General features: G+C 49.1%; 62 protein-coding genes (2 of these 62 cut by a window edge). 24 read left to right on the top strand and 38 right to left on the bottom strand.

Annotated features, from left to right (window positions below):
• Nucleotides 1-133, bottom strand: partial view of an alanine dehydrogenase gene (ald, locus tag GWK09_RS07120; RefSeq protein WP_163692292.1) — the beginning only. 968 nt of this gene lie to the left of the window's left edge; only the first 133 of its 1,101 coding nucleotides appear in the window; it begins with the start codon at nt 131-133; its stop codon lies off the left edge, out of view.
• Nucleotides 134-325: 192 nt separating this feature from the next.
• Nucleotides 326-3,160, bottom strand: a complete 2,835-nt coding sequence (gene leuS / locus GWK09_RS07115) for a leucine--tRNA ligase (protein WP_163692291.1) — start codon at nt 3,158-3,160, stop codon at nt 326-328.
• Between the two features lie 129 nt (nt 3,161-3,289).
• Here leuS and GWK09_RS07110 point away from each other — a divergent pair, with 129 nt between their 5' ends.
• The 6 genes from GWK09_RS07110 to GWK09_RS07085 all read left to right on the top strand — a co-directional run bounded on the left by GWK09_RS07110 (nt 3,290) and on the right by GWK09_RS07085 (nt 8,730).
• Complete coding sequence (locus tag GWK09_RS07110; protein ID WP_163692290.1) at nt 3,290-5,176, top strand: T9SS type B sorting domain-containing protein; 1,887 nt, start codon at nt 3,290-3,292, stop codon at nt 5,174-5,176.
• Between the two features lie 84 nt (nt 5,177-5,260).
• The gene (locus GWK09_RS07105; protein WP_163692289.1) at nt 5,261-6,139 is read left to right on the top strand and encodes a cell division protein FtsX; all 879 of its coding nucleotides are present in this window, start codon (nt 5,261-5,263) and stop codon (nt 6,137-6,139) included.
• A gap of 10 nt (nt 6,140-6,149) precedes the next feature.
• Nucleotides 6,150-6,413, top strand: a complete 264-nt coding sequence (locus tag GWK09_RS07100) for a DUF3098 domain-containing protein (protein ID WP_163692288.1) — start codon at nt 6,150-6,152, stop codon at nt 6,411-6,413.
• Nucleotides 6,414-7,208 carry an undecaprenyl-diphosphate phosphatase gene (locus GWK09_RS07095; protein WP_163692287.1) on the top strand — a complete coding sequence of 265 codons (795 nt, stop codon included), beginning with the start codon at nt 6,414-6,416 and terminating at the stop codon, nt 7,206-7,208.
• A gap of 5 nt (nt 7,209-7,213) precedes the next feature.
• Nucleotides 7,214-7,927, top strand: a complete 714-nt coding sequence (truB, locus tag GWK09_RS07090; RefSeq protein ID WP_163692286.1) for a tRNA pseudouridine(55) synthase TruB — start codon at nt 7,214-7,216, stop codon at nt 7,925-7,927.
• Between the two features lie 41 nt (nt 7,928-7,968).
• Entirely contained in the window at nt 7,969-8,730 is a 762-nt protein-coding gene (locus tag GWK09_RS07085) for a hypothetical protein (RefSeq protein WP_239530734.1), read from the top strand.
• Here GWK09_RS07085 and GWK09_RS07080 read toward each other — a convergent pair.
• The 5 genes from GWK09_RS07080 to GWK09_RS07060 all read right to left on the bottom strand — a co-directional run bounded on the left by GWK09_RS07080 (nt 8,695) and on the right by GWK09_RS07060 (nt 14,543).
• A complete protein-coding gene (locus GWK09_RS07080; RefSeq protein WP_204260368.1) occupies nt 8,695-9,339 on the bottom strand; it encodes a thioredoxin family protein in 645 nt (214 codons plus the stop codon). The genes GWK09_RS07085 and GWK09_RS07080 overlap by 36 nt on opposite strands.
• A 92-nt stretch (nt 9,340-9,431) precedes the next feature.
• Complete coding sequence (locus GWK09_RS07075; RefSeq protein WP_163692285.1) at nt 9,432-10,835, bottom strand: TolC family protein; 1,404 nt, start codon at nt 10,833-10,835, stop codon at nt 9,432-9,434.
• A 2-nt stretch (nt 10,836-10,837) separates the two neighbouring features.
• Nucleotides 10,838-12,190 carry an HlyD family secretion protein gene (locus tag GWK09_RS07070; protein ID WP_163692284.1) on the bottom strand — a complete coding sequence of 451 codons (1,353 nt, stop codon included), beginning with the start codon at nt 12,188-12,190 and terminating at the stop codon, nt 10,838-10,840.
• A gap of 7 nt (nt 12,191-12,197) precedes the next feature.
• Nucleotides 12,198-13,865, bottom strand: coding sequence for a peptidase domain-containing ABC transporter (locus tag GWK09_RS07065; RefSeq protein ID WP_163692283.1), 1,668 nt, complete (start codon nt 13,863-13,865; stop codon nt 12,198-12,200).
• Nucleotides 13,866-13,868: 3 nt separating this feature from the next.
• Entirely contained in the window at nt 13,869-14,543 is a 675-nt protein-coding gene (locus GWK09_RS07060; protein ID WP_163692282.1) for a TetR/AcrR family transcriptional regulator, read from the bottom strand.
• A 140-nt stretch (nt 14,544-14,683) separates the two neighbouring features.
• Between GWK09_RS07060 and GWK09_RS07055 the strand changes: the two genes are divergently transcribed.
• Nucleotides 14,684-15,043 carry a hypothetical protein gene (locus tag GWK09_RS07055; RefSeq protein ID WP_163692281.1) on the top strand — a complete coding sequence of 120 codons (360 nt, stop codon included), beginning with the start codon at nt 14,684-14,686 and terminating at the stop codon, nt 15,041-15,043.
• An 81-nt stretch (nt 15,044-15,124) separates the two neighbouring features.
• Here the strand turns inward: GWK09_RS07055 and GWK09_RS07050 are convergent, their stop codons facing one another.
• Nucleotides 15,125-16,048, bottom strand: coding sequence for a LysR family transcriptional regulator (locus GWK09_RS07050; protein ID WP_163692280.1), 924 nt, complete (start codon nt 16,046-16,048; stop codon nt 15,125-15,127).
• Between the two features lie 113 nt (nt 16,049-16,161).
• Between GWK09_RS07050 and GWK09_RS07045 the strand changes: the two genes are divergently transcribed.
• From GWK09_RS07045 to GWK09_RS07025, 5 genes are all read left to right on the top strand, one after another.
• A complete protein-coding gene (locus tag GWK09_RS07045) occupies nt 16,162-16,326 on the top strand; it encodes a hypothetical protein (RefSeq protein WP_163692279.1) in 165 nt (54 codons plus the stop codon).
• Between the two features lie 25 nt (nt 16,327-16,351).
• Nucleotides 16,352-16,666, top strand: coding sequence for a hypothetical protein (locus tag GWK09_RS07040; protein ID WP_163692278.1), 315 nt, complete (start codon nt 16,352-16,354; stop codon nt 16,664-16,666).
• Nucleotides 16,667-16,974: 308 nt separating this feature from the next.
• A complete protein-coding gene (locus GWK09_RS07035; RefSeq protein ID WP_163692277.1) occupies nt 16,975-17,538 on the top strand; it encodes a DNA-3-methyladenine glycosylase I in 564 nt (187 codons plus the stop codon).
• Entirely contained in the window at nt 17,525-18,112 is a 588-nt protein-coding gene (locus GWK09_RS07030) for a hypothetical protein (RefSeq protein WP_239530732.1), read from the top strand. Before GWK09_RS07035 ends, GWK09_RS07030 begins: the two co-directional genes overlap by 14 nt.
• Nucleotides 18,093-18,647 carry a DUF2490 domain-containing protein gene (locus GWK09_RS07025; RefSeq protein ID WP_163692276.1) on the top strand — a complete coding sequence of 185 codons (555 nt, stop codon included), beginning with the start codon at nt 18,093-18,095 and terminating at the stop codon, nt 18,645-18,647. Before GWK09_RS07030 ends, GWK09_RS07025 begins: the two co-directional genes overlap by 20 nt.
• A 105-nt stretch (nt 18,648-18,752) precedes the next feature.
• Here the strand turns inward: GWK09_RS07025 and aat are convergent, their stop codons facing one another.
• The 3 genes from aat to GWK09_RS07010 are packed head-to-tail and all read right to left on the bottom strand — an operon-like array spanning nt 18,753 to nt 20,726.
• Nucleotides 18,753-19,427, bottom strand: a complete 675-nt coding sequence (aat, locus tag GWK09_RS07020; RefSeq protein WP_163692275.1) for a leucyl/phenylalanyl-tRNA--protein transferase — start codon at nt 19,425-19,427, stop codon at nt 18,753-18,755.
• Between the two features lie 40 nt (nt 19,428-19,467).
• The gene (locus tag GWK09_RS07015) at nt 19,468-19,845 is read right to left on the bottom strand and encodes a DUF3127 domain-containing protein (RefSeq protein WP_163692274.1); all 378 of its coding nucleotides are present in this window, start codon (nt 19,843-19,845) and stop codon (nt 19,468-19,470) included.
• Between the two features lie 2 nt (nt 19,846-19,847).
• Entirely contained in the window at nt 19,848-20,726 is an 879-nt protein-coding gene (locus GWK09_RS07010) for a flavin reductase family protein (protein WP_163692273.1), read from the bottom strand.
• 106 nt (nt 20,727-20,832) lie between these two features.
• Between GWK09_RS07010 and GWK09_RS07005 the strand changes: the two genes are divergently transcribed.
• Nucleotides 20,833-21,981, top strand: coding sequence for a sensor histidine kinase (locus tag GWK09_RS07005; protein WP_163692272.1), 1,149 nt, complete (start codon nt 20,833-20,835; stop codon nt 21,979-21,981).
• Between the two features lie 2 nt (nt 21,982-21,983).
• Nucleotides 21,984-22,346: a hypothetical protein gene (locus GWK09_RS07000; protein ID WP_163692271.1), complete on the top strand. Its 363-nt coding sequence runs from the start codon at nt 21,984-21,986 to the stop codon at nt 22,344-22,346.
• Here the strand turns inward: GWK09_RS07000 and GWK09_RS06995 are convergent.
• Both GWK09_RS06995 and greA read right to left on the bottom strand, forming a co-directional pair.
• Entirely contained in the window at nt 22,330-22,719 is a 390-nt protein-coding gene (locus tag GWK09_RS06995) for an HIT family protein (protein ID WP_163692270.1), read from the bottom strand. The genes GWK09_RS07000 and GWK09_RS06995 overlap by 17 nt on opposite strands.
• Before the next feature lie 62 nt (nt 22,720-22,781).
• The gene (gene greA, locus GWK09_RS06990) at nt 22,782-23,258 is read right to left on the bottom strand and encodes a transcription elongation factor GreA (RefSeq protein ID WP_163692269.1); all 477 of its coding nucleotides are present in this window, start codon (nt 23,256-23,258) and stop codon (nt 22,782-22,784) included.
• 132 nt (nt 23,259-23,390) lie between these two features.
• Between greA and GWK09_RS06985 the strand changes: the two genes are divergently transcribed.
• Nucleotides 23,391-23,825 (top strand): Rieske (2Fe-2S) protein, encoded by a 435-nt coding sequence (locus tag GWK09_RS06985; protein ID WP_163692268.1) that lies wholly within the window; start codon nt 23,391-23,393, stop codon nt 23,823-23,825.
• A 35-nt stretch (nt 23,826-23,860) separates the two neighbouring features.
• Here GWK09_RS06985 and GWK09_RS06980 read toward each other — a convergent pair whose 3' ends face one another.
• The 6 genes from GWK09_RS06980 to GWK09_RS06955 form a co-directional block, all read right to left on the bottom strand.
• Nucleotides 23,861-26,032: a TonB-dependent receptor gene (locus GWK09_RS06980; protein WP_163692267.1), complete on the bottom strand. Its 2,172-nt coding sequence runs from the start codon at nt 26,030-26,032 to the stop codon at nt 23,861-23,863.
• Between the two features lie 291 nt (nt 26,033-26,323).
• Nucleotides 26,324-27,862 (bottom strand): DUF4301 family protein, encoded by a 1,539-nt coding sequence (locus GWK09_RS06975; RefSeq protein WP_163692266.1) that lies wholly within the window; start codon nt 27,860-27,862, stop codon nt 26,324-26,326.
• Nucleotides 27,855-28,421 carry an AAA family ATPase gene (locus tag GWK09_RS06970; protein WP_163692265.1) on the bottom strand — a complete coding sequence of 189 codons (567 nt, stop codon included), beginning with the start codon at nt 28,419-28,421 and terminating at the stop codon, nt 27,855-27,857. The genes GWK09_RS06975 and GWK09_RS06970 overlap by 8 nt, the downstream gene beginning before the upstream one ends.
• The gene (gene pnuC / locus GWK09_RS06965) at nt 28,376-29,014 is read right to left on the bottom strand and encodes a nicotinamide riboside transporter PnuC (protein WP_163692264.1); all 639 of its coding nucleotides are present in this window, start codon (nt 29,012-29,014) and stop codon (nt 28,376-28,378) included. Before pnuC ends, GWK09_RS06970 begins: the two co-directional genes overlap by 46 nt.
• On the bottom strand, nt 28,998-29,258 hold the full coding sequence (locus GWK09_RS06960; RefSeq protein WP_163692263.1) for a thiamine-binding protein: 261 nt from the start codon (nt 29,256-29,258) through the stop codon (nt 28,998-29,000). Before GWK09_RS06960 ends, pnuC begins: the two co-directional genes overlap by 17 nt.
• Nucleotides 29,255-29,974 carry a 4'-phosphopantetheinyl transferase family protein gene (locus GWK09_RS06955; RefSeq protein ID WP_317174504.1) on the bottom strand — a complete coding sequence of 240 codons (720 nt, stop codon included), beginning with the start codon at nt 29,972-29,974 and terminating at the stop codon, nt 29,255-29,257. The genes GWK09_RS06960 and GWK09_RS06955 overlap by 4 nt, the downstream gene beginning before the upstream one ends.
• Nucleotides 29,975-30,022: 48 nt before the next feature.
• Between GWK09_RS06955 and ahcY the strand changes: the two genes are divergently transcribed.
• Complete coding sequence (gene ahcY / locus GWK09_RS06950) at nt 30,023-31,339, top strand: adenosylhomocysteinase (protein ID WP_163692262.1); 1,317 nt, start codon at nt 30,023-30,025, stop codon at nt 31,337-31,339.
• Nucleotides 31,340-31,411: 72 nt separating this feature from the next.
• Here the strand turns inward: ahcY and rpmA are convergent, their stop codons facing one another.
• From rpmA to GWK09_RS06935, 3 genes are all read right to left on the bottom strand, one after another.
• Nucleotides 31,412-31,672 carry a 50S ribosomal protein L27 gene (gene rpmA / locus GWK09_RS06945; protein ID WP_163692261.1) on the bottom strand — a complete coding sequence of 87 codons (261 nt, stop codon included), beginning with the start codon at nt 31,670-31,672 and terminating at the stop codon, nt 31,412-31,414.
• 29 nt (nt 31,673-31,701) lie between these two features.
• Complete coding sequence (gene rplU / locus GWK09_RS06940) at nt 31,702-32,250, bottom strand: 50S ribosomal protein L21 (protein ID WP_163692260.1); 549 nt, start codon at nt 32,248-32,250, stop codon at nt 31,702-31,704.
• 109 nt (nt 32,251-32,359) lie between these two features.
• Nucleotides 32,360-32,806: a DUF4199 domain-containing protein gene (locus GWK09_RS06935; protein ID WP_163692259.1), complete on the bottom strand. Its 447-nt coding sequence runs from the start codon at nt 32,804-32,806 to the stop codon at nt 32,360-32,362.
• Nucleotides 32,807-32,983: 177 nt separating this feature from the next.
• Here GWK09_RS06935 and GWK09_RS06930 point away from each other — a divergent pair, with 177 nt between their 5' ends.
• A complete protein-coding gene (locus GWK09_RS06930; RefSeq protein WP_163692258.1) occupies nt 32,984-34,312 on the top strand; it encodes a M16 family metallopeptidase in 1,329 nt (442 codons plus the stop codon).
• Between the two features lie 4 nt (nt 34,313-34,316).
• A complete protein-coding gene (locus tag GWK09_RS06925) occupies nt 34,317-36,395 on the top strand; it encodes a M16 family metallopeptidase (RefSeq protein ID WP_163692257.1) in 2,079 nt (692 codons plus the stop codon).
• Nucleotides 36,396-36,426: 31 nt separating this feature from the next.
• Here GWK09_RS06925 and GWK09_RS06920 read toward each other — a convergent pair whose 3' ends face one another.
• On the bottom strand, nt 36,427-37,308 hold the full coding sequence (locus GWK09_RS06920) for a DMT family transporter (RefSeq protein ID WP_317174513.1): 882 nt from the start codon (nt 37,306-37,308) through the stop codon (nt 36,427-36,429).
• A gap of 95 nt (nt 37,309-37,403) precedes the next feature.
• Between GWK09_RS06920 and GWK09_RS06915 the strand changes: the two genes are divergently transcribed.
• Nucleotides 37,404-37,826, top strand: a complete 423-nt coding sequence (locus GWK09_RS06915) for a hypothetical protein (protein WP_163692255.1) — start codon at nt 37,404-37,406, stop codon at nt 37,824-37,826.
• Here GWK09_RS06915 and GWK09_RS06910 read toward each other — a convergent pair.
• The 5 genes from GWK09_RS06910 to mutY are packed head-to-tail and all read right to left on the bottom strand — an operon-like array spanning nt 37,823 to nt 42,196.
• Nucleotides 37,823-38,767 (bottom strand): pyridoxal-phosphate dependent enzyme, encoded by a 945-nt coding sequence (locus GWK09_RS06910; protein WP_163692254.1) that lies wholly within the window; start codon nt 38,765-38,767, stop codon nt 37,823-37,825. The two genes, GWK09_RS06915 and GWK09_RS06910, sit on opposite strands and share 4 nt — an antisense overlap.
• A gap of 7 nt (nt 38,768-38,774) precedes the next feature.
• On the bottom strand, nt 38,775-39,329 hold the full coding sequence (gene gldD / locus GWK09_RS06905) for a gliding motility lipoprotein GldD (RefSeq protein ID WP_163692253.1): 555 nt from the start codon (nt 39,327-39,329) through the stop codon (nt 38,775-38,777).
• Nucleotides 39,319-40,647: a gliding motility-associated protein GldE gene (locus GWK09_RS06900; RefSeq protein ID WP_283401215.1), complete on the bottom strand. Its 1,329-nt coding sequence runs from the start codon at nt 40,645-40,647 to the stop codon at nt 39,319-39,321. Before GWK09_RS06900 ends, gldD begins: the two co-directional genes overlap by 11 nt.
• Before the next feature lie 23 nt (nt 40,648-40,670).
• Nucleotides 40,671-41,141: a single-stranded DNA-binding protein gene (locus tag GWK09_RS06895; protein ID WP_163692252.1), complete on the bottom strand. Its 471-nt coding sequence runs from the start codon at nt 41,139-41,141 to the stop codon at nt 40,671-40,673.
• A 14-nt stretch (nt 41,142-41,155) separates the two neighbouring features.
• Entirely contained in the window at nt 41,156-42,196 is a 1,041-nt protein-coding gene (gene mutY, locus GWK09_RS06890) for an A/G-specific adenine glycosylase (RefSeq protein WP_163692251.1), read from the bottom strand.
• 120 nt (nt 42,197-42,316) lie between these two features.
• Between mutY and GWK09_RS06885 the strand changes: the two genes are divergently transcribed.
• From GWK09_RS06885 to GWK09_RS06875, 3 genes are all read left to right on the top strand, one after another.
• The gene (locus tag GWK09_RS06885) at nt 42,317-42,607 is read left to right on the top strand and encodes an HU family DNA-binding protein (RefSeq protein WP_129606118.1); all 291 of its coding nucleotides are present in this window, start codon (nt 42,317-42,319) and stop codon (nt 42,605-42,607) included.
• A gap of 247 nt (nt 42,608-42,854) precedes the next feature.
• Complete coding sequence (locus GWK09_RS06880) at nt 42,855-44,402, top strand: Rne/Rng family ribonuclease (protein WP_163692250.1); 1,548 nt, start codon at nt 42,855-42,857, stop codon at nt 44,400-44,402.
• Nucleotides 44,403-44,452: 50 nt separating this feature from the next.
• Nucleotides 44,453-44,926, top strand: a complete 474-nt coding sequence (locus GWK09_RS06875; RefSeq protein ID WP_163692249.1) for a regulatory protein RecX — start codon at nt 44,453-44,455, stop codon at nt 44,924-44,926.
• Between the two features lie 10 nt (nt 44,927-44,936).
• Here GWK09_RS06875 and GWK09_RS06870 read toward each other — a convergent pair whose 3' ends face one another.
• The 4 genes from GWK09_RS06870 to bioA all read right to left on the bottom strand — a co-directional run bounded on the left by GWK09_RS06870 (nt 44,937) and on the right by bioA (nt 49,596).
• Nucleotides 44,937-45,806, bottom strand: coding sequence for a cupin-like domain-containing protein (locus GWK09_RS06870; protein WP_163692248.1), 870 nt, complete (start codon nt 45,804-45,806; stop codon nt 44,937-44,939).
• Nucleotides 45,807-45,892: 86 nt separating this feature from the next.
• Entirely contained in the window at nt 45,893-46,984 is a 1,092-nt protein-coding gene (bioB, locus tag GWK09_RS06865; RefSeq protein ID WP_163692247.1) for a biotin synthase BioB, read from the bottom strand.
• A 75-nt stretch (nt 46,985-47,059) separates the two neighbouring features.
• Nucleotides 47,060-48,232: a beta-ketoacyl synthase N-terminal-like domain-containing protein gene (locus GWK09_RS06860; protein WP_204260366.1), complete on the bottom strand. Its 1,173-nt coding sequence runs from the start codon at nt 48,230-48,232 to the stop codon at nt 47,060-47,062.
• 83 nt (nt 48,233-48,315) lie between these two features.
• Nucleotides 48,316-49,596, bottom strand: a complete 1,281-nt coding sequence (bioA, locus tag GWK09_RS06855; protein ID WP_163692246.1) for an adenosylmethionine--8-amino-7-oxononanoate transaminase — start codon at nt 49,594-49,596, stop codon at nt 48,316-48,318.
• A 66-nt stretch (nt 49,597-49,662) separates the two neighbouring features.
• Between bioA and GWK09_RS06850 the strand changes: the two genes are divergently transcribed.
• Nucleotides 49,663-51,153 (top strand): ArnT family glycosyltransferase, encoded by a 1,491-nt coding sequence (locus GWK09_RS06850; protein WP_163692245.1) that lies wholly within the window; start codon nt 49,663-49,665, stop codon nt 51,151-51,153.
• Here the strand turns inward: GWK09_RS06850 and bioD are convergent.
• From bioD to GWK09_RS06835, 3 genes are read right to left on the bottom strand one after another with little or no spacing between them, the layout of a single operon-like run.
• Entirely contained in the window at nt 51,139-51,756 is a 618-nt protein-coding gene (gene bioD / locus GWK09_RS06845) for a dethiobiotin synthase (protein WP_163692244.1), read from the bottom strand. The genes GWK09_RS06850 and bioD overlap by 15 nt on opposite strands.
• A gap of 3 nt (nt 51,757-51,759) precedes the next feature.
• A complete protein-coding gene (locus GWK09_RS06840) occupies nt 51,760-52,143 on the bottom strand; it encodes a putative signal transducing protein (protein WP_163692243.1) in 384 nt (127 codons plus the stop codon).
• Nucleotides 52,136-53,311, bottom strand: a complete 1,176-nt coding sequence (locus tag GWK09_RS06835) for an aminotransferase class I/II-fold pyridoxal phosphate-dependent enzyme (RefSeq protein ID WP_163692242.1) — start codon at nt 53,309-53,311, stop codon at nt 52,136-52,138. The genes GWK09_RS06840 and GWK09_RS06835 overlap by 8 nt, the downstream gene beginning before the upstream one ends.
• Nucleotides 53,312-53,388: 77 nt before the next feature.
• Between GWK09_RS06835 and GWK09_RS06830 the strand changes: the two genes are divergently transcribed.
• On the top strand, nt 53,389-53,919 hold the full coding sequence (locus GWK09_RS06830; protein WP_163692241.1) for a GNAT family N-acetyltransferase: 531 nt from the start codon (nt 53,389-53,391) through the stop codon (nt 53,917-53,919).
• 12 nt (nt 53,920-53,931) lie between these two features.
• On the opposite strand, the gene GWK09_RS06825 is transcribed toward GWK09_RS06830, so the two are convergent.
• The 3 genes from GWK09_RS06825 to GWK09_RS06815 all read right to left on the bottom strand — a co-directional run.
• Complete coding sequence (locus GWK09_RS06825; RefSeq protein ID WP_163692240.1) at nt 53,932-54,210, bottom strand: F0F1 ATP synthase subunit epsilon; 279 nt, start codon at nt 54,208-54,210, stop codon at nt 53,932-53,934.
• 42 nt (nt 54,211-54,252) lie between these two features.
• Nucleotides 54,253-55,761, bottom strand: coding sequence for a F0F1 ATP synthase subunit beta (atpD, locus tag GWK09_RS06820; protein WP_163692239.1), 1,509 nt, complete (start codon nt 55,759-55,761; stop codon nt 54,253-54,255).
• Between the two features lie 178 nt (nt 55,762-55,939).
• Nucleotides 55,940-56,032, bottom strand: partial view of a TonB-dependent receptor gene (locus GWK09_RS06815; protein WP_163692238.1) — the 3' end only. It continues 2,658 nt past the right edge of the window; only the last 93 of its 2,751 coding nucleotides appear in the window; the start codon falls outside the window, past its right edge; its stop codon occupies nt 55,940-55,942.

The following is a 56,032-nucleotide window of genomic DNA, read 5'->3' as shown; positions in this document are numbered from 1 at the left end:
ATCCACTTCCTTCGCCGGCAGTGGATTGTACATACACCTTGTGGTGGTTCTTTACCAGTTCGAAAACCCCCGCGGGCGTCATCCCTACACGGCTTTCGTTATTCTTGATCTCTTTGGGTACCCCGATAATCATAGTTTGTTTTGTTATGTTCGTTCCCCAAATTTTACATTATAAATCAGGTTAAGGAAATAAAATCGATGAAATGCAGGGGTGTGACTTCAAAAAAGTATGTTTTTTGAATTTGACCCCCTAAATAAATAGGGGGTACATTGTGTATAATTTGTGTTTCTGTATTCTATTATTTAATTAAAAGGGGGGGGGTAATCAGAATACTATATTAACGATCTTCCCGGGGACCACGATCACCTTCCTAGGCGGTTTACCCCCTAGCTGGGCTGCTGTCTTATCATCTTCCAGCACCCTTTTTTCTATTTCTTCCCTGCTCAGATCGAGGGGCATGGTAAGGGTAAACCTCATTTTTCCATTGAAGGAAATCGGGTATTCCTTCTGATCCTCCACCAGGAATTTCTCATCGAATTCTGGGAACTCTGCGTGGCTTACGGACGTATCATACCCGGCTTTTGACCACAATTCCTCAGCGATATGGGGAGCATAGGGGGAGATCAGCACTATGAGGGGTTCCAGGATCTGTCGCGCGTTACATTTCTGGGACGATAATTCATTCACACAGATCATAAAGGTAGATACGGAGGTGTTGAAAGAAAAGGCCTCAATATCCTCCGTCACTTTTTTGATGGTCTTGTGAAGGGTTTTAAGCGCATCCTGTCCGGGCTTTTCCTCCGAAAGTAAGAACGCCCCCTTTTCTCCGGAGTGATACAGTCTCCAGAGTTTTTTCAGGAAGGCATACACCCCCGTGATCCCGGCGGTATTCCATGGCTTGGACTGTTCCAGTGGCCCCAGGAACATCTCATAGAGGCGAAGGGCATCGGCACCGTATTCCTCGCAGATCGCATCCGGGTTCACTACATTGTACTTGGATTTTGACATCTTTTCCACTTCCCTTCCTACCTGGAATACCCCTTTGTCCAGGACAAACTCTGCCTCACTGAATTCCGGGCGCCATTTCTTAAAGCCCTCTACATCCAATTCATCTGAGGCATTGACCAGGGAGACATCGGCATGGATGGGATCCACTTTTTTCCCTTCGGCCAGGCTTTTCGACAAAAAGCGATTAGTGCCTTCTTCCCGGTATACAAAGGCACTGGTGCCCAGGATCATCCCCTGGTTGATCAGCTTTCTGGCGTATTCATCCTTTACCACCCATCCCTTGTCATACATGAACTTCTGCCAGAATCTGGAGTACAGCAAATGCCCGGTGGCATGCTCTATCCCACCGATATAAAGGTCCACATCCTGCCAGTATGAGATCGCCTCCTTTGAAAAGATCGCATCGGAATTATGAGGGTCCATGTAGCGATTAAAATACTGGGAGCTACCCGCCCAACCAGGCATCGTATTGAGCTCCAGAGGGAACATCTCCTTATGGTCGATCAGGTCATTGGAAACCACCTGGTGGGTCCTGGTATTCCAGGCCCATTCCGTGGCATTACCCAGGGGCGGTTCCCCGGTTTCCGTGGGAAGGTACTTTTCCACTTCGGGTAAGGTAAGCGGCAGGTATTCTTCAGGGACCATCTTCGGGATGCCGTTTACGTAATAAACAGGAAAGGGTTCACCCCAGTACCTCTGTCTGCTGAAAACCGCATCGCGCAGCCTGTAATTCACTTTTCCCTTCCCAATCCCTTTCTCTTCCAGGGCCTTTATGATGGCTGCAGAGGCTTCCTTATAGGAAAGCCCGTTGAGAAAGTCGGAGTTGGCAATGACCGTATTCTCCTTATCTGCAAAAGCACCTTCCGAAATATCCACCCCTTCAAAAATATTGGGGATGGGGATGTTGAAGTGCCTGGCGAAGTCATAGTCTCGCTGGTCCCCACAAGGTACGGACATGACCGCCCCTGTTCCATATCCGGCCAGGACATAGTCCCCAATCCAGACAGGGACCTCCTCACCGGTGAACGGATGTCTTACATAAGAACCGGTGAAGACGCCTGTGATGGTCTTTACATCCGCCATGCGGTCCCTCTCCGATCGCTTGGCAGATTCTTCCACATAACGGTCTACTTCCAGTTGTTGCGCCTTGGTTGTGATCTTTCCGACCAGGGGATGTTCCGGCGCCAGGGTCATAAAACTCACGCCAAAAAGTGTATCCGGCCTTGTGGTAAAAACTTCAATGGGATACACCGATCTGACCTCCTCCGTGGGTACGGTAAAGAAGGTGAGGGATGCACCCACAGATCGCCCAATCCAGTTGGTCTGTGCGTCCTTCAGGGGCTGTGGCCAGTCAATGGTCTGCAATCCGTCGAGCAGACGCTGGGCATAGGCCGTGATCCTCATGCTCCACTGGGTCATTTTTTTGCGCACCACTGGGTGTCCCCCTCTTTCCGAGACCCCATTGACGATCTCATCATTCGCCAATACGGTTCCCAAAGCCGGGCACCAGTTCACCTCCGTATCGGCCAGGTAGGTAAGGCGATACTTCAGCAGGAAGCGTTCCTGCTCCGCCTCGTCCATGGCATTCCATTCGCTGGCTGTAATCTCGGGCGTATCCTCGTCACAAGCCGTGTTGATGTCTTTATTTCCTTCCTTTTTCAGCCGATCGGTCAGAAGGGTGATATCTTCTGCCTTGTCTGAATCCCGGTCATACCAGGAATTGAACAACTGTATAAAGATCCATTGGGTCCATTTGTAGTAGGAGGGATCTGAGGTGCGTACTTCCCGGCTCCAGTCGAATGAGAACCCCAACTGATCCAGTTGCTCCCGGTACCTGTTGATGTTGGTCTCAGTGGTTATGGCAGGATGCTGCCCCGTCTGTATGGCATATTGCTCTGCGGGCAGTCCGAAGGAGTCATACCCCATGGGATGGAGCACATTAAAACCTTTGAGCCTTTTGTAACGGGCATAGATATCACTGGCAATGTACCCCAGGGGATGCCCTACATGCAATCCGGCGCCGGAAGGATAGGGAAACATGTCCAGAACATAGAATTTCTCCTTTTCTGAATGATTCTCTGCCTTAAATGTCTGGTTCTTGGCCCAGTATTCCTGCCACTTGTCCTCAATCCTCCTGAAATCGTAATTCATCCTTTGATCGCTTTCACACTGTTGCGGCAAAAATAGGGGTAATCCCCGAAAGGGAAAAGTACATCCGCTTAACAATAATATGAATCCCTGCACCGTTCCCATTCTGTAAACGAAACCAGGAATCTGAAGTTGTTAAAGAAGTACTTTCTCCATGCCGTGTTTATCGCCCTCTGCAGCATTCCTATCGCAGGCAATGCTCAGCTGGGATTTTGCCAGGGCAATTCGGGTTCCCCTATCTTCTCAGAGGATTTTGGTACAGGTATCACCAACGGTCCTGCCCTGCCACCCGGGACTACCACCTATACCTATGTAGACGGGGCACCCGATGATGGAAGTTACACTATCGCCAGCAGCACGGCAGGTTATTTCGACTGGTTCAATATACAGGACCATACCCCGGATGACGTCAGTGGCAAGGCCTTTATCGTCAATGCCAGTTTTACGCCGGGAGAATTCTACAGGAGGTCGATAACAGGGCTTTGTGAGAATACTTCCTATGAATTTTCGTCCTGGCTATTAAATTTACATCCGCGAATGGGGGCGGGATGCCCCAACAGCGGAATTCCCATCAATGTAAAATTTGAGATCTGGGACAGTACGGACACCAATTTACTGGCTTCGGGAGACACGGGCGACATCATGGACAAAACAGAGGCCGAATGGGAACAGTACGCCCTGCTTTTTACTTCCCTTCCGGGTCAGACCTCGGTTATCCTGAAGATGATCAACAACAGCGGGGGAGGTTGTGGAAATGACCTGGCCATAGACGATATTGTATTCAGGTCCTGTGGGGACCTCGTTACGCTCACCGACACACAGACCAGGAACTCCATCATCCAATGTGAGGAAGATGGCCCTGTTCCCAGTCTTACCCTTACAGCTTCCCCTGATTTCAGCATCTTTACCAGCCATTTTTACCAATGGCAGGAAAGTACGGATGCGTCTACCTGGACCGATATTCCGGGGGAGACTTCGGACACCTATACCACACCCGTAATTACCACAGATCGCTATTACAGGGTGGTCGTTTCCGAGGATCTGGTCAATATCTCCAACAACCTGTGCAATGTGAATTCAGAGGTCTTTGAGATCGTTTTTGTCCCTACTCCAAACCCCCCTTCCAGTATAGGGGACATCCGCATATGCGAGAATATTGAGACCGGACTGCTTACCGTCAGGGTGCCGCCGGGGATCAGGGTCGACTGGTACGATGCCCCTTCCGGGGGGAATTTACTGGCCTCCAATACGATCACCTATGCGACCGAAGTACCCGGGACCTATTACGCTGAAGCCGTGCCTAATCAGGCATACTGTCCCTCCCTGAGCAGGACCGCGGTGACGCTGGAGTTTTATCCCCTGCCTGAGGTGGAAGATGAGGATATCCGTTTTTGCGAAAATGAGGAGGTCATCCTCGATGCAGGGGTTTCCGCAGTAAGCTATTTATGGAGCACCGGCGAGACCACTTCTTCGATCTCAGTCACTTCTGAGGGGGTATATACGGTTGAAGTAAGGGATTCGAGAGGGTGTTCCAATGTAAAGACCATTCGTTTGACTCAGGTGGATGCCCCCGTGATCGATACCGTCATCTCTGAAGATGACCGTATCGTGATCAGGACCGTGAATACAGGGGATTTTCAGTATTCCCTCGATGGGCTCAATTTTCAGGAAGAGCCCTTTTTTGAGGATATGCCGGGTGGGTTGTACACGGTCTATGTGCGCAGCGACGAAGAGTGCCCAGCTGTGCAAACGGAATTTTTTCATCTGGCCGTTCCCAAATTTTTTACCCCTAATGGGGACGGGGTCAACGACTTCTTCGAAATACAGGGCATAGATGCCCTGTCTGACTACGAGATCAGCCTGTTCGACCGATATGGCAAACTGATTGTGAATGCGAAAGGGGAACCTTTGAGGTGGGATGGCAGTTATAACAACAGGCTCATGCCCTCGGGAGATTACTGGTATACCGTACGTATAGAGGACCATACCAAACAGGGGCACTTTGCCCTGATCAGGTAATTGTCACCCTCGAGAATGATAATTATGCCCCTGCGCGGAGCAGGTTATCTTTACTTTAGTATTTTTACACCATTATTCTATGGTATGAGTACATCTTTCGAGAGATATCAGAAGAGAAAACTAATTTCTTCCTATTTCTCTGTAGTCCTGAGTATAAGCCTTGTCCTTTTCCTCCTGGGTGTCCTGGGGCTTCTCGTCCTGAACACTAAAAAACTCGCAGATCATTTCAAGGAGCAGATCACCCTCTCTGTCTTTCTGAAGGACAACGCCAAAGAAGTTGAGATAGACCAGCTCCAGAAAAGCCTGGCCCTTGCCCCCTATACCAAGAAGGCGACCTATGTCTCTAAGGAAGAGGCGGCAGAACAGCATAGTGAGGAGATAGGCGAAAATTTTATCGACTTCCTCGGTTATAATCCGTTAAAGAATTCCATCGACGTGCAACTCAACGCGGAGTTTGTAACTCCTGAGGAGATCGCCCTGATCGCCGAGGAGATCTCTGCGAAAGGCTATGTGGAAGAGGTCAGTTATGACAAACCCCTGATCGCCCTGCTGACCGAAAATGTGAAGCGCATCTCCTTTTGGATCCTCGTAACCTGTGGGGTGTTTACCTTTATCGCTGTTTTGCTTATCAATAGCTCCATCCGACTTTCCATCTATTCAAAACGGTTTATCATTAAGACCATGCAAATGGTAGGTGCAACCAAGACCTTTATCAGAAGGCCTTTTATTTGGACCAATGTGAAACTGGGCATGCTGGGAGCTGTCCTTGCCCTGATCCTTCTCGGGGGACTTCTGTATTACATGGATGTGAATTTTCCTGAACTCGGCCTGCTCAAAGACACCTTGTTCCTGGGAGGCTTGTTCCTGGGAGTGTTCGTCCTCGGGGTGATCATTTCCCTCTTGAGCACCTTTTTTGCCACGCAGCGGTTCCTGAATCTGAGGACAGACGATTTATATTATTAACTTTGCGACCATGGGTAAGAAACAAAAAACGTCTGGCGACGCAGCTCGCAAGGAATTCATCTTCCAAAAGAAGAATTACCTCTTTATGTTCCTGGGCCTGGGATGTATGGCCCTGGGATTTATCCTCATGAGCGGGGGAGGCAGTGACGACCCCCAGGTATTCAGTACGGACATATACAGTTTCAGGAGGATCAAACTTGCACCCGCCCTGGTACTGATAGGTCTGGCTCTGGAAGTGTACGCTATCCTTCTGAATCCCCATAAGAAAGATTAATTGGAACTTATAGACGCCATCATCCTGGGTATTGTACAGGGATTGACTGAATTTCTACCGGTCTCTTCCAGCGGGCATCTGGAACTCGGCAAAGCCATTCTGGGAGACAACCCCCTGCCACAGGACAGCCTGCTCTTTACCGTGGTCCTCCATTTTGCCACCGCCCTGAGTACATTGGTCGTTTTCCGAAAGGACGTACTGGAAATCCTGAGGGGATTGTTCAGTTTTAAATGGAATGAGGAGAGCCGTTTTTCCTTAAAAATCGTCATCTCCATGGTCCCGGCCGCATTGATAGGTCTATTTTTTGAGAAAGAACTGGAGAGCCTTTTCGGGGAGAATGTGGTCCTGGTGGGTTTTATGCTAATCATTACCGCCCTCCTGCTTTACCTGGCCGACAGGGCCCGGGAAACCGAAAAGAATGTGACTTTTTTTAATGCCTTTATCATAGGGGTGTCTCAGGCTATCGCTATCCTGCCGGGCATTTCGAGGAGTGGGGCCACCATTTCAACCTCTGTCCTCCTGGGGATCGATAAGAACAAGTCCACAAGATTTTCTTTTCTGATGGTCGTACCCCTTATCCTGGGAAAAATGGTCATGGACCTCATGGACGGAGAAATAGATTTTAACAGCGAACAAATGATCCCGATCAGTGCGGGATTTATCGCGGCTTTCATAGCAGGACTCGCCGCCTGTACCTGGATGATACAGTTGGTGAGGAGGAGCAAATTGCAGTATTTTGCCATTTACTGTTTCCTCGTAGGCCTTACTGCTATTGCCCTTGGATTCTGGAACTGATACCCATGGCCGTGAAACCGAATGCGTTTTCAAAAGAAGAATTTCTCGACGGACAGGTACTGCTTTTCGACAAACCCCTGGGCTGGTCCTCCTTTCAGGTAGTGAACTCTGCCAAATGGACGCTTAGGAAGAAATTTGACCTGAAGAAGATCAAAGTAGGGCACGCAGGTACCCTGGACCCGTTGGCTACAGGTCTCCTGGTGGTGTGCACGGGAAAGTTCACAAAAAAAATACCCGAAATCCAGAACGAGCGAAAGGAATATACGGGAACGATTACCCTGGGGGCTACCACCCCGTCCTTCGACCTGGAAACCGAGGTAGACCAGACCTTTCCCACCGATCACCTCACGAAGGAGCAGATCCTGGGAGCCACACTGGGGTTTGTGGGCAGGATATCCCAAAAACCCCCTGTCTTCTCTGCTATCAAAAAGGATGGCAAACGGCTCTACGAATACGCCCGAAAAGGCAAGGAGGTAGAGGTGGAGGCCAGGGAAATAGAGATCTTTGAATTTGAAATAACCGGTATAGAAATGCCGGAAGTCCACTTCCGGGTGGTCTGCAGCAAAGGGACCTACATAAGGTCTCTGGCCCATGATTTTGGGCAAAAACTCAACACAGGCGGCCACCTTTCTGCCCTCAGAAGAACCAAAATAGGGTCTTTTTCCGTACATAATGCTATAACGCCAGAGGCATTCAAGGCTCTTTTTTTTCCACAATAGTCAGTACTTTGTCGTAATTTGAAGCGTTATGAGATATGGTCATGACTAATATTCTCAAATATTTCGATTGGATTAAGGACATGAACAGAAACCAGCTTTCGTTCATTATTACCTTTTTCTCCCTTTCCATCATGGTTCTGCTCCTGTTCAATCTCCACCTCAACGCCGAGGAACAGGATGAATACGTCATTGAGATGAGCCTGGCAGATGAGGAGCTGCAGGAATTACTAGAACAGGAAGAAAAATTGGCGGAAGAGATGGATAATCTGAATCTGGAGAAGACCAACCAGGCCATGAACGAGACCGCCAAGCCCAGTTTCGGAGCGCCGGAGCCCCTGAAGACCCTGCAGGAGTTGCTTGAAGAAAAACAACTCAACGCAAATGAGAATTCAGAGGAGGACTTTCTGCAGGACGATGAAGCCTACAGGGCCTCCCTGAAAGAACTGGCAAAGATCAGAGAAGAGCGCAGACAACAGCTGGGGGAAAAGGAGGCAGAGAAGAAGGAGTATTCAGAAAACCTCATCAACAAGAGAACGCGTATCACCTACTCCCTGCTGGACCGTTCCTCTCTCGACCTTCCACCGCCAATCTATACCTGTCTTGAAGGAGGAAGGGTGGTGATCAACATCAAAGTAGACCAATACGGGTATGTGACCGAAGTCGACTTTAATGCGACGAGTTCCACTACTGATAATGGCTGCCTCGTTGAAAACGCCCTGAAATACGCGGCCCAGGCCCGATTTACGGAAGGCTCGAAACAAATACAGCTAGGAACGATCACCTACCTGTTTCAGGGCAAGTAATCCCATCAGGTCCTCCAGGATATTTCTCCCTTTATCGGCATTGAACCACTGTTGCAGGTCCTCTTTGAAGGCCGCTGTGAGGGAACCGTGCTCTGATTTATAGGCAGAGGCGATCTCTGCCGCTTTAGAGGGTAAGGGACCCCAGACAGCGAGTACAGCAAATGTCTCGGCGTCTATTGCGATCAGTTTGGGAATGGACTGTTTTCCATCGGTAAGAAAAAGATCCATGACCTCCGGGAAGTCAATTCTGAGGATGATCCTCAACTGTATCTTTTCGTTGAGCTCAGACATGCGGTTCATGACCGGCAAACTGGGTGCTGCATCCCCACACCAGCTTTCAGTGATCACCAGCCAAAAGACACTTTGTTCGTAATCGCGGATTTCCTCCACCTGGTCATCCGTGATCCTGAGTGTTTTGTCCCAGCGACGCATTCTCCTGTCATTCAGGGCGGTGTAATTCTTATAGGCCTCTGTTTGCTCGGGTCCCGTGGTTCCGTGTTTTTCAGCCAATTCAGATACCAGGTCCCTGAACTCCGAGTAGGTCATGGCAGCCCTGAGCGCCTTTTCCAGGTTTTGACGGATATAAGAGGATGTTTTGTTGATCTCCATAACTTTTGCGGGTACTTTGGATTTCGTATCCCACCTTTACTCTGTAGGCTAATGCCCTAAAACCTTACACGGGCCGGGCGGAAGCATTTAGATCAGATCCCCTCCGGGTTGATGGCCAAACTCTGGAAAAGCTTGGCTTTGGCCTTAAAGTATTTGTTCTGCAGTTCATTCTGTTTCAACCTGGCATCTATAAGCCTGCTTTCCCTGCTGTTTATCAAAAAGAGGGAGCTCTCACCAAAACTGAACTTGCGCTCCTCCCCTTCCAGCAGTGTGTTGTAATTGTCCACAATGTCGAAGACCAGGCGGTTCTGCTCCTCGAAAGAATCGAGTTCATTATAGATCGCAATTACTTTGTTGGCAATCGTGACAGAAGCATTGGCGTACTCATACTCCGCATCCCTCAATTTGAACTTGGCCAGTTTGAGCTCACCTCTTTCTTTCCTCAGGAACAGGGGTAGACTTATATTCAGGCCTCCCTTGTAGTTCTGGTCCTCGAAGGAATTCAGGAGTTCAGGTGTCTCGGTAAGGAAATTATATTCCAAATCGATCCGAGGAAGGAGCTGGTTCGTCTTCAGTCTTTTATCGATGGTCAGCTGGTCTATCTTAAGCCCCAGGGAAACGATCTTGGGATGGTTTTCCAGGGTAAAACTATCCAGCGGGAGTCCCAAGATCTCCAGGGCCAGGTCTATTTCCCCCTGGAGGGAAGTATCCGGTATCACCCCTTCCCTGAGTTCAACCGGGACGTCATTCGCCATCCACAGGAAATTAGACAGTTCCAGGGCTTTATTCCGGAGGTTAACCTCGGCCTGGGTAAGGCTCAAGGCCCTGTTTTGATAGGCGATCTTCGCCTCAACAGTGTCTATAGAGGCGATGTCACCAGCGATCGCCCTTGCCTTGATCCCTTCAAAGCGGATCAGGGCATTCTCGAGAAACTGACTGAATATTTCCCTTTCATTATAGGCCTGCAGCCAGTCAAAATAGGCTACAGAGGCGTTAAAAAGGATGTCGTTGATCAGCAGATCCCTGTCTGCAAGGGTCTGTTCCCTGAAAAATTTCGCCTTGCGAAGGGTAGCCATGCGCTCGTTGGCCAAAAATCCCCTCCCCAGGGAAAAGGAAACCCCTGCACTGTACAAACCATCGTCAGGCAAAGTCTCGTCCGGATTCAGGAATTCCCCTTCCGTCTGCTCGAAATTCCCCTTGAGTTCGATCCCGTACCAGGTAGGTATCTTAAAGGTGGCATTGAGTCGGTCATAGTACTCCGTCCCCTTGAATTGCTTCCTGTTGTAGTCCACCTCCACCTTGGGGTCAAATCCACCCCTGGCCTTCATAAGGTTGGCCTCCCCAATTGCAATGACCAGGTCTGCCTGCCGGGCGATCGGATGGTACTTTTTTACATACCCCAGATACTCCCTGAAATTCAGGACCAGGGAATCTGCCACCTGTCCTGTGAGGGAGAAGGTGCAAAGAAGTAAGAATAAAGAAAGAGACCGCTTCATCCTTATTTTTTATTGCTTTGTGCCATTCCATCCTCTGGCTGGTAATAGTTGGGCGGGAAGCCATTAAGCTGCCTCCAGAGTTCGAACCATATGGGTACGTCCTCCAGCAGGGCAAGTGTGTTCGCCCCTGAACCTACCCGTATATCCTTTGGCCATGCGTGGTCATCCGGATCTGGCGCAAGGAGTATCCTGTACTTTCCGTTACTGCTGATAAAAGTCTCAATAGCTACCACTTTCCCACCATAGGTACCATAGGATACATTGGGCCAACCGCTGAAAATGATCGCCGGCCAGCCGTCGAACTGTATCCTGACCTTTTCCCCAATATGGATCAAAGGCAGGTCTATAGGCGCTACATAGGTTTCCACGGCCAGGGCGTATTCTGAAGGCATGATGCCTACCAACTTGTCTCCCTCCTTAAAGGTTTCCCCAATGCCTCCCTGAATGGCCTTATTGATATAACCGCTCTGGGGCGCACGGATGTAGTACATCTGACTTCGGATCTCATAATTGGTGTACTCGTTCTCCAGTTTGGTGACCTGTGCTTCGGAGTCGAACTGGTTCGACTGGGCTGTGAACATGTCACTCTGCGCCTTGGATATCTTGTCTGTGTACTCTGCCTGTATCCGGTTGATCTCCACGGTTGCGTTGATGATCTCGTTCTTGGAGGCCAGCAGGGTATTTTCCTGGGAGATCAGTTTGGCCTGGGTCTCCTGCAGTTTAAGCCTTTTCTCTTCCACATCCGTGATCGCTTTCAACCCTTCTCTCTCGAGCTGAACAACCCGGTCATACTGCCTTTGGGCAATGGTGATATTCGTTTTAGCGGCCTCCAGGTCTATGCTGTCGCTCTGTACTTTGAGGCGGGCCTGAAGCAACTTGTTCCTCGCCTGTTCGAGCTTGAGGGTTCGCTCCTGTTGCAAGGCCCCGATCTGGGAATTGAGTGCCTTTACCTTCTCCTGGTAAGAGGTAACCGAAAGGGATTTAGCCCGGATCTGATCTCCTGTCCTCGAGATCAGGTCAGGGTCGAAATACTCATTCTTGACCTCCGAAATAAAGAGGATGGTATCCCCCTTGTTCACAAAATCCCCTTCCTGCACAAACCATTTCTCTATCCGTCCCGGAATGGGGGATTGTATGGTCTGTGGGCGGTGTTCCGGATTGAGGGTGGTGAGATATCCGACCCCGGATATGGTCTGTGTCCACGGCAGGAAAAGTACGATAAACCCGATGAGGGAAAAGACCATCAGAAAGCGGTTGAAATGCTTGTGGTCCCTCTCGTGGAATACCCGCTGGGATGACCTGAAGGGCATCAGATCCACTTTCCTATTGAGTTTATTGGGAGATATATTCAACATGGCCTTATTAACTTTCGTTAGTGATTTTTCCTGCTTTCATAGTAATGATTCGGGTACACTTCTTCGTCCATCTCGGATTCTGGCTTACGACGACCAGGGCCCATGGATTCGATCTGTCCGTTAGGAAATCGATGATCTTTTCGGCCTCGGCCGGATTGAAATGATCCAGGGGATCCTTCAGGATCAGGAGCCTGGGTTTTCGGACGATACTCCTGGCCAGGACGATCTTTTTGGAAACCACATAGGGTATCTGCTGCCCTTCCGGGTACAGCATCGTCCGTAGGCCACGGGGCTGGTCTTTGACGAATTCGGTAAGTCCGGTCTTATCGAGCGCCCAGTAGACTTCCTCATCCGTAATGGAATCATCTCCGAAGGTAATGTTCTCCAGGATGCTTCCCTCGAAGGGCGACTCTTCAGCCAGGGATTGGCCGATATGGGACCTGTAGTAATTCAGGGAGATCTGTTTAAGGGAAACGTTATTGATGTAGATCATACCCCTGTCGGGCTCAATGATACCAGCGATCAACCTGAGCAAGGTAGATTTGCCCGAACTGCTTTCCCCCTTGATCTGAATGGTACAACCCGGAGTTATATTCAGGGAAACTCCCCTGATGATCTGAATGTTGGTGCCGGGAATGTTGTATTCCACGTCTTTGAGCTCAACGTTGAAAGGGTCGTTCTCCTTAAAGGGTCTTTCTCCCTCTATGGGCTCCAGTTGCTTGTCTACTACCTGACCCAGTTTTTCCAGGGAGGTCAGCAGGTCGTAAAAGGTCTCGAGCCCGAGGATCAGTTTTTCCACACTGTTGATGACCAGGAGGATGATGATCTCGGCCGCTACGAACTGCCCGATATTCATTTCCTGGTTAAGTACCAGGATCCCCCCTATAAGGAGGAGGCCTATGGTGACCAATACCTTAAATCCGATCATCTGGATGAACTGGATCACCAGGATTCGGAAATGGCTCTCCCTGGCTTCCAGGTATTTTTCCACCAGCATATCATTCTTATCCATGGCCAGGCTCGTTTTACCAGATAATTTGAAGCTGAGGATAGACCTGGCAACTTCCTGCAACCAGTGAGCCACCTTGTACTTGTTCTCAGACTCCTGAAGGCTGGTCTCAAGGCCCTTTTGAGCCGTGAATTTAAAGACGAGATAGATCAGGAAGAGCAGCAGAAAGCCGTAGATGATAAAGAACGGATGGTAAAATGAGAGCAGCATCAGACCGAAAATGATCTGAAGCAAGGCCGCCGGGAAATCGACCAGGATCTTGGCCAGCCCTTTTTGCACCGTAAGGGTGTCAAAAAATCTGTTCGCTAACTCGGGTGGATAAAAATTCCTGAGTTCACTGAGCTTTATTTTCGGAAACCTGTAGGCGAACTCAAAGGATGCCCGGGTGAAGATCTTTTGCTGTACGTTTTCAATGATCCTGATCTGCATCAGCTGCAGGATCCCTACAAAAGCTACCCCCAGGGTTACCAGGATCACGAGAACGATCCAGGAAGTGCTGATCTGAGCTCCCTGTATCAGGTTGATGATGGCCTGAATCCCCAGAGGAAGGGAAAGGTTCACCAAGCCGGCAAAGATCGCGTAGTAAAAGATCTGGAAAATGTCCTTTTTATCCAGTTTCAAAAGGCCCAGCAGGCGCTGCCAGGCAGTGAGTACGGTCTTAGCCATTTCTTATGTGTCAATTGAATTAAAAACGAGATCTGTGAAGTAGTCTGTGGGAGGCACCCCATCACTGCAATCTGTAAGAGAAGGAAAGTGCTGCACGAGAAAATACTGGTGCAGCGTACCTTCAAGCACGGTGCTGGCCAGGCTGGACGGGAAGGGATATTCCGGACACAACTCCCGAATCATCTCACTTATTCTCAAGACCAGGCGTTTGTACACCTCGAAATAGCCTTCCTTATTTTCGGTATCCACTTCTTTAGTCAGGTAAGATTTTGAGTACTCGTTAACGATGATGTCATTGAGCAATACTTCATTGATATGGGAGAAGGAAGCGTCGAGGACCACCGGTTTGCTCACGACCTCTATGGCTTTCCTCAATTTATCGGCGGGATCTGCGATGCTGTTAGTGGCAAAGACAAACTGATACTCCAGCCAGCCCCAATACCAGGAGGTCAGGTAGAGCAACAACTTGTGCTTGTTCTCGAAATAACGATAGATGGAACTTTCATTAGAACCGATCCTGTCGCCCAATTTCTTGAAAGTAAAAGAATCGAACCCCAGTTCGTGTATCATCAGGATGCTGTGTTCAACGATCCGTTTACCCAGGGCAGACGACTCCGGATCTTTTACAAAAGTCTTGTTATTCACTTCGATCTTGATGGTCTGCAACAGATGTTTCATCTCTATTTTTTTTAAGACGAAGCAAAAATAATAGTATTACTTTCATGTGCTAATAGTTTAACTATTTTTTAACAATAGTATTGCTTGGTTATGTAGGTAAGTATTTTTATTTTTGAGGTGAACGACAAAACTGATAAACCATGTTACGAACTCTGATCTTGGTAGCCTGCTTCCTCGGTGGTAGCGCGTTGCTTCAGGCGCAGCAAACACAACAGGTGCCCGTCGAAAAAGGGACCGTTCTGACCATTGCTGAACCGCTGTCTCACGAATACCGTTACATTCTATTTCCCCGAAAGAACTTCATTATAAAAAGGGGTGGGATTGCTGACATGAAGACCGTTTACGGTCAAGAAGTGGAAGTGGTAGACTATGCCTACACCGCAGATGGCGATACCAGGGTAACCCTGAAACGTACTGATGGAAAAAAATTCTTCAGGAATTTTAATACTGTAGACGCCTACCTGGAAGATGCCCTTACTTCCGGTGAGCTGAAAAAATAAGTGTTTGTTCTCTGATACCGGCCCTGTCCTTCCTTTCAAAAGGAAACGGCAGGCCGGTTTTTTTGTATCCTATTCCAATCGCTAATACCCCTCATACCACTGGAACTTTTCCCTTATGATGGCGTCCTTTTCAGCTCTGACATATTCCAGGTAAGCCTCGGCAATAGGAGAGAATTTCTTTGACTTCAGCCAGATCAGATTCCAGGTAGTGCTGATGGGCAATCCTTTGACTGGCAGGATCTGAAGTGAACCCATGTTCAGTTCGTTCTTAAGGCCGATGATGGGCATAATGGAATACCCCAAACCGGCGATTACCGCCTGTTTCACAGCTTCATTGGAAGTAAGCTGCATCCTCTTTCCCGTCCGTATCCCATTGGCCTGTAGAAAATCGACCATCGCCCTGCGCGTGGCCGAACCATTCTCCCTGAAAATAAAAGGCAGCTTTTCGAAATCCGATTTTTTAACGTTTCTCCCTTTCTCTACGGGGGCCTTGCTTCCCACTAAAAAGAGTTTGTTTTTCATCAAAGTGACCATATCCATATCAAATTGCTCAGGCAAAACGGATACCAGCGCAAAATCCACCGCATTCTCTTCAAGACTCCCGATGACCCCCGCCTTATTTGTAACATCCATCTGAAGGTCAACCCCCTGGTGTTCCCTCATAAACCCCGAGAGGAAATAAGGCATTACATACTTGGCCGTTGAGACGATGGAGATCCTAAGAGTACCCACCAACTGCCCCTTATATGCCCGGGACCGGTAGCGGATGGTCTGGATCTCGTTGAGGATTCGCTCACTTACCTGTGCGATCTCATTCCCAAATTCAGTAATGTACAACTGCCGCCCTATCACTTCTGTAAGGGGAATATCGAACTGTTCCTGTAGCTTTTTCAGCTGTATGGACACCGCCGGTTGCGTTAGGTGCAGGATCTCGGAAGCCTTGGTAATGCTCTTGGTCTCGGCTATCGTCTTGAAGATCCTGAGTTGTTGTAAAGTATAATTCATAAATAGTATTTATGTTTCACATTTTAAATATAAATAAAAATATATGATGCAAAGACCCGACATTTGCCAAAAATAAAATTCCACGAGAAGATATATTCACCAAACATCCCGTTATGCTATCTACTAAAACTCTGATCACTCTCACCCTCAGTTCCGCTTTTTTTCTTGGCTTTATGGCCCTGTCCATGCACTATGAACTCATGTTCAGGGAACTGATCGCCCTCGGTTTTATTTTAGGGTGCATCGTCTTTATGAAACTCGTAACGGTTAGAAAGTAATATTCATTCACCTTAAATCACATACATGCAAACTCAACAAACGGAAATCAAAAAGGAACAGACCACCATCAAGTTGGTGGAGGGGACTTATACCCCTGCCGAAGCTGCGGATATCCTCTTTTCACTTATCGGAGATAAGATCAAATTTCACAACCTTCAGATCCTGAGTTTACAAGAGAGATTCGGTATTGATTCTGTACATTCCGAACACAGGATAAAAGAACTCAAAGAGGCTAAAACCCAGGTAAAGGACCTTATCCTTCAGGCCAGGGATGCAGGCTACACCCTGCAGATAGAGGGTGATATCAAGATCAAGTTCCTGCACCAGGAACGTTCATAAAGGTTCGCTCCTTTTACATCGATCTTCCTCCCCCTGAGGCCTTGATCCAGAAGTAAAACAAGCTAAGCGATACGCCCGAGTATTCCCAAGAGGAATGGTTCCTTCATTTGATAACAGACCTGAAGATCTCCATGGTCCTTCAGGTCTTTACTTTTTTTCCTTTCCACAGATAATCATCGGGCTTTGCAACCCAGGATCGGCATTGTGTATTCCAGCTGATTGCCAATATCCAAAAGGTGTGTTCACCCATTTTTGAATCAGGAGAATTTAATATTTTCCTACTATCTTTAAAGAAAGTATGACAGCCTATGAGCCTGGAAAGATGCGGCTGGTGCGAAGGCAGCGAGAGGTATGTGAGGTACCACAACGAGGAATGGGGCGTGCCGGTTAAAGATGATGCCATCCTCTTCGAATTCCTGACTCTGGAGACCTTCCAGGCAGGACTGAGCTGGTTGACCGTCCTGAACAAGAGGGAAAATTTCCGCAGGGCCTTTGACGACTTCGATTTTTATAAAATTTCGAAATACGACTCCGAGAAAATAACCCTGCTGCTGAATGATCCCGGGATCATCAGGAACAAATTGAAGATCCATGCCACCGTGAACAATGCGAATGCCTTTATAAGGGTCCGGAATGAATTTGGGACCTTCAGCGACTATATCTGGGGATTTGTAAATCACACACCGATCAAAAATTCCTTTAAAACGCTCTCTGATCTTCCGGCGAGGACCGATCTGTCTGACCGTCTTAGTGCCGACCTGAAAAAGAAGGGGTTTAAATTTGTTGGGAGTACCGTGGTATACGCCCATATGCAGGCTACGGGCATGGTCAATGATCACTTAACATCCTGTTTTCGTTATGACAAAGTTTAGTGTCCTATTTACAGGACTGACCCTGTTTTGTACCCTCTGTTTACAGGGGCAGGCCAAGTATGAGCGCGAATTCAGGATCAAAAAATCCGAATTCCCTCAAAATGCCCTGTTACTTATCCGTGAGGAGATCGAAGGTGTTCGGAGGCTCAGGTTCTACAAGGAGATCGACAGCAGCACAACGAGTTTTGAGGCTAAATTCAGGAAAGACAGGCTCCATTACAGCGTCGAATTCAGCGCGGTCGGAGAACTCGAAGATATCGAACTTCTGGTGAAGGAAGTTGATGTCCCCGAAGATGTCTATGCCGGGATCTCTGCTTACCTGGAAAACGATTGTGGCAAATTCAAGGTCAGAAGATTACAGCAGCAATATCCGGTGACCGGAAACCAAAACCTGGAAAAAGTGATGAAGGATGCTTTTCAGAACCTCCTGCTGCCTTATATCAATTATGAATTGGTAGTATCCTGCAGGACCGATTCGGGGCGTGAAGAGTACGAATACCTCTTTGATGCCGAGGGCATCTTCATCTCCCGAAGGAAGTCATTACCCCCCAATTATGACCATATCCTGTATTAGATCCCTGCTGGTCATCGTTGTTTTTTTTGGGTTCCACGAACTTGTGGCACAGGAATCTTTCACAGCCTACCTCCAACCCCAGATGGCCCTTAACTATAAGGTCCTGCCACACTACAACCACAACCTCGCCATCAGCAGCAGGAATTATATCTTGAGAAATCGGGAAATGGAATTTCAGGGAAGGAACCTGGATATTTCCCATTTCTCCACTTTCTCGTCTGGTGCGAATACGAGTTTTGGCTTAGGGCTCATGTATCGATTCAGAAAACTCTTTGAACCTGCCCGGGAGAATGAATTCAGATTAACCCAGCAATTAAACATCACCTCAAGACCCCTGATAGTGCGGTATGGCCACCGCCTGCGTTCAGAACAACGCATTTTCCCGGACCTGACCATACATCGTTTCAGGTACCGGTTTACGCTTGACTTCCCCCTCCAGGGTGAGAAGGTGGATGTACGTGAAGCCTACCTTTTCCTCAATACCGAAGCCCTTTTGAGTGCTGCCAAGGGAGTATCTCCCCAGTTCGACCAGTGATTCGCAGCTATGGTCGGATGGCGCCTCGATGCGGATCTACAATTCCAGACCGGGCTTGAATACAGGTTGGAAAATTACACCGGGGACACCCGGCCGGTCCTTTTCTTAAACTCCTCGGTAATCTTTTCCCTTTAAGATGTTCAGGTAATCCGACCTGGGGATCAGTTCTGCCCCCAGGCTTTCCAGGTGAGTGGTGTGCAATTGACAGTCGATAAGGCTGTACTTTTTTTCTTTCAGATCTTCAGCCAGTTGGATCAGGGCGCATTTGGAGGCATCACGAGACCTGCTGAACATACTTTCCCCGCAGAACACATGACCGAGGTCCAGACCATAAAGCCCTCCCACCAATTCTCCATCTTCCCAGACCTCATAGGAGTGGGCAATCCCCTTGCGGTGCAATTCGATATAGGCTTCGATCATCTTTCCGGTGATCCAGGTGCCGTTCTGACCCGGCCTGGGGGCCTTTGCACATGCTTCGACCACCTCCCTGAAGGCGTGGTCACGGGTGACCTTATAAATTCCCCTGTTCAGGGTATTTCGCATACTCCTGCTCACTTTCACCCTGGAAGGGAATAAGACCATCCTCGGGTCCGGACTCCACCACAGGATGAGGGAGTCTTCACTGAACCAGGGAAAGATGCCGTTGCGGTAGGCCAGAATAAGACGTTCCGGGGAAAGATCCCCCCCTACGGCCAGAAGCCCTTCGGGATTGGCCATCTCCACCGGTGGAAAGATCAACCGGTCATCCAGAAAAGTGATGGGCCTGTTCTCGTTCTTCACGGGTAGGTGGGTTTATTTTCCTGGGGATAACCCTCAGACCTTAGAAAGGAAGATCGTCGTGATCCTCTTCATTCAGTTCGTTGGCGGGTTCAAAAGCATCCATCGGAGGTATGGGTGGCATACCAGCAGATTCGTTTTCAGCGGTAAGTTTTTCTATCCGCCATCCCTGGATGGAATTGAAATATTTGGTCTCCCCCTGCGGATTTACCCATTCCCTGCCTCTCAGGTTGATGCTGACCTTTACGCTCTCCCCTTCATTGAATGCGTTCAGCAGGTCCGTTTTGTCCTGTACGAATTCGATCATAATGTGTTGTGGGTATTGCTCCTCCGTGGTCACGACCACCTCCCTTTTGCGGAAACCATTAGACCCATAGGTCTTGGTTTCATCGATCATTTTAATCTTGCCTTGTATTTCCATATTTACTGATTTAACATGAGTACCTTCCAGGCGGAAGACACATCGTTCTCCATTAAAAATTCCTTTGCTTTTTGATGTATTTTTTCAAGGTTGCCCTGCAGGGTAATGAGGTTCGGGTGTTCTTTCAGAAATGCCTTTACGGCCTCTTCAGAAGGCAGACTCTCCACGTTACCGAGCATCCCCAGGTCATTGCCTGTCAGCACCGGACTTTTTCGAACCTGTTCGGGGAGACGGTCAACCCCCATCCCTTTTGTACTCAGCGGTTTGGGGACCTCAAACATTCCGGATCTCGCCCGGGTATACCAGTTTCCCCCCATCCTGGCCACCTGGTCTATTTTGTGCTGATCTATGCCTCCGTCCGGATCCAGTATTGCCTTCTTAATGTGAATTCGGACCACTTCTGAAAACACAAGATTTCCTGCGCCCCCTTCTTCTCCCAGGGGTTCTACCTTGGTAACCCGGCATTCGAACTGAACAGGGGATTCCCCTACCCGATAGGGTCTTACCTCGTCTGAAGGCACCATGGTAAGCCCGGCCTTGATGAACTCGTTCTCCCCTTGGGCGTATTCCGTACTGGCCAGGGACATCTGCTGTACCATATCGTAATCCACCACGTTGATGACCACTTCCCGCGTTTCAAGTACATTCTCTAAAGTGTGTTTGGTGGTGTTGTCCCTTACCCTCCGGGCCGGGGAAAAGATAAGGACCGGGGGATTGGCACTGAATACATTGAAGAAACTGAAGGGCGACAAGTTAGGCCTTCCTCCCTTGTCCACCGTACTGGCAAATGCGATGGGCCTGGGACCCACAGCTCCGAGCAAATAGCCGTGAAGTTGGGCTACGGGAACTTCAGCAGGGAGTATGGTTACGGTCTCTGACATAGGGAACAAAGGTACGTAAATTGTGCCCAATATGGGAACCCTCCATCTGCTTCAAATGCAACAAAAGAGATCAAATTAAGTTATCTTTAAATCAGGTTAAAAGAGGATGACCATTAATCCGAAAAACAAATTCAACAATCTCATCTTGCTGATAGCATCCTTTGTTATCGTAAGTCTTATCCTTTGGAATACCAATAGTTTCTTTAAGAAATTCAAGGAGGAAGAGCGACACAAGATGGAGATCTGGGCGACCGCTCAGTCTGAGCTTCTTCAATCCTCAGAAGACAGGGACCTCGGAAACCTTCATGTCAAGATCTTCCAGAACAATACCTCCACGCCCATGATCCTGGTCAACAGGGACGGGTCGATAAAGACGAACAACATGCCTGAAGAAGTGGAAGCAGATTCCCTGGAGATCCGGAAAAAGATAGCCAGGTTCCGGGATGAGAACACCCCGATCGCCATCACCTATGACGGGGAGACCCTGGCAACGCTCTACTACGGGAATTCAGAAGTGCTGAACAAACTTAAATACTACCCTATAGCTTTATTGCTGATCATCCTTCTCTTTGGTACGGTCATCTTCTTTTTCTTCAAGACAAACAAGGCCTCGGAGCAAAATAAACTCTGGGCGGGGATGGCCAAGGAGACCGCACACCAGATCAGCACCCCCCTTACCTCCCTGCTGGGATGGAATGAATTGCTGAAGAAAGAGGACCTGAACAATTCTATCACAGAAGAGATCGAAAAGGATATTGACCGATTGCAAACCATCACTGAACGCTTCAGCAATATCGGATCCCTGCCCAAGCTGGAGCGGTTAGACATTGTAGAAGAGACGAGGAAGGCCTATGAATACCTTCAATTGCGCAGCTCACGCCTGATACAGTTCTCCTTCCACCCCAGGGTAGAATCCCTCCCGATCATGCTCAATGCTGCCCTTTACAACTGGACCATCGAGAACCTGGTAAAGAACGGGATCGATGCCATGAAGGGAAAAGGCTCCATCTCCATAGAGATCATTCCCGAGGGGAAATACGTGAATATCCTGGTATCCGATACGGGACAGGGGATCCCGAAAAGCGACTTCCACACCATTTTCGAGCCTGGTGTTACGTCCAAGAAGAGAGGATGGGGACTGGGCTTATCCCTGGTAAAGCGAATCGTTGAGGAATATCACAAGGGCAGGATAAAAGTCCTGACCTCGAGTAAGCAAGGCACTATCATGCAAATCTCATTACTGATAAACCCATAGTTATGGCCAAGGAACAACTGAAGATGATCAAAGAGGCCGATCTGAAGAACAACTGCCCGGAATGCTTCAACCAGGAACTGAAGTTGACCTTCTATCAGAAGCATCTAATCAGCAGGCTCTTTAACAAGACCACATCGGAGGTCAGCCACGAGATCAAATGTCTTACCTGCGGCTCCGTCATCTATCCGGTGTCCTGGACGGAAGACATAGAGCGAAGTTTCGAATACTTTCAAAAGCTTACCGTCCCTGAACCCAGCAGCGTGAAACTGACCAAATTATCGGTCTGGCTTCTGGCTGCACTGGTGATTCTCGCAGGTGTTTTGGCGTACCTCTATTTCGCAGGCATCCTCAAAGACTGGCTCTGATTCTTGCGGCCACCTCTTCAAATTCCCCGGGCGTAAGGGAGACCTTATGCTGGAAGGTTGCGTTCGCCATAGTTTGGAGAGGAATAAGGTGTACATGAACATGGGGTACTTCCAGGCCGATGACCGTCATCCCTACCCGCTTACACGGAACGGCCGCTTCTAAGGCCAGGCCTACTTTCCTGGCGAATGCCATGAGGCCTGTATAGGTTTCTTCATCGAGGTCCAGCAATTTGTCGACCTCCTTTTTGGGGACACATAAGGTATGCCCGATGGCGTTGGGATTGATGTCGAGGAAGGCAAAAAATCGGTCGTTCTCTGCGATCTTATAACAGGGGATTTCCCCCTGTATGATCCTGGTAAAGATGCTAGGCATGTTCTGGAAATTAAAAATCCTGTCATTTGCATGACAGGATTAAAGATAATGAATATTCTACCTCACTTCCTGCTGATTTCCAGTATTTCCAGTTTTAAGGTGCCATTGGGAACCTTGATCTCAGCCGTTTCCCCCACCTTCTTCCCGAGGAGTCCTTTTCCTATCGGAGAGGTCACGGAGATCTTCCCGGCCTTTAGATCTGCCTCGCTTTCGGCTACCAGGGTGTAGGTCATCTCCATCCCGTTCTGTTTATTTCGAAGTTTGACGGTAGACAGCACCAACACCTTGGAAGTATCCAACTGGGATTCATCTATAAGTCGGGCGTTGGCCAGGGTTTCTTCCAACTTGGCGATTTTGAGTTCAAGGTGGCCCTGTGCTTCCTTTGCCGCATCGTATTCGGCATTCTCGGAGAGGTCGCCCTTATCCCTTGCATCGGCTATAGCCTGTGAGGCTCGTGGACGCTCCACGTCCCTCAGGTGATTGAGTTCTTCTTTTAATTTCTTTAATCCTTCTGCGGTGTAATAAGATACGTTGCTCATATCGTCCTCGTTAATTAAATAGAAAATCCCCTGCATCTAACGCTCCCACCGGGAACGTATTTTCGAGAGGATTAAAATCAAAGATACAGAAATTTTGATGACTTTTGCAGGGAGACCCTCAGGCCGTAACCTATGAGAATATTGAGAATTATTACCGTTTTTGTGCTCCTGCTCGCCTGCAGCAATGACCAGGGACAGCGAAATCCCTACCTGCAGGAGATCGGTTTCCGATTTGAGATCAACCTCAACCTCCCCCTGTACAGCCCCCTGACCAACCCCGGGAACGCGGTCTACATCGGAGCACAGGGAGTAGGAATCCGCGGGGTTTTTGTCATGAACACCGGTTTCGCATTCCGGGCCTTTGAGGCGAGTTGCCCCAACCATTCCCCCAGTCCCTGTTCCACGACCCAGCTCGACGGGCAAACCGCCGTCTGTCCTTGTGAAAATTTTGAGTACAGCCTCTTCACCGGGCAGCAACTTTCGGTACCACAAGACGGCAACCGCTATTTCAACATGCTCGAATACAGGGCCAGCCAGAGTGGGAATGTCATCATCATCAGCAATTGATCGGACTCCGACCCCCATTCCCGGGAGTTATACCACTAAAATTCGAGTTGTATCCCTGCCAGGAAATTGATCCCGGCCTGGGGATAATACCCTGCGCCTTCAACCGTGGTGGTGGTACCGGGGTTGCTGAAGGTGTCATCGAAGGTGAAGAAATATCCGTTGGAGACATATTTAGCATCGAAGATGTTGTTTACCAGGGCCGAAAAGACGATCCGTTTTAGCAAGGATGACGGCCTGATCTCGTAAGACACGTTCAGATCCGTTTGTGTATAGGCTTCCAGGACCGAAGATTCGGCGTCTATATTTCCCATATACTGTTTTCCTACATACTTGGTCAGGAGAGCCAGGATGAAATCCTGGTTTGGCTGATAAGCGATCCGATTCCCGGCAATGATCCCGGGAGAATACGAGATATTGGTGTTACCCAGTTGTTCCAGTACCCCGTCCCTCTGGAAAACGTAATCTATATTCTTGTTTGTGGACAGGGCCAGGTTGGGCTGCCACATAAAGGACTTCCCCAGTTTCAGGGCTGCATCCACTTCCAGTCCAAGGCGATAACTGTCCCCTACGTTGGCCCTCAGGGGCGCCCCGACGTCGTTCAGTTCCCCTGTGAGGACGAGCTGGTCCCTGTACCTCATATAAAATAGGTTGGTGTTCACCTGAATGTCAGGGGAAATATAACGCCAGCCCAGCTCCAGGTCGTTCAGGCGTTCCGGTTTGGGATTGCCGTTCTCGTAATCGTTCCGGTTGGGCTCCCTGTTGGCGACCGCCCAGGAAAAATAGAAGTTGTTATTCCTGTTGAGGTCGAAAATCACCCCGGCCTTGGGGTTAAAGAAATGGAAGGTGTCATCCACCAGGCCGGTTTCTTCCCCATTGGCCTGGTAATTGACGGAACGCAGCTGCAGGTCGCCGTAAAAGCTCCACTGGTCATTCCATTGATAGTTGGCTTTGGCGTAAAGGTTCAGGTCTGTCTTTCTGGAAGTGTCATCGTAGTAACGATCCCTTATATCTGCACCCGGGGCCAGTCTGGCCCAGATCACTTCCCCGAAATGATCGCCTTCATACCAGTTATACCCTCCCCCCAGGATGAACTTCACTTTTTCAAAATCCCTGTTGAGGGAAAAGACGGTCCCGTAAAAATCATTGTCGAGCCATCGCCTTCTCACGAGGTCGGTTTCCGTGATCAACTCGCCATTGACGGTAACGGGTTCAAACCCGTAGGTCTCAAAATCGTCGTCTTCCCTGTACTGCTCGAAATAGCCCCGCCCCCTTGTGTAATGCAAAGCGAGGTTAGAGTTCCAGCCCCGCCCCAGTCTCTGATTCCAGTGCAATTGAAAATGATCCTGCTTGTAGTTATCCACCTCGTTCTCATAGAATCGGGTCTGGCCATTCTCATCCGTGTACTGCCCGGCAGGATTGAACCTGCGGTCAGTGGCGAGGGTTTCGGCATCTATGCCAAAATAAGCCTGGTAGGTGATCTCATGGCCTCCAAAGAGCAATGCCTTTACCAGGGTGTTTTTGTCCCTGAAGGCCGCCTGGAGGAAATAGGAGTCGAGAGCAGACGAAGCCCTGTCGATATATCCGTCGGAGATGATCCTGGAGAGGCGTCCTGAGAATTCGAATTCGTCCCCGAGTAATCCCGTAGAGAATTTCACATGGTTCCGCATCGTATTGAAACTGCCATAGGAGGAAGAAAGTTGCGCATACCCTTCTTCGGATATGGCATCCGTGAGGAGGTTCAGGCTTGCCCCAAAAGCCCCGGCCCCATTGGTGGATGTTCCCACTCCTCTCTGAAGCTGAAGGTCTTCGGTGGAGGAGGCGAAATCGGGTAAATTTACCCAGAACGTGCCATGGGATTCTGAATCGTTGTAGGGAATCCCGTTGATCGTAACGTTGACCCGGGTGGCGTCGCTACCCCTCACCCGTATTCCCGTATATCCCACTCCGGCACCTGCGTCGGAGGTAGTGACCACGGAAGGGAGGAAATTGAGCAGGATAGGTATATCCTGCCCCAGGTTCCTCGGGGCCAGCTGCTCTTTGGTTATATTGGAGAAGGTCACTGGGGATTCCTTGGTTACCCTTACCGAGGAGACGAGTACCTCGTCCAGCACGATCTCTTTGGCCTCTGTGGAATCCTTCTCCTGTACCTGGGCACTGAGAATGCCCGTAAGACAGACAAAAAATGCAAACAATACTCCTTTTTTCATTCCAAATCGTGTTTAGAATAAAAGGGGTGGTTATTCTGTTGAACCGTTTATTTCTTAGATACCCATTGGGAAAGAATCGAACATGGGTCTGAATCTTTCTCAAATCGGACCTTCCATTATTTGGTTAAGGTCTGTTCCCTTGGCGGCATTACCCGCCCAGGTTCATCGGGTCTACTCTCAGCCTTTCATTTCCGTCCGGGAAGAAGGAAAATCAGGCACCCCTTTGAGATGGGTCAAAGATACACACAAGTAGCGTAATATTGGTATGTTCCTTTGATCTATTTACTGCTCTTATACCTGATGGGCAGGTTTTAGCAGGTCATTAACGGTTTTGACGGGGTTAAACGTACTGATGGGCACTTCCACGAAGATAGTATTCCAGTAGGCCATCCCCCCGTTCCACAAGCCCGGAAGCTCGAGGGCTTTCAGGGGCTTCCCTTCCTGGGTCTTACCGGTGATAAAGCCCTGCTTCTCGTCCTGAAACCTGAGCAGGTCAAATTTCTCACCCTTGTGGTCCTTGACCCCGCATACGATGTCTACCGGGTTGAAATGGGTGGCTTCACTGAAGATGACTGCCTGATGCTCCCGCTCGAGGTCGACCTGAGCAGATTCCACGATCTGCAGACTGACATTTCCATTCCTGTCCCTCACCCAGAACGGCCCTCCTCCCGGTTCTCCCTGGTTCTTGACCATCCCGCACACCCTGAGCGGCCGGTGTAGTTTATCCTTCAGGATCTCTATTTGCTGTCCTATGGTAAAGCCGCCATAGCTGTCTGAGAACCGGACATTGAGGTCCCTCTCCAGAAAGTCCCGGATCTCTTCCATATCACCCCCGCTGATGGAGTTTGATTCAAGGAGTTCGGCATACCGGAATACCTTATTCTGCAGGTCGAGTAGCACACCTGCGAGGAGTTTTTTAGAGGCTGCTGTATCCTCGGATTGATCCCGTGTCACCACATTGTCTATATTCTTGATGAAAATAATGTCGGCATCCTGTGCATTGAGGTTTCTCAACAGGGCCCCGTGACCTCCGGGCCTGAAAAGAACGCTCCCGTCTTCATTCCGAAAGGGCTCGTTCTCCGGGGTTACCGCAATGGTATCTGTAGCCTGACTTTGATACGAATACCCAACATCAAAGCTTGTACCAGTCTCTTTCTCGACCAAGCTTCCGATCTTTTCCCATTCCTGGTCGAACAGGGATTGATGTGGTTCCGAGATCGTAAAATGGAGTCGTGCCCTGTTCTTCACACGGGCGTATTCCACTCCTTCAAAAAGGTGTTCCTCAAAAGGGGTGACGAGATGCTCTCCGTATTTGTGAAAGGGGAGGAGGCCTTTGGGGTAAAAACCGTAGTTCAGCCCATCCTCGCTGAGGAGTTCTTGCACGAAATGGTATTTGTCCTCATCAGAGGATAGTTCCTTTATCCCCATCTTGCGGAGAACCAGATCGTAGAATGGGAAGTCGGACACCTGTTCGAAAAACCGCACTAAATGGCTGTCCTTGTTTTTCTTGAGGTAGGAATCCAGGGACTGCTCCCCAGGGTTATACCCTTCCAGAAAGGCGAAGAGTGATCTGAACATACGGGATGCAGCTCCCGAAGCCGGAACAAATTTCAGGAGAGACAGGGAGTTCATTGCCTTTTCAAAGGACCGTATATATCTCTCCTTTTCCTTTGAAGGGACCCTGAGAATGCCGTCACCGACCACGGCGGGGGCATAGAGGGAAACGTTGGGTATTCCTTCCATAAAGGTCCTGATCTGATCCTCAACCGTTTTTTTGCTGATCCCCTTTTCTTCGATCTGCCTGATGTCTCTCTGGTTAAATTCAATCATTTCCGAGTAGTTTGTCTATATGTGTAATGGCCTTTCTCAGCCTGGTCTTCCGGTCTCCTTTCAAAATAATGAAATTCCGCTTATAATTCTCCAGGGTCTCTTTGAAATACCTGTACATCAGTTCCCTCTCCTCTGGCTTATCGCGGAGGTCATCCTTAACCCAGGGCGTATCTATATAGGTGAGCATGTAAAGGTCATAGGTGTTTTCAAGGGCGTATTTTTTTAACTCCGGATCAGAATACCCCAGATAATAGGCCTCAGAGTACACCATTGTCTCCAGAAGGTCCGTATCGCAGATCAGAAGCTTCTCTGCTTTTTTGGTCAACTCATTTTCCAGTCTTATCTGTCCTTCGGCTATGGGCAGGAGGTCATGCGGTTCGCAAGTCTTTCCTTCTCGGTCCCATTTATCCTGCAGATACTCCCTCGCATACTCCGGGACCCACAGGGTGTTGTAATGTGCGGCCAGATCCTCAGAAAGAGTCGTTTTTCCCGTAGACTCCGGTCCGAACAGTACTACTTTGGTGATGTCTGAAGGGAGTTGTCTAAGTCTTTCTTCCATGCCAGGTATCCTTGAATCGCAAGGACCGTAAAGATAAGATATTGAAGGGAAAGCATCCCCCAGCCCCGATAGGCGTATAAGGGAACGGTTATGATATCGGCCAGGATCCACAAGGTCCAGTTCTCCAGTTTCTTGTTGGCCATATACCACATGGCGGCAAAAAACACCCCTGAGGTAAAGATGTCTATGTAATTAGACCCCTCCATAAGGGTTCCATAAGCCCGGTACACCCCATAGGTGATCCCCATGGTGAGCAGGAACATGACCACACCTGTGACCTTTTCCCGCGTATTGGTCCTGGAGATGTGCACCACTCTTTCATTCTCCTTCTTCCTCGCCCAGTTCCACCATCCGTAAATACTCATGATGGAATAGTAGAAATTCATCATCATATCCCCGAAGAGCTCATCGGTGTAGAACAGGTAGACCGTAATGACCGTGGCAACCAGACCTGTCGGATAGACGAGAATGTTCTCCCGTTTGGCATACACCACGCTGGCTATTCCGAAGAGAAAAGCTATGGCCTCCAGGACCACCAGGTGTGCCTCCCTCCCCCGGTAAGGATCCAGGAAGAAATCAGAAATGGGGTTCATACGCGCTGCGGTCCGATTTAACGATCTTCATGAAAAGCAAGCCGTGGTCGAGGGTCTCAAAAACCTCCTTCAATTCATTTTGGATCAGATCCATGACCTTTTCGTAAGGCCCGTAGACCTGTGTACTCAAAGGGTTCTCAACGACTTTAAGGCCCGATGCTCTGAGAGCTTTGATAAAAGAGACCACGGGGGCTTCAAAATCGTCCTGGAGCGGACTCAGCGTGAGTTCAACCGATATGTTCATTGCGCTTTATTCTTGTTTAGGATTAAATAGGATTCGGGGTCAGCCGGGTTCAGCTGGAGGGCAAAGGCACAGGTAAAGCCTTCAAACTCCAGAAAACGGATTTCGAAACTGGAAGATTCCCCGTTGAGGTGGATGCAGCCTTTTGTCATTCCCTCTTCCATTCCGAAGTCTTTGATGTCGATATGCTTGAGGAAACTGAGACCCAAAGTAGAATTGATCTTATAAAGTGATTCCTTTCCACCCCATACTACGGTCAATTTCCTCATCAGGAGAACGGGGTCGATGTCGGAGCCATAGGCCGATATGGGGGTGAACTTATGAGCGATCTTCAGGATCTTCTCCCGTTGCTTCTCGATGTCGATGCCTACGGGGATTTTGTCGCTGACCGCAATGGCGGTGAACTGAAAGCTATGGGTGATAGAGATAAAACACCCGTCCCTCAGATGCGGTTTTCCCAGTTCGTCGTAATACAGGTCCTGGTCTGTATATCCTTCCAATGCCATCAGGTGCCTGATACTTAAAAAACCTCTTCGGTGCAGTTCAGACCTCATTCCTTCATATCTCTCCTGGCAATGAGGGGTTAGTGAAATCCCCTTTGCCAGTTTATCCTCCGTTTCCGTAATCTTCCAGATACGTATCCGGACTCCGGGATCCTTTGTTATTGTTTTGTAAAGAGGCATGGGATATTTTAAGTTATCACTATCTTTGAGATCCAAAAAAAGGCGGTTTTCCGCATGCTAACGAAAGTAAAAATAAAATAAGAGATGAGCACCAAAACCATACCCTATGTCCCTTACAAAGTGAAGGATCTTTCACTGGCCACATGGGGGAGAAAGGAAATTGAACTGGCAGAGGCAGAAATGCCCGGCCTGATGTCCCTGAGGGAAGAATACGGAAAAGAAAAGCCCCTGAAAGGGGCGAGGATCGCCGGTTGCCTGCATATGACCATTCAGACGGCCGTGCTGATAGAGACACTGGTAGCCCTGGGGGCAGAAGTCACCTGGAGCTCCTGTAACATCTTTTCCACTCAGGACCATGCGGCTGCAGCCATTGCCGCAGCAGGGATTCCGGTGTATGCTTGGAAGGGGATGAATGAAAAGGAATTCGACTGGTGTATAGAACAGACACTATTCTTCGGGGAAGACAGGAAGCCCCTGAATATGATCCTCGATGACGGGGGAGACCTGACCAATATGGTGCTGGACCGATACCCAGAACTGGCGCCCGGGATCAGGGGATTATCTGAAGAGACTACTACGGGCGTACACCGCCTTTATGAGCGGATGAAAAAAGGCACACTGCCCATGCCCGCCATCAACGTGAATGACAGTGTGACCAAATCAAAGTTCGACAACAAATACGGGTGCAAGGAAAGCGCGGTAGATGCGGTACGAAGGGCTACGGATACCATGCTGGCCGGGAAAAGGGTCGTGGTTGCCGGGTATGGCGATGTGGGCAAAGGTACGGCTGCCTCCTTCAGGGGAGCGGGATCCATCGTTACGGTGACTGAGATCGATCCGATCTGCGCACTTCAGGCCTGTATGGATGGATATGAGGTAAAGAAGATTGAATCTGTAATTGGAACCGCAGATATAATCATCACAGCGACGGGGAACAAGGATATCATCCGTGAAGAGCATTTCAGGGCAATGAGGGACAAGGCAATTGTTTGCAACATTGGGCATTTTGACAACGAGATCGACATGGCCTGGCTGAATGCCAACTACGGAAATACCAAGGATGAGATCAAGCCTCAGGTAGACAAGTACACCATTGACGGCAAGGATATCGTGGTCCTGGCTGAAGGCCGTCTCGTGAACCTGGGCTGTGCCACCGGGCATCCCAGTTTCGTGATGAGCAACTCCTTTACGAACCAGACTCTGGCGCAGATCGAGTTGTGGAAACACGCAGAGAAATACGAAAACCAGGTATACATGCTGCCCAAACACCTGGATGAGAAAGTGGCCAAGCTCCACCTTTCCAGACTTGGAGCTGAACTGACAGAACTCGACCAAGAACAGGCGGAATATATTGGTGTCCCCCAGAAGGGACCCTTCAAACCGGATTACTACAGATATTGATCCGGAAACTATTCAACAATAAAAAAGCTCTTGGGAATCCAAGAGCTTTTTATATTTTGTTACTTAGTTAAATCAGGCATCAAAAGGCTCCACTGAGACATAGGATTTGCCTCCCGCCTTTTTCTCGAACTTAACGAGTCCGTCTACCCTGGCGTGCAAGGTATGGTCTTTGCCTGCGTAAACATTCTCACCGGGGTTGTGCTTTGTTCCGCGTTGTCTTACGATGATGTTACCGGCAGTGGCTGCCTGGCCACCAAAGATCTTGACCCCTAGTCGTTTCGATTCTGATTCTCTTCCGTTCTTGGAACTACCTACACCTTTTTTGTGTGCCATAATTCTAAATTTTATTCGGAGTATTCTCCTTATTTACTTAATGCAGCGATCAGCTCGGCCTTCTTCATGGAAGAATACCCTTCGAGTCCTTTTACTTTTGCCATTTCCTTTAATTCAGCTACCGTGTTGTTGCTAAGGTCAGCCTTTGGCGCTTCCTTTTTTACAGGTGCCTTTTCTGCCTTGGCAGCTTTTGGAGCCTCTTTTTCAGCTTTTGGAGCTTCCTTCTTGGCAGGGGCCTCTTGTTTGGCTTCCGCTTTCTTGGCCCCTTTGGCAATAATACTTTCTATCTGGATCTCAGTGAGGAACTGACGGTGCCCGTTCTTCTTCTGATACCCTTTGCGCCTTTTTTTCTTAAAGACGATCACTTTGTCACCTTTGAGGTGCTTCACGACCTTAGCCTCTACGGCTGCGCCGTCTATAGCCGGGGCGCCAACGGTTACGTCCTTGCCGTCCTCAAGAAGAAGTACATTGTGAAAAGAAACTTTCTTTCCTTCTTCTTCCTTTAAACGGTGTACGTAAACCTTCTGGTCTTTCGCAACCTTGAATTGCTGCCCTGCTATCTCTACAATTGCATACATAGCTTATAATTAAAGTTATCTCCTGATTCTACTCGAAGAGCGTTTTAGGAGGGTGCAAATATACTGCTAAATTGATAATTAGCAAGGGTTTTACAGAGAAAAAAGACCCTTATCTCCCGGTATTATTCGTGGACTTGAACAATTGCATAAAGGCAAGGGTAAGGACGAGGGTGGTGGCAAAGCCCATGATGGCGACGGTAAAGAAGACGATGGCCTCAAAACTCTCAAAACTGCTGAACCACTGTTCGGATAGATGTGCGAGAAATTCGGGGTCGATTTCAGTAGAGTAGATCGCGAAAAAGATGGTAAAGATGAGGGTGGCCACAAAGCCGGTCACAATCCCTGCCTTAAATCCCGTCCCATAGGAGAATTTCTCCTTTTCCTGTATTCTAAAATACTTGATAGCCTCATAGATGGCGAACCCTGTGATCACCCCGTTAAAGAGGCTGTAAAAGACATTGGTATGCAAGTCTACAAGGGAGAGGATTAAAAAATACGCGATCAGGCTTCCGCTGGCTGCGATCCCAAAGCGTATGGGTAAGGCGATTTTTTTCATAGTTCTACGGTTAATTGGACGACTTAAAAAGTATGAAATTATCGTTAATTTAGCTGTTAATTCTTGTTAAAGCTATAGGTTTTTTTATATTTACCACTCTTAGAACCGGAGGGTTTAAAGCATTCTTCTTACCTATCCGGGAACACTAATTTTCACATTAAAATAAAAAGCAGACACATGAGAAAAAGAAAATTTCAGGTACCCTTTTTGGCCCTGCTCCTAACGGCTTTTACCGTAGGAGCCCAGGAAGTGGAATTTGAGGAGTACGAACTGGACAACGGTCTCCACGTAATCCTCCACCAGGACAATACCGCTCCTGTAGTGACCACCTCGGTCATGTACCATGTAGGTGGTAAAGACAGGACCGAAGGTAGAACCGGTTTTGCACATTTGTTTGAGCACCTTCTGTTCGAAGGCACCAAGAACATCGAAAGAGGAAAATGGTTTGAGATCGTTTCCTCCAACGGGGGCAGGAACAATGCCAACACCTCCCAGGACCGAACCTATTACTATGAGGTCTTCCCCAGCAACAACCTGGAGCTCGGCCTGTGGATGGAATCAGAACGCATGCTGCATCCCATCATCAACCAGGTGGGGATTGACACCCAGCAGGAAGTCGTAAAGGAAGAAAAGAGGCTGCGGTATGACAATTCACCATATGGCCAGCTCTTGCCAGTACTCGGGGAAAACCTGTTTAAGGTTCACCCTTACAAGGATCCCAATATTGGCTATATGGAAGACCTGGATGCCGCCACCCTGGAGGATGTGATCGCCTACAACAAAAAATACTACGTCCCCAACAACGCCGTATTAGTTGTAGCCGGGGATATAGACATCCCTTCCACCAAAAAGATGATCTCCGATTATTTCGGACCCATTCCAAGAGGCAAAGAGATCGTGCGTTCTTATCCAAAGGAAGAACCCATCACTTCAGAGATCAGGACCAAGGCCTATGATCCTAATATTCAGATACCCGCGATCATGGTCGCTTACAGGACCCCCGGATACGCGGAAAGAGATGCCTATGTGCTCGACATGATCTCCACCTACCTCAGCGACGGGAAAAGTTCCAAGTTGTACAAAAAGATCGTCGATGACCAGAAACAAGCCCTGCAGGTAGGGGCTTTCAACATCGGTCAGGAGGATTACGGGATGTATCTCGTTTTCGCCCTGCCTGTCGGGGAGACTCCCCTGGAAGTACTGGCCGCAGAAATGGAAGAAGAAGTGGCTAAGGTAAGGACGGAACTCATCTCGGAAAAGGACTACCAGAAACTTCAGAATAAGTTTGAGAACCGGTTTGTTAACTCCAACTCCAGCGTTGAAGGAATAGCCGGCACCCTGGCTACCTCTTACATGTTGTACGGAGATACCAACCTGATCAACAAGGAGATCGATATCTTCCGTTCCATCACAAGGGAAGAGATCAGGGCCGTGGCTGAAAAGTACCTCAAGCCCAATCAACGCGTAGTCATTGAATATTTACCAAAGGACAAAACAGACAACTAGTACGATGAAAAGAATATATACAACTCTATTAATAGCATTCCTGACGGTATCCGTTACCGCTCAGATAGACCGGTCCAAGATGCCGGAACCGGGTCCCGCCCCGGAGATCAACCTGGATGAACCCCAGCGGTTCGAATTGAACAACGGCCTTACGGTGCTTGTGGTGGAAAACCACAAACTGCCCAGGGTCTCCATCCAGCTCACCATAGACAACCCGCCTATCCTCGAAGGGGAAAAGGCCGGAGTCTCCAGTCTAACTGGGTCTTTGCTGGGCAACGGATCCACTTCAATTCCAAAGGATGAATTCAATGAGGAGGTCGACTTCCTGGGGGCAAGTATCAGTTTTGGATCCCAAAGTGCCTTTGCGAATTCCCTGTCCAAATATTTCCCCAGGATCCTGGAATTGATGGCCGATGCAGCGATCAATCCCAATTTCACCCAGGAGGAATTTGACAAGGAAAAAGACAAACTCATCACCGGCCTCAAGACCCAGGAAAAAGACGTTTCGGCCATTGCCGAAAGGGTACAGAGTGCCCTGGCCTATGGAACGGGCCACCCTTATGGGGAATTCACTACGGAAGAGACCGTGAATAATGTAAGTCTGTTGGATGTAAAACAGTTCTATCAGAATTACTTTGTCCCCGCCAATGCCTATCTGGTGATCATTGGAGATGTCGATTTCGCCCAGGTCAAAGAACTGGTGACAAAAGCGTTCACTCCCTGGACCAAGGCTTCTCCTCCTTCCTTCTCCTATTCTAAGCCTTCAGACGCCCAGTACACCCAGATCAATTTCGTGGATGTCCCTAACGCCGTGCAGTCGGAAGTGGCCGTACAGAACCTGGTCGACCTCAAAATGAAGGATCCAGACTACCTGCCTGCCATTGTGGCCAACCAGATTCTCGGTGGTGGAGGGGAAGCCCGTTTGTTCCTCAATCTGAGGGAAGACAAGGGGTATACCTATGGCTCGTATTCGCGAATCGGGGACGATAAATACGCTCCATCCCAGTTCAGGGCTTTTGCCCAGGTCAGAAATGCTGTGACCGACAGTTCCGTCGTGCAGTTACTGCAAGAGATAGACCGAATCTCTAAGGAACCTGTTTCTCAAAAAGAGCTGGAAAACACCAAAGCGAAATACGTGGGGAATTTTGTGATGGCCCTGGAAAGGCCCTCCACCATCGCCAGGTACGCCCTGAATATCGAGACAGAGGACCTTCCAAAGGATTTCTACAAGACCTACCTGGAAAGGCTCAACGCGATCACTATTGAAGACGTACAGGCAGCGGCCAGGAAATATTTCTCCACGGACAACGCGAGGATCGTAGTTGCGGGGAAAGGCAGTGAGGTTGTGGAAAACCTCGAAAAGGTGACCTTTAATGGGAAAATCGTTCCGGTAAAGTACTACGATAAATACGCCAAGGAGACCGAAAAACCCAATTACGAGGCGAGCGTACCTGAAGGCACGACTGTTCAATCGGTGATAGACAGGTATTTTGAAGCCATTGGCGGGAAAGACAAGGTCGATGCAATCAATTCCCTGAAACTCGTCTACGAAGGCAGTGCCATGGGTGCTACTATCAAGATCGAGGAGAAAAGGACCGCCGATAAGTTCTCTCAGACCACTTTTATGAATAACGCCCCCATGATGGGAGTAATCGCAAAAGGGGATGAGCTTTACATGAAGCAGGGTGCAAACAAAATGCCTTTGCCTCCCGACCTACAACAAGACATGAAGAACTCCATGGGGATCTTTCCGGAACAAATGATAAGTGCTAACCCGGATGCCAAAATTGGAGGTACAGAAACAATTGACGGCAAAGAGGTTGTCAAAATTGAGGTTCCGGGAAAAGTGGTACAGACCACTTATTATTACGATTTGGAGACTGGTCTTAAGGTCAAAGAAGCGTCCGTTACCTCCATGAATGGTCAGACACAAAACCAGGAGAGCACATTGTCTGACTACCAGGAATTTGACGGGATCAAGTTTCCGACGATGAGGACCAGCAACCTCGGACCCCAAACCATCGAAGCCAAGTTACTGGAAGCCGTTATCAATTTCGGCCCCACAGAAGCTGATTTCGAATAATTACCGGGATTATAATTTTCAGAAGCACATCTCAACTTTGGGATGTGCTTCTTTTTTTATTTACCAGGTATACCCCTGCCAGGATGATCCCTGCAGCAAATACCTGCCAAAGGCTAAAGCGTTCCCCGTCCATCAACCCCCAAAAAATCCCCACTACGGGAATCAGGTAAGTAACGGAGACAGAGAAAACCGGAGATGAGATCTGGATAAGCCTGTTGAACATCACCTTGGCCACACAGGTACCGATGATACTCAGGATCATCACATACCCCAGGGAACTCATAAAATATTCCCCCTGGCGAACAGGGTTGCTTAATGCTCCGGAATACCACAGGAGCAGCAGGGCCGGGCCGATCATAAAGGCAATATTACCCACTGCGATCCCCATGGCCGAGACCTCCTGTAATTTGCTCTTGATGATGTTGGCATTACAAGCATAAAAGATGGTAGCCAGAACCACCAGTCCTGCAAACCAGTAATTCTGATCCGGATTGATGTCAGAACCCATGGCGATCAGCAGGATGGCACCCAGCAGGCCGACCAGGACCCCTACCAGCTGGTTGCGGGAAAAGGAGATGCGAAAGGCCGCAAAACCAATCAGAATGGTAAACAGGGGCACCAGAGAATTGAGAATAGCAGCAATACTGCTGTCGATTTCCGTCTCTGCAAAGGCGAACAGGAAGACTGGGAGAAAACTGCCTAAGAGTCCGGACAGGGCCACCCAGTACCATTCCTTCCCCGAGATCGTCCTCAATGACCTGAAGCCGAGGGTGAGGAGGACTACCGATGTGATCACGATACGAACGGCCCCTAGTTGTAAGGGTGTGAATCCCTCCAGCCCCTTTTTGATCAGGATATAGGAGGTCCCCCAAATGATGGAGAGGACGACCAGATACAGCCACTTTCTGTTCACATCGCTCAAAATTGCCAATTTTGCAGCAAAAATGGGTGTTTTTCATGGGATAGGCGGAACACAGTTTCGTAAATTTGTGCTAATTCTCATCCCCTATGAAAAAGACAACTTTAGTATTTCTCTCCTTTTTCCTGCTGATATCCGCCTGCAGGACTGAGAATAAAAAAGAAGATAATTCAGCTAAAATGAAGGAAGTCATCGCCGTTCACGACGAGGTGATGCCCAAAATGAGCGAGATCAGCAAGCTGGTTGCCCGACTCAAACCAATGGCCGACTCCTCTGAGGCTGGAAGTCCGTACATGGTGGCCATGAAGGACCTGCAGGCAGCGCATCAATCCATGATGGATTGGATGCAGGGTTTCGGGGCGCGCTTTGATTCCGATGAGATCCTCAATGGCAAGGAGCTCAGTGAGGAGAAAAAGGCCTGGTTGCTGGAAGAAGAACAAAAGGTAATCCGGTTGAGGGAAGACATCAACGGCAGTATAGAAAGGGCCAGGGCCCTCCTTTCAGAGAATTAAAAGGGGAGCCGGGCCAGATCCACATTCCCTCCGGATATGATGATCCCGACCTTTTTGCCTTTAAAATAGGTGCTTTCCCGCTGCAGTCCGGCCAGGGCCACCGCGCTGGAAGGTTCCACGATGATCTTCATGCGTTCCCAGATCAGCCGCATAGCCTCGACGATCTCCTCTTCCTCTACCCGAATAATCCTTTTTACGTACTTGCGGATAACCGGAAAAGTATTGCTTCCCAGCTGGGTCTTGAGTCCGTCTGCGATGGTATTCGTGCTCGTATTTCCCTCGATCTTCCCGCTTTTCAGTGAACGATAGGCGTCATCTACTGCAAAGGGTTCCGTGCCGATGACCTCCACCTTGGGGTTGAGATACGCTGCTGCGAGGGCCGTACCTGCAATGAGTCCGCCTCCCCCCACAGGGGTAAGAATATAATCCAGATCGGGATGATCCTGCAGGAATTCATACGCTGCCGTACCCTGTCCCAGGATCACATCCGGATCGTTGGAGGGGTGTAAGAAGGCAGCGCCGGTACGTTCCTGTATTTCATTGGCCGCGGCATTCCTGGCTTCCAGGGTGGGTTCACATTCGTAGATCTTTCCCCCGTATTCAACCACCCCCTTCTTCTTTACGTCCGGCGCCGTGGATGGCATAACGATATGAGCCTCCACACCAAGGGCCTTCGCTGCAAGGGAAAGGGCCTGGGCAAAATTTCCGGAAGAATGGGTAACTACCCCTTTTTGCCTCTCTTCCTCGCTCAAGGATAGCAGGGCATGGGTGGCGCCCCGCATTTTGTAGGCCCCCATCCGTTGGAAATTCTCGCATTTGAAATACACCTCTGCCCCTGTGATGGTATTGATCAGGCGGGACGTAAGGACGGGTGTCCGATGGATATAAGGTTTGATCCTTTCGTAACACTGGGGGATTTGGGTGCCGTTCAGTTCAGCCATGACCTTCTTATTTCCATTTGAGGGATTCGAGGATCCGGCGTACGTCCTTCTGGAGGTAGACCGCTGCGGGATAGACCGAATCGTAATTCGGTTTTGCGTAAAAATACAGGGACCCGGTGAGGAAATGACGGGTGCTGTCGGTTGCGTAGAACTGGGCCTGAGAGGCTGCATCCCCCTTCACTTCGTAAAACATGCCAAAGACCCTGCCCGATTCGTCAATGTATTTTTGCTCCATGATGTTATCGGCCTTGATCACGTGTTCGTAAGACAGTTTCTGGGCATCGGAAAGGAGCTCCAGCAGGTTCCCTTCCACGGGCTTATAGGTGAGGTAGATAGCGCCTTTAAGGGAGGGGTAATCCAGGGTAAGGGAAGAGGATTTTTGGTCCCTGATCTGAGCCAGGCTATTGTATGCAAAGGAGTAGTCAGGGGTTTGCAGCAAGGCGGTATCGCCTTCGGGATATTCCAGCCTGAGCTGAGCCTTAGGCTTGGGCAGTACCTCCTCCTTACAGGAAGAGAATATACCCAGTATCAAAAGTAAAAGTACCGTTGTTTTAAACCTCATGCGGCAGGGTAATTTTGATTTGTTTGAGCCTTTTCCTGTCCAGGCTTTCCACCACGAATTCGTATTTATTAAAATGTATCTTCTCTCCCTTTTTGGGGAAACTTCCGGCGATCTCAAGGACGAAGCCCGCGATGGTCTCAGATTCCCCTTTTTGCTCCTCAAATTCAGTCTCGTTCTCGATCTTGGTAACCCTGTAGAAATCCTTGAGGGTGGTCTTCCCGTCAAAGACGAAGTTATGGTCATCGAGTTTGGAGAAGACCAGATCCTCATCATCGAATTCATCACTGATGTCTCCGACGATCTCCTCTATGATATCCTCCAGGGTCACGATCCCTGAGGTCCCCCCGTACTCGTCGACCACCACAGCAAGGTGAATCTTCTTTTCCTGAAATTCGAGCAGAAGGTCGTCCAGCTTTTTGTTCTCGGGAACGAAGTAAGGCTCGCGTATGAGGGAGATCCACGCGAATTGTTTCCGGTCTATATAGGGGAGAAGGTCCTTGACGTAGAGCACGCCGATCACTTTGTCGATATGGTCCGAGAATACCGGGATTCTCGAATATCCGTTCTTTTTGATCTCTTCCAGTACCTCCGGGAATTTCATGTCTTCCCTCAAGGCAAAAATATCGATCCTGGGCCTCATCACCTGTTTGGTGTCCGTATTCCCAAACGAAACAATGCCTTCGAGGATCTTCTGCTCTTCCTTGGTGGTGTCCCCTTCGGAGGTGAGTTCCAGGGCCTGCGACAGATGGTCTACACTCAGGCTTGATTTCTGCTTGCCGAACTTATTGTACATGTAGATCGTGGCCGAGCGCATCGGGCTGCTCAAAGGGGTAAGCAGGATATCCAGCACTTTGAGAGGGTAGGCCATGAAATGTGAAAACTGGTGCTTATTCCTGTTGGCGTATATTTTGGGAAGGATCTCGCCGAACATCAGGATCAGGAAGGTCGCGACCACCACCTCCAGAAGGAAGCGAACGGAGACCACCCCCATGATCTGGTAGGTGATCGATGAGAACAAGGTGTCTCCTATATCGCTGAAAAGGAGCACGATCCCGATATTTATAGCATTGTTGGCGATAAGGATGGTAGCCAACAACTTTTTGGGTCGTTCCAGAAGTTTTGAGACGATACTCCCTGCGGTTGTATTCTTTTCCTGAATTTCCTTGAGTTCTGTGACCGACAGGCTGAAGAATGCCACTTCGGCTCCTGAGATCATTGCAGAGCACCCCAGCAGTACGATCAAGACGATGACCTTTACCAAAAGCAGGTTGTCTAAGTCTGCAAAACCAAAAAGGAATTGAATGGGTTCCGGGTCCACGCGCAGGTCAGTTTGTTATGGGATCAAAAAGGCAGGTCGTCTTCCTCTTCCGGAGCGGCCAGGGATCCGGTGGGCGCTGGTTTCTGATGACGGGATACCTTTCCGGATTCGCCGGTTCCCTTCTGTGATCTTGGAGCTTCTTCTCCCATGCTGTCCTGCTTGCTGGTCAGGAAGGTAAAGTCCTGTACATGGATCTCCGTAGTGTATTTGGTTTGCCCGTCTTCTCCTTGCCACTGCCTGGTTTTCAGTCGCCCTTCCACATAGATCTTATCTCCTTTGCTGAGGTACTTTTCACAGATCTCGGCGGCCTTGTTCCTCACCACGATGTTGTGCCATTCGGTAGTGGTCACTTTTTCTCCGGTCTGTTTATTGGTATATGTCTCATTCGTGGCAATAGGAAAACGCCCGATGCAATTGCCCCCTTCGAAATAATGAAGTTTCACTTCGTCTCCCAGATGCCCAATCAGCATCACCTTGTTCAATGTTCCGCTCATGTTTCTAATTTAAATCAAAAGTACGAATTTTTAAACGTACGAAGGAATTCGGAGACCAATACGGGCACGGGGTAATCATCAATTTTTTCCAGGGGGATCCCATGTGTGATTTCCTCCTCCAACTCTATGATCCAAAACCGTGTAATCAGGTGCTGATGAGATAATTTGTGGACCACCGGTTCTTCCTTCCAGAGGGTGACCTCTCCTCCCTGATCTTCATTATTAAGGGTGCTGTATATCTCATCGGGTTCCAGCAATCGGTCTGTCTCTAAGAGGGGGAACTCGTACATATGACGCCAAATTCCTTTCCCAGTACGCTTTTGTAGCCGGGTCTTCTTGTGGCTGTCCAAATACACCAGGTAGTTGAAGAATCGGGTCTTCACTTTCTTTTGCCTGAGTTTTACGGGTAACTCGGCGACCCTTCCATCCTGCCTTGCCTTACAACTTTCATTCAGGGGACAGGTCTCACAACCCGGGTTCTGAGGCTTGCATTGCAAGGCACCAAACTCCATGATGGCCTGGTTGTAATCGCCGATGGAAGAAGGATCCATCACCTCCCTTGCCAGTTGTTTGAAATATTTTATGCCGGCAGACGTGTTGGTAGGAATCTCTACCCCGAAGTAACGGGCGAGAACCCTGTACACATTCCCGTCTACCACAGGGGTAGGCTCTTCCGAGCAGATCGAGGCAATGGCGCTTGCTGTATAATCCCCTACCCCTTTTAGTTTGACCAGTGCTTTATAAGAGGTGGGGAAACTGCCATCGTATTCCCTCTCCACAGTCCTCGCTGCGGCATGCATATTTCGGGCCCTGGAATAATATCCCAGTCCCTGCCAAAGCTTCAGAATTTCTGTCTCCGTTGCCCTGGCCAGGTCGGAGACAGTGGGAAAGCGTTCTATGAATTTCAGGTAGTACGGCATACCCTGAGCCACGCGTGTCTGTTGCAGTATTACCTCAGAAAGCCATATTTTATATGGATCCCTGGATCCCCGCCAGGGAAGCTCCCTCTTATTATCGGAATACCAGGTAAGAACAGTTTTAGAAAATCGGGTCATGCCTTAAAAGAGAGCAAAAGTAGGTTTTTAAAGACTTAAAATTAGTTCATTAGGAAGAAAGAATGAATAATATTTATATATTTGCAAGCCTGAAAAATAACAGTTTAAGTAAACACAAACATGACTAAAGCAGATATCGTATCGAAGATCTCAGAAAAATTGGGAATAGAAAAAGGTGATGTTCAAGCGACAGTGGAAACCTTCATGGAAGAGGTGAAATCATCCCTTGAGAACGGAGACAATGTGTACTTGAGAGGTTTTGGTAGCTTCATTATCAAGACTCGTGCGGAGAAGACAGGCAGGAATATCTCAAAGAACACTACCATCAAAATACCTGCTCACAACATTCCGGCATTTAAGCCAGCTAAGGTTTTTGTTGAGGGAGTAAAAAGCAACGTAGAAGTAAAGTAATAACCGAAATAAAAGCAGAGTTTTATGCCGAGTGGTAAGAAAAGAAAAAGACATAAGGTGGCCACACACAAGCGTAAAAAACGCAGAAGAGCCAACCGCCACAAGAAGAAGTAGTTGCAAAAACTACTTTTTCATTTTAGTACGTTCATTGACATAGAAATTCTAAAAGGATTTCGACGGGTTAACACAACCTGTAACAACTAATGTTTAATCCATCCTGCGTAATGCGGGATAAAAATTGATTCAGGTGAATAGAGAATTAATCGTAAGATCCAATTCTGTCGCCGTCGATTTTGCCTTGTTAAAAGATGGAAAACTCATTGAACTCCACAAAGACGAAAATGATCACAATTTCAATGTAGGGGACATTCTCCTCGCCAAGATCAGAAAACCCGTAACGGGTCTCAACGCCGCCTTTGTAAATGTGGGGTACGAAAAAGATGCTTTTTTGCACTACCACGACCTGGGGCCACAGTTGGCCTCCATGTTGAAGTTCATCAAAAAAGCGAGTACGGGGAAGCTCAAAGATTACTCCCTGAAAAACTTTCCATTCGAAAAAGACATTGACAAGCACGGATCCATCAATCAGGTGGTGAAGTCAAATCAATCCCTGCTGGTTCAAATCGTTAAAGAACCCATATCGACCAAAGGACCGCGAATTAGCTCCGAACTATCATTAGCCGGACGCTATTTGGTGATGGTCCCATTCTCTGATCGGGTTTCGGTCTCACAGAAGATCGAAAGCAATCAGGAAAAAGAAAGGCTGAAAAGACTCGTGAAGAGCATTAAGCCCAAAGGGTTCGGGGTAATCATCAGAACCGTAGCAGAAGGCAAAAAAGTCGCAGAACTGGACAAGGATCTTCAAAACTTGCTGGACAAATGGACAGCAATGTGTAAGAAATTGTACAAAGCACTCACTCCATCCAAAGTCCTGGTGGAGGTCAACAGGGCCTCCTCAATTTTAAGGGATGTGTTCAACGATACTTTCACAGGTATACACGTGGATGACGAGACGCTTTACACCCAATTGAAGGATTATGTGCATGAGATTGCACCTGATAAAGAGTCCATCGTAAAGTTGTACAGCTCTCCGGTTCCTATTTTTGAAAAATTCGGGATCGAGAGACAAATCAAAACCTCTTTCGGGCGCACCGCGTCCATGAGCAAAGGTGCCTACCTGGTCATTGAGCACACCGAAGCCCTCCACGTTATTGACGTGAATAGCGGCAACCGGTCCAACAAGGCCAACAATCAGGAAGACACGGCTCTGGAGGTAAATATGCTTGCCGCCACCGAGATCGCCAGACAATTGCGTCTGAGGGATATGGGCGGGATCATCGTGGTCGACTTTATCGATATGGTAAAATCAGACCACAGAAGAAAGCTCTTCGATCATCTCAGGAAAGAGATGAAAGATGACCGGGCCAAGCATAAGATCTTGCCGCCCAGCAAATTTGGACTGGTGCAGATTACACGCCAGCGTGTGCGGCCGGAGATCAACATCAAAACCACTGAGGAAAACCCCAGTGGCAGCAACCAGGAGGTAGAGGCTCCAATCGTTCTGATCGAAAAGATCAATGTAGACCTGGAACACCTTTTAAAGAACACCAAGAAAGAAAAGGGGATCGTGCTCAACACCCATCCATTTATCGCGGCGTATCTGACCAAGGGCTTTCCATCGATCAGGTCGAAGTGGTTCCTGGAGCACAAGAAATGGATCAAGATCCAGCCCAGGGATGCCTACACCTACCTCGAGTACCATTTCAAAGACAAGAATGGGAAAGAACTCATATAAAGAAGCGGCTTCAGCAGAAGCCGCTTTTTTTGTTTTAGTACCTTTGAACCATGCGTTCAAGACCTTCGTATACCCTTACTGAGGCCACCAGAAAATTGGAGAGGTACTGTGCCTATCAGGACAGGTGCCACCAGGAAGTATTGGTGAAACTCAAAGAAATGGGCATGATCCCGGAAGCCATAGACCAGATCATGGGCCATCTTATCTCTGGGGGTTTTCTCAACGAGGAGCGCTTTGCGCGTAGCTTTGCACGGGGGAAGTTCAGGATCAAAAAGTGGGGACGCGTCCGCATCACCCGGGAATTGAAAAAAAGAGAGATCTCTCCGTATATCATAAAATTAGCCCTGGAAGAGGTAGAGGACCAGGAATATTCCGATGCACTACAGGCACTGGCCAGGAAACGGCTCTCCCAGTTGAAAGGCCTCGATCCCCGCCTTCAGAAAAAAAAGCTGTACGATTACCTGCTCTACCGCGGATGGGAAAGTTCCCGGGTCTATGACCAGTTGGACGAGCTTTTCCCCTGAGACACCCCTTTCAGGAAGGGAGGGTCCTGAGTACCTTTTCGGTGCGCTCTATCGCTTTGCGATTCTTCCAGTCTATCCATTTTTTACCTCTTATCTTTCGCATTCCGTTATCGAAATAACGCATAAAGACCACATTGTAGACCGCCTTGCCCAGGTTCAGGGGATTTCGGGCCACCGACCTGAGGCTCATGGAAAAACCGGGGGTTATATATCTCATATAGTGCCAGTAACCTTCAGGCATATACAGCACTTCCCCGTGTTCCAGATAGGTCCTGTAACCGGAGGCATGTCTGAGTCCGGGCCATCTTTCGTAATCGGGATATGAGAAGTCGATCGACTCATGGGTGATCAGGGAATGGGGTACCTTGTACAGGTATTTGTTTTCGCTTTGAGGGAACAGGATGCATTCCTTCCGGCCCGCAAAATGAAAGTGAAAGATGTTCGCCAGGTCTATGTCGTAATGCATAAATGTATAGGAGTCCATCCCCCCGAAGAACAGCATGGGTAAACCTTTCAGGAGCGGTATGCCAAAATCAGGAAATGAAAAGTCGTTCTGGAGTTCCGGAACCTCTTTCATCACATTCCAGAGGAAGATCCTGTACTTGGTCGGCTCTTTCTGGAGCAGATCGAGGTAGTCCTTCATCTTCATGGTGGCGTGTGGCTGATTAAATCCTTCCTTGTGGTCCACAGGCCGGTTGTCGTAGAGGGGTACGGTCTTCTCCCCCACCACCTTGCGGATATAATCGAAGTCCCATTTGGAATAGGCCGGCCAGTCCCGTATACTCTCCGTCATTACCACAGGCCTCTGCGGCTTCAAATAGTCTCTAAGGAATTCCTCTTTGGTCAGTGACCCAACCCGGGGTATCTCTTGTAGTTTCAATTCGAACCTGATTTATCAGTTTATCAAAGGTAGAAAATCGAATCTATTTGTCGATTCTGTTAAAGATGTTCGTCCCTCACTGGCATTTACCTGGATTTAGCCTTTTGCCTGGCCAACTCGTTTCTCTCGATCTGATGTCCTGGTCTCGTCCACCTGGGTTTCTCCCCCTGGGCTGCAAGCTGAGACTCCTCCTGCTCTACCGTTTTGGGCTGGGGCATTTTCTCAAAAGCTGCCTGAGGTTCCAGACCCAGCAGACGGAACATTTCCATGTCCTCATTCACATCGGGATTGGGGGTGGTAAGCAATTTATCCCCTGCAAAGATAGAGTTCGCCCCTGCGAAGAAACACATGGCCTGCCCTTCCCTGCTCATCCCGGTCCGGCCAGCCGAGAGCCTTACCTGGGTCTCGGGCATGACGATCCGGGTAGTGGCCACCATCCTTATCATATCCCAGATAGGGACGGGTTCCATATCTTCCATCGGCGTGCCTTCCACGGCTACCAGGGCATTGATAGGTACGGATTCCGGCTGAGGATCCAGGGTTGCCAGGGCGACCAGCATTCCGGCCCTGTCCTCCAATTTTTCCCCCATCCCTATGATGCCCCCGCTGCAGACGGTCACATTGCTCTTCCGCACATTGTCAATGGTATCCAGCCGGTCCTGAAAAGCCCTTGTGGAGATCACGTCCTTGTAATAGTCCTCTGATGTGTCGAGATTGTGATTGTATGCATACAATCCGGCCTCAGCAAGGCGTTTGGCCTGGTTCTCGGTCAGCATGCCAAGGGTACAGCAAACCTCCATGTCGAGTTTGTTGATGGTCCTCACCATTTCCAGCACCTGGTCGAATTCGGGTCCGTCCTTTACATTCCTCCAGGCCGCACCCATACACACCCTTGAACTCCCTGAAGCCTTGGCACGTAAGGCTTGTGCCTTAACCTGGGAGACACTCATCAGGTCATTCCCTTCTATGTCGGTATGGTAACGGGCCGCCTGTGGGCAATACCCGCAATCTTCCGGACACCCCCCGGTTTTGATAGAGAGCAGGGTGGAAACCTGTACTTTGTTGGGATCGTGGTATTTTCTGTGAACCGTCGCCGCCCTGTAGAGCAGTTCCATCATCGGCATCCGGTAAATGTCCAGGATCTCTTCTTTAGTCCAATTATGTCTAACCTCTTTCATGTATTCTTTTTATGGCTCGTTAAAAATAGAGAATCTTGTGAAATACAGGTCATATTCTTCTATATATCCCAAACCTTAATGGACCCCGGGCCTTCTCAGTAAAATACTCACCGCATTTCCGCCAAAACCGACGGCATTCACCATAATCCTGTTCAAGTTCCTGGATATCGGGTTTTCCCCTTCATAGGGAAGGGGTATGAATACCTGGTGTCTCAGCATAAGGATCGCCAGTTCCATGCTCAGCATACCCGAAGTTCCGAGGGTGTGCCCCACCTTCCATTTATTGGAAGTGAGCAGCGGAAGGTCGGATCCAAATACTTTCTCCACAGCTCGATACTCCGCCTCGTCACCTTTTATTGTCCCGGGAGCGTGCAGGACCACAGCGTCCACTTCAGAAGGGTGCAGGTCGCCCATGGCCATGCGCATCGACCTCTGGAAACAATCTGCTTCAGCAGAAATGGAAACAGAAGATTCCAGGACCTCCGTAGCATATCCTACCCCATCGATCAGGGCCAGACTGTCCGGGGATTCCCCGGATTGCAGGCAGGCTATGGCAGCGCCTTCACCCAGCACCATGGTATTCCCTTCCTTATTGAGGTCCAGGGCCCTGCACGGAAACGGGCCCCGGTCTGTGGCATAGATCTTGAGCGCCTTCATCTGGGCCAGGGTAAAAGGCGTGAGGGGAGCCTCACTCCCCCCTGTCAGGAACCGGTCGGCCATCCCACCTTGTATCCAGGCTATCCCGTTGAGTACCGCATGCAGGGCGGTTGAACAGGTGATGGAATGCGAGATCTCAGGACCAGAGGTGCGCAGGTCGTGAGCAACCCAGGAAGAGATATTGCCCAGGGTGGTAACCGGGGAGGTCCAGGGTGGTATAATGCCGTTGTCAATAAATTGCCGGTGATGCGATTCAAAGATCCCCGTTGCACCTCTTGATGAACCGATGTTTATTCCAAAAGATCTATTTCCATCCCATCCGGCAGATTCTACCGCCAGCCTGGAGACATCCAGAGCGAAGAGTACGGTGTCATCCAACTTCCTATATTGGGATTGGGATCCCTTTATCTTATCTATTCCCTTTCTTTGATCCTCAGAAATGGGCGCCACAAAGGTACTTTGGTCCTCAAAAGGCATCTCCACCAGGGCATGGCGTTGCGACAGGTAGGCCGCCCATACCTCATCACTTCCCCTTCCCAGAGCGGAGAGGGATTCTATGGCCATGACAGATACTGGTGTTCTTAAACTCATCTTTTATCGGGACAAAAATAAGGCTTCTCTTGTTCTACTCCTTTCACGGGAGCCTCAATTATGGATTAAGAAGGAGTTCGTGCTTATTCCTTTTCAAAATCCATATCGAGGCCTTTCCATACCACTTCATAGACCTTATCTAACTGGGCATCGCTGATGACATAAGGAGGGAGAAGATAGATCGTGTTCCCCAGGGGTCGCAAAAAGACTCCTTCCTCCATAAAATAGGAATAGAGTCTGTCCCGAAGAGACCCGTATCGGGCAGTTTGGACAGCGAGATCCAGGGCGTAGATCACCCCCGTCTGCCGGGTTGAGGCCACCCTGGGATGCTCTTTGATGCGCTTATCGAATTCTTGGTGTCTTCGGATGATACGGTTGATATTTTCCTGCATCTCCCCGGAAAGCAATAACTGAAGAGCCGCAAGAGCTGCCCTGCAGGCAAGCGGATTGGCGGTGTAGGTATGCCCGTGGAAAAAGCCCTTTTGCAGGGTGTCGTCATAAAAAGCGTCATATATCTTTCGGGAGCAGCTCGTAATGGCCATGGGAAGCAATCCCGCTGTCAGTGCTTTGGACAGACAGATGATATCTGGTTTGATCGTCAGCTGGTCTGAGGCGAAGAGGGTGCCCGTCTTGCCAAAACCCGTCATCACCTCATCGGCTATGGTGATCACCCCAAACATTTTCATCAACCTCAGGATACGGCAGAGGTGTTCGGGCCTGTGCATCTTCATAGCGGCGGCTCCCTGAACCAGGGGTTCGTAAATAAAACCGGCTACGTCCTTTTTTTGCAGTCTTTTCTCCAGGTGTTGCAGTACTTCTTCTATTGTGTCTTCATCAGGAACAGGGATGCGTTCCACTTGTATAAAATGTTCCTCGAATGGTCCGTTATAGGCAGATAACCCTGATACGGACATGGCCCCGAAAGTATCCCCGTGGAATCCCTCCTCAAAAGCGAGCATGACATTTCGCTTTTCGCCCAGGTTGTGAAAGTACTGTAGGGCCATCTTGATCCCGATCTCAGTGGCGGTGGACCCGTTGTCCGAAAAGAAGAGTTTTTCCTGGTTGTACGGCAGGACAGCCATCAGGGCCTCGGAGAGGGCAATAGCCGGTTCGTGTGTAAACCCACTGAAGACCACCTGGTCCAGTTTATGCATCTGATCTGTGACAGCCCCTGTGATCTTTGGGTGACAATGGCCATACATTGCCGTATACCAGGATGCTATGGCGTCTATGTATGCCCTTCCGTCCTCATCCGTGAGTACGGCCCCTTCCGCTTTGGTGATCCCCAACATATGGCCATGGGTCTTGTGCTGTGTAAGAGGATGCCAAAGGTGTTTTCTGTCTCTTGTGGTAAGTTTCTCCAAGCCTGATATTTTTGGGCAACATTGAAATACATATCTTGCAGAGCGAGGGAGGACCCGCCAAAAGATATGACGCACAAAGTTATAACATCTCTTATACCTAATTACCAGAATCTGAAGGATAGTAAGGTATTTTTGGGATTGGCCCTTCTCTCCGTTGCACTGCGATTTCCCTTTTTCTTCAGGGACTACATAGACCGGGATGAAAGCACTTTCATCCTTATGGCTCAATCCTGGGTGGAAGGTCATCTTCCTTATACCCAGCTATGGGACCTGAAACCTCCCCTGGTCTTTCTTTTTTTCTCTGCAATCATCTACTTCTTCGGAAAAAGCTTTATTGCGATAAGGTTATTTGGTGCCCTAGCCGTAGCCGTGATTTCCTTTTTCACCTATAAAGCGGGGAAGGAGGTACATTCATCCCGTACCGGTTTCTGGCCTGCAATAGGATGTGTTTACCTGTTAAGTCTCTTTGGGAGCGTGCAGGGGGTGATGTCCGAGCACCTGAGCATGCTGTTATTCGTGCCTGCCCTCTTTTTCCTCCTGAAATTCAAAAAAAAGCGAGGCTATTTCCTGGCCGGTATCTTCTTCGGTCTATCCCTAATGATGAAGTTGAATCTGGCCTATGCCCTTCTTGGTGTTTTCATCTGGGTCATGACGAGATCACAGCAAGAGCGCCGTTTACACCTGGGTATTGAACGTACGATCCTCATGGGCACGGGAGTGTTACTGGCCATTGTAGCTACTTTTTTGCCCTACCTTCTGGCGGGAATCCCTGAGGTATGGGTAGATTCTGTGATCAAAGCCCCTCTGGCCTATTCCACAGATCAGCAAAATTCAGTTTTCAAGGTCCTTCCCCTTGCAGGCGTTCTAATAGTCCTGGGGATTGCCTGCTGGAAAAAGAAATGGATCGATTTTTCCGAACCCAAGGTCCAATTGCTCGCTATAGTGATAGCGGGGGTTGTGTTCTCTTTCCTCAAGAGCGGGAAGGTGAACGGCCATTACCTTATGCAGCTTTACCCTATGATCCTCATCCTCCTGGGGATTGCTTTGTCCAATGCCCTGATATACCGCACCAAATATTATCCGATCGTGCTGCTATTGACTATCCTACTGCCCGTGGAATCCTATTTGGAGCTCACCAATATCGTAAAGAACAAAAAGGAACACGGCACTTACTACAACGGGGAGGGATTTACGGTCCCTGAATTTATCAGGGAACACCACCTCAACCAGGAAGAAATCCTTTTTTTTGAGTACCATATCGGGTATTGGTTACTGGGTTCTTCCCCTCCTTCCAAGGCCGCAACGCACCCCAGTAATATATGCAGGCCTGCCCTGTATCCCTTTTTTAAGAATCCCAGAAAGAATGCCCTTGAGGAACTCCAATTCCTGCTGGACACGTTAAGACCCAAAACCGTGGTCACCCGAAAGGACAAACCGGTTTTTGACAAGGAATACGTGGCAGAAGATGCTTATGTCAGAGGTTATTTGTCCGAGCACTACCGCCTGGAGGGAACGGTGGGCCGGGCGGAGGTTTTTTCTAGACTAGAGGGCCAGTAAGGAGTCTCTGAATTGAGAGGCATACCTTCTTACAGTCTCCCTGTCAATTTGGTCCTCCTCTGAGATCCTCCCAATACAGCGCACCCCGGTTTTCGAAAGGATGATTTGCTCTGTGGTCGGGTGTTCATTCCCACTGAACAATATTACGGGCTCGAAACCCCTGTTCCGAAGGGCCTCAATGGTCAGTAGGGAGTGGTTGATACTCCCCAGGTAATGCCTGGAAACTACCAATACCTTATAGTGCGGTTTGATAAGATCCGAAATGGTTTCCGCATCGTTCAGGGGGACGAGGAGTCCGCCTGCACCTTCGATCACCAGGTGATTCCCGGTTTCCGGTTCTACAATGCGTTCCCTCTCGATCCTGATCCCGTCTATCTCAGCAGCGGCATGCGGACTCATAGGCGTCCTGAGGGCATAGCTGTTGTTGTGGATCACCGTTTTTTGATTGCTGATCAGACTATGCACCTTATGGTTGTCAGAATAGTCGAGGTCTCCCGCCTGAACGGGTTTCCAGTAATCCGCTTCAAGCGCTTCGACGATAATGGCTGAAGCAAGGGTCTTTCCGACCTCGGTAGAGATCCCTGTTACGAATATCCGTTTCACTTCTTATTGGGGTTGGGTGATCATGCCACATTTAAGGCATCTGTACTTCTTTTTTTCAAAAAAAGGGAAGAGCTTATTGAAGATGCCTTTTCTGGCGTAATACGCCTCTGATCGCTGCGCCTTGCAGTTGGGACAGGTCACGGGATTGCCCTCGTCATCCACGGCATATCTCCTGAACTCATCGTATATAGCAATTGCCCTGTCCTTGTCCCTGGTGTAAACCTGGAGTTTCACCCCTCCTATAGCCTGACTCACAAGGGGGTCCGTATTCAGGAAGTTTTCATCTCTCAGGAACACATAGATCCCCTCAGCTTCCAGCCGGCCTTTGATAACCTGTACATCCGCCGGATATTCAAAGGCTCCCAGGGTATAGAATTTTTCAGGCATGGACGATTTCTTCAAGGGCATGCGCCAATATACTCAATACTTCTTTTATTTCCTCTACCGCATTGAAACTGTGAAGGCAGAATCTGATCCTCTCCTTCCCCGCCGGGACTGTGGGAGCGAGGATAGGGCGAACATCGAACCCGCTTTTATTCAATAGATCTGTTACCTGTTTCACCGTATTATTTCCGGGTATTATACAGGAATGAATGGCAGACGTACTGGGAATAAAGCGTTCTTTTAAACCCCGGGTCTTCAACTCTTCCAGAAAGACCGAAATATGAGACCTCAGCCGTTCATTCCTCTCTCGGAGCGTATCCTTGCTCATGTGGTCACAGACGTAGAGCACCGAGGCTATGCTCATAGGAGGAAGAGCCGTGGAATAGATGAAACTACGGGCAAAATTGATCAAATAGGACCTAAGTTCCTCACTACCGAGGACCGCAGCCCCCTGTACCCCCATGCCCTTGCCGAAGGTAACGATCCTGGCAAATGCCATTTGATCCAATAATTCTCCCATCCTGTTCCCGGTACTGTTCTCCCACCATTCTTTCAGCTTATGTGCCTCGTCCAGGACAAGTCTGCAGCCAAACTCCGAACACAGGTCAAGCAGAGATGGGAGGTCTGGCTGATCCCCATCCATGGAAAATACCGCTTCAGTGGCTATATAACATTGAACCGCTCTGTCTCCCTCTGGCCTTATGCGCCTGAGGATCTGCCTGAGGTCCTCGAGATCATTGTGCTTGTATTTATAGCTCCGGCCGAGGCCCATTCGGATACCGTCCCTCATGCTGGCATGTACGTATTCATCGAACAGGACCACGTCATCCCTCTGGGGAACTGAGGAAAAGAAGCCCAGGTTGGCGTCGTAGCCGGAGTTGAAGATAAGGGCGCTTTCTGACCCATAGAGACGCGCGAGTGAGATCTCAGTCCTTTCATGGAGTTCGGTATTCCCGGATAACAACCGGGATCCTGTAGATCCATTGCGCATCAAACCCATGGATTCCAGTATGCTTAAGGCCCCATGGAAGACCTCCTCTTCCCGGGCCATCCCCAAATAATCATTAGAGACAAAATCCGTTTTCCCCGAACCTTTCTTTAGCTCACGGAACGTATTTTGCTCTTTCCTCTCCTGCAATTTCTTCCCCAGTTTTTCAGGAAATCTATCCATGGTTTCAAAGGTAGTATTTAGATGAATATATGTTATCTTGAAATGGTATATCCAATAAACCTAATACCACACAATAAATGCCTGTAGAATACGGTCGGGCCGGAACGGATCAGGATCTTAAGGAGATCCTGCTATTGCAGGAGAAGAACCTGCCCCCCCAACTCACAGAAGAGATCAGGGAACGGGAAGGCTTTTTGACCGTTTCCCATACCCTCGACTTACTAGGCAGGATGAATGAGGTCTGTCCGCATATCATCGCCAGGAAAAAAGGGCGTGTGGTAGGATATGCCCTTTGCATGCATCCCGATTTCTCTGAGGACATCCCCATCCTCAGGGCCATGTTTAATCAGATCAGGGCCAGTCTACCATCGGGAAAGACCTTTATGGTGATGGGGCAGGTCTGTATAGATAAGGACTACAGAAAACAGGGTATTTTCAGGGGATTGTACCGAACCATGAAGGAGGCCTTGAGCGACCGGTTCGATCTGATCGTCACCGAAGTGGATGGTCGCAACAGGAGGTCCCTGGAGGCCCATCTGGCCATCGGTTTTCAGGTACTAAAAAAATACCAGTCCGATGGAAGGGACTGGTATCTTATTATCCTTTAAAGGAATTTGCGGTCAGTCTACCAGAACGATCACTTTATTGTCGTTCATCTCCATGGTGCCACTGCTGATGGACAAGGTCATTTTCCCATCGGGGCTTTTCCTGAATTTAGCTTCGTGCTCCTCGGAGATCTTTACCTCACCCCCTATTTTAACCACTCCTTCCTGCAGGAGGGACACGATAGGAGCGTGGTTGTCGAGCACCTGGAATTCCCCGTTCAAACCCGGGACGGTTACGGAGGTAACATTTCCTTCAAACAGGGTTGCTTCGGGGGATACGATCTCTAAATGCATCTTTTTACTTCTTGTTATCTACCTGTACAGCAGAAATTACAATTAGGCTTCTGCCAGCATTTTTTCACCTGCTTCAATGGCCTCTTCTATGGTACCTTTCAGGTTGAAGGCAGATTCCGGAAGGTGATCCAGCTTGCCGTCCATGATCATGTTGAAGCCTTTGATAGTGTCTTTAATATCTACCAGTACTCCTGGGATTCCCGTGAACTGCTCTGCAACGTGGAAGGGCTGTGAAAGGAATCTCTGTACCCTCCTGGCCCGGCCCACGGCCAGTTTATCCTCTTCGGATAATTCTTCCATCCCGAGGATGGCAATGATATCCTGAAGTTCTTTGTAGCGCTGGAGCAACTCCTTAACGCGCTGCGCACAGGCATAGTGTTCTTTCCCGAGTATATCAGCGGTAAGGATCCTGGAAGTGGAATCCAGTGGATCCACTGCAGGATAGATACCCAATTCCGCGATCTTACGAGACAATACTGTGGTGGCATCCAGGTGGGCAAAGGTGGTTGCAGGGGCAGGGTCTGTCAAGTCATCCGCAGGCACATAGACCGCCTGAACAGAGGTGATAGATCCCCTTTTGGTTGAGGTGATACGCTCCTGCATGGCCCCCATTTCAGTAGCCAGGGTAGGCTGGTATCCCACCGCAGAAGGCATACGTCCCAGAAGGGCAGAAACCTCAGAACCTGCCTGGGTAAAACGGAAGATGTTGTCTACGAAGAAAAGCACGTCCTTCCCTTGTCCTTCGCCTGAACCATCGCGGAAGTACTCAGCGATCGTCAGTCCGGAGAGGGCCACACGGGCACGGGCTCCGGGCGGCTCGTTCATCTGGCCGAATACGAAGGTCGCTTTGGATTCCTTCATGGCTTTCTTATCTACTTTGGAGAGGTCCCATCCCCCTTCTTCCATGGAATGGAGGAATTTATCCCCGTATTTTATAATTCCGGATTCCAGCATCTCCCTGAGGAGGTCGTTCCCTTCACGGGTCCTTTCCCCAACACCGGCAAAAACTGAAAGTCCACCGTGTCCCTTGGCGATGTTGTTGATCAGCTCCTGGATGAGTACGGTCTTTCCAACACCAGCTCCACCAAACAGACCGATCTTCCCTCCCTTGGCGTAGGGCTCGATCAGGTCAATTACCTTAATCCCGGTATAGAGTACCTCTGTGGAGGTTGAAAGGTCTTCGAATTTAGGGGCTTCCCTGTGGATAGGAAGGCCGTTTTTACCCTCCTTGGGCAGGTTACCGATCCCATCAATAGCATCACCGATCACATTGAACAGCCTGCCGTAAATATCCTCGCCTATCGGCATTTGAATGGCCTTCCCGGTGGAGACTACCTCTACTCCCCGACTTAAACCGTCGGTGGAGTCCATGGAGATAGCGCGTACACTGTTCTCACCAATGTGAGACTGAACCTCCAGTACCAGGAGAGAACCATCACTCTTTGTGATTTCCAGTGAATCATAGATTTTTGGAAGATCCGATCCGGATTCGAATTGAACGTCGATCACCGGCCCGATGATCTGAGAGACTTTACCAGTTACTTTAGCCATTCTTCAAAATTTATCTATTAAGGAAATCTGCGGCCATTTTTAATGTGGTCATGGCACCTTTTTTCCGGCTGCAAAGATATATCTTCACATTGTAAATAAGAAGGCTTTAGGTTGATTTTTTCACATAAAAAAAGCACCGGTTCACCGGTGCTTTCATTTGATGCTTATGTACTGCCTTTTAAGGGTTTACCGTCCAGCTCACGTAGAAGATGGAACCTACGGCCCCTGTGCCTATAGCTGAGAAATATTCATATCCCAAAATATTGGATCC

It is taken from the genome of Muriicola jejuensis (assembly GCF_010671595.1).
GTDB lineage: Bacteria > Bacteroidota > Bacteroidia > Flavobacteriales > Flavobacteriaceae > Muriicola > Muriicola jejuensis.
Note: the sequence above shows the minus strand (reverse complement) of the source record. Positions and strands in the feature narration are given on the sequence as shown.

Bases quoted from the DNA above. Each gene is read 5' to 3' on its own strand.
- GWK09_RS07040 (WP_163692278.1), top strand. From the start codon at position 16,352: ATGCAAACTCAACAAACGGAAATCAAAAAGGAACAGACCACCATCAAG.
- GWK09_RS07060 (WP_163692282.1), bottom strand. From the start codon at position 14,543: ATGAAACATCTGTTGCAGACCATCAAGATCGAAGTGAATAACAAGACT.
- GWK09_RS06910 (WP_163692254.1), bottom strand. From the start codon at position 38,767: ATGGCTGAACTGAACGGCACCCAAATCCCCCAGTGTTACGAAAGGATC.
- GWK09_RS06980 (WP_163692267.1), bottom strand. From the start codon at position 26,032: ATGAAAAAAGGAGTATTGTTTGCATTTTTTGTCTGTCTTACGGGCATT.
- GWK09_RS07030 (WP_239530732.1), top strand. From the start codon at position 17,525: ATGACAAAGTTTAGTGTCCTATTTACAGGACTGACCCTGTTTTGTACC.
- GWK09_RS06885 (WP_129606118.1), top strand. From the start codon at position 42,317: ATGACTAAAGCAGATATCGTATCGAAGATCTCAGAAAAATTGGGAATA.
- gldD (WP_163692253.1), bottom strand. From the start codon at position 39,329: ATGAGGTTTAAAACAACGGTACTTTTACTTTTGATACTGGGTATATTC.
- GWK09_RS07050 (WP_163692280.1), bottom strand. From the start codon at position 16,048: ATGAATTATACTTTACAACAACTCAGGATCTTCAAGACGATAGCCGAG.
- GWK09_RS07080 (WP_204260368.1), bottom strand. From the start codon at position 9,339: ATGGAGATCAACAAAACATCCTCTTATATCCGTCAAAACCTGGAAAAG.
- GWK09_RS06875 (WP_163692249.1), top strand. From the start codon at position 44,453: ATGCGTTCAAGACCTTCGTATACCCTTACTGAGGCCACCAGAAAATTG.
- GWK09_RS06840 (WP_163692243.1), bottom strand. From the start codon at position 52,143: ATGCCTGAAAAATTCTATACCCTGGGAGCCTTTGAATATCCGGCGGAT.
- GWK09_RS07100 (WP_163692288.1), top strand. From the start codon at position 6,150: ATGGGTAAGAAACAAAAAACGTCTGGCGACGCAGCTCGCAAGGAATTC.
- GWK09_RS06985 (WP_163692268.1), top strand. From the start codon at position 23,391: ATGAGAATATTGAGAATTATTACCGTTTTTGTGCTCCTGCTCGCCTGC.
- GWK09_RS07105 (WP_163692289.1), top strand. From the start codon at position 5,261: ATGAGTACATCTTTCGAGAGATATCAGAAGAGAAAACTAATTTCTTCC.
- GWK09_RS07025 (WP_163692276.1), top strand. From the start codon at position 18,093: ATGACCATATCCTGTATTAGATCCCTGCTGGTCATCGTTGTTTTTTTT.
- GWK09_RS07005 (WP_163692272.1), top strand. From the start codon at position 20,833: ATGACCATTAATCCGAAAAACAAATTCAACAATCTCATCTTGCTGATA.
- GWK09_RS06835 (WP_163692242.1), bottom strand. From the start codon at position 53,311: ATGGATAGATTTCCTGAAAAACTGGGGAAGAAATTGCAGGAGAGGAAA.
- GWK09_RS06915 (WP_163692255.1), top strand. From the start codon at position 37,404: ATGAAAAAGACAACTTTAGTATTTCTCTCCTTTTTCCTGCTGATATCC.
- pnuC (WP_163692264.1), bottom strand. From the start codon at position 29,014: ATGAACCCCATTTCTGATTTCTTCCTGGATCCTTACCGGGGGAGGGAG.
- GWK09_RS06970 (WP_163692265.1), bottom strand. From the start codon at position 28,421: ATGGAAGAAAGACTTAGACAACTCCCTTCAGACATCACCAAAGTAGTA.
- ahcY (WP_163692262.1), top strand. From the start codon at position 30,023: ATGAGCACCAAAACCATACCCTATGTCCCTTACAAAGTGAAGGATCTT.
- GWK09_RS07070 (WP_163692284.1), bottom strand. From the start codon at position 12,190: ATGTTGAATATATCTCCCAATAAACTCAATAGGAAAGTGGATCTGATG.
- GWK09_RS06860 (WP_204260366.1), bottom strand. From the start codon at position 48,232: ATGAGTTTAAGAACACCAGTATCTGTCATGGCCATAGAATCCCTCTCC.
- GWK09_RS06895 (WP_163692252.1), bottom strand. From the start codon at position 41,141: ATGAGCGGAACATTGAACAAGGTGATGCTGATTGGGCATCTGGGAGAC.
- GWK09_RS07045 (WP_163692279.1), top strand. From the start codon at position 16,162: ATGCTATCTACTAAAACTCTGATCACTCTCACCCTCAGTTCCGCTTTT.
- GWK09_RS06930 (WP_163692258.1), top strand. From the start codon at position 32,984: ATGAGAAAAAGAAAATTTCAGGTACCCTTTTTGGCCCTGCTCCTAACG.
- GWK09_RS07015 (WP_163692274.1), bottom strand. From the start codon at position 19,845: ATGGAAATACAAGGCAAGATTAAAATGATCGATGAAACCAAGACCTAT.
- leuS (WP_163692291.1), bottom strand. From the start codon at position 3,160: ATGAATTACGATTTCAGGAGGATTGAGGACAAGTGGCAGGAATACTGG.
- GWK09_RS06925 (WP_163692257.1), top strand. From the start codon at position 34,317: ATGAAAAGAATATATACAACTCTATTAATAGCATTCCTGACGGTATCC.
- GWK09_RS07000 (WP_163692271.1), top strand. From the start codon at position 21,984: ATGGCCAAGGAACAACTGAAGATGATCAAAGAGGCCGATCTGAAGAAC.
- GWK09_RS07065 (WP_163692283.1), bottom strand. From the start codon at position 13,865: ATGGCTAAGACCGTACTCACTGCCTGGCAGCGCCTGCTGGGCCTTTTG.
- GWK09_RS07075 (WP_163692285.1), bottom strand. From the start codon at position 10,835: ATGAAGCGGTCTCTTTCTTTATTCTTACTTCTTTGCACCTTCTCCCTC.
- GWK09_RS06825 (WP_163692240.1), bottom strand. From the start codon at position 54,210: ATGCATTTAGAGATCGTATCCCCCGAAGCAACCCTGTTTGAAGGAAAT.
- rpmA (WP_163692261.1), bottom strand. From the start codon at position 31,672: ATGGCACACAAAAAAGGTGTAGGTAGTTCCAAGAACGGAAGAGAATCA.
- GWK09_RS06830 (WP_163692241.1), top strand. From the start codon at position 53,389: ATGCCTGTAGAATACGGTCGGGCCGGAACGGATCAGGATCTTAAGGAG.
- GWK09_RS06850 (WP_163692245.1), top strand. From the start codon at position 49,663: ATGACGCACAAAGTTATAACATCTCTTATACCTAATTACCAGAATCTG.
- rplU (WP_163692260.1), bottom strand. From the start codon at position 32,250: ATGTATGCAATTGTAGAGATAGCAGGGCAGCAATTCAAGGTTGCGAAA.
- truB (WP_163692286.1), top strand. From the start codon at position 7,214: ATGGCCGTGAAACCGAATGCGTTTTCAAAAGAAGAATTTCTCGACGGA.
- bioB (WP_163692247.1), bottom strand. From the start codon at position 46,984: ATGAAAGAGGTTAGACATAATTGGACTAAAGAAGAGATCCTGGACATT.
- GWK09_RS07035 (WP_163692277.1), top strand. From the start codon at position 16,975: ATGAGCCTGGAAAGATGCGGCTGGTGCGAAGGCAGCGAGAGGTATGTG.
- GWK09_RS07010 (WP_163692273.1), bottom strand. From the start codon at position 20,726: ATGTCAGAGACCGTAACCATACTCCCTGCTGAAGTTCCCGTAGCCCAA.
- GWK09_RS06995 (WP_163692270.1), bottom strand. From the start codon at position 22,719: ATGCCTAGCATCTTTACCAGGATCATACAGGGGGAAATCCCCTGTTAT.
- atpD (WP_163692239.1), bottom strand. From the start codon at position 55,761: ATGGCTAAAGTAACTGGTAAAGTCTCTCAGATCATCGGGCCGGTGATC.
- GWK09_RS06935 (WP_163692259.1), bottom strand. From the start codon at position 32,806: ATGAAAAAAATCGCCTTACCCATACGCTTTGGGATCGCAGCCAGCGGA.
- greA (WP_163692269.1), bottom strand. From the start codon at position 23,258: ATGAGCAACGTATCTTATTACACCGCAGAAGGATTAAAGAAATTAAAA.
- GWK09_RS07055 (WP_163692281.1), top strand. From the start codon at position 14,684: ATGTTACGAACTCTGATCTTGGTAGCCTGCTTCCTCGGTGGTAGCGCG.
- mutY (WP_163692251.1), bottom strand. From the start codon at position 42,196: ATGACCCGATTTTCTAAAACTGTTCTTACCTGGTATTCCGATAATAAG.
- GWK09_RS06975 (WP_163692266.1), bottom strand. From the start codon at position 27,862: ATGATTGAATTTAACCAGAGAGACATCAGGCAGATCGAAGAAAAGGGG.
- GWK09_RS07085 (WP_239530734.1), top strand. From the start codon at position 7,969: ATGACTAATATTCTCAAATATTTCGATTGGATTAAGGACATGAACAGA.
- GWK09_RS06960 (WP_163692263.1), bottom strand. From the start codon at position 29,258: ATGAACATATCGGTTGAACTCACGCTGAGTCCGCTCCAGGACGATTTT.